The organism is Pseudomonas sp. NFXW11, from assembly GCF_049887815.1.
In the GTDB taxonomy this organism is placed as follows: Bacteria; Pseudomonadota; Gammaproteobacteria; order Pseudomonadales; family Pseudomonadaceae; genus Aquipseudomonas.
In genome coordinates this window covers 1-44,820 of record NZ_JAGEKI010000030.1, presented here as the reverse complement: position 1 = coordinate 44,820, position 44,820 = coordinate 1, and the positions used below count along the sequence as shown (strand labels likewise).

The following is a 44,820-nucleotide window of genomic DNA, read 5'->3' as shown; positions in this document are numbered from 1 at the left end:
ACAAACGCACGCCGTTACCCACTACCTGGGTGCCGCTGCCCAGCTTGGTGGCCGAGTAGACGTCGGAGAACTCTGCGCGGGACGACTTGAAGCCGGTGGTGGCAACGTTGGCGATGTTGTTGCCGGTGACATCCAGTTGTTTGTTGGCCGCATAGAGGCCACTCAGGCCAATATTGAAAGACATATTCCACTCCTTGTGTGTCGGTTACAGCAGCGATTGATCCCCACGGTTCATGTGTCTGGATACCGGAAGCTCTATCGGCGCTGGCGCTTGAGTCGGGAAACGTCAAGAGACCAGACTCTTCGCTGGCTGAGGCATAGCAACCTGTGTGCCAAGCCTGAACCCTCCGTAAATCAAGGCCTCCCTGAAAAGGGGGAGGAGGACACTATAGAAAAGCGGCAATGTTTTTCCGCGATTTCTTTGCAAAGTGGCAACTGTATTGCCGCTCTAGTCCGGGATAAACCGGCATGCATGCGCGAAACTTCAGCCATTGTTCGCCGCATCGCCGCCGGCGAGCTTGGTCAGGGGCTCGATGAGTTCAGGGCCTTGATTCCTGACGTTGTCGACGGCGTGACTGACTCTGAACCAGCGAAAGGCGTCTGCAACTTCTCCCTGATCCAGGGCTATCTGCTCGGCGCGTTCCTTCGGCGTGGCCGGATCGAGCCACTCCCGGGCCAGGGCCGGCGCCAGGACTACCGGCTGGCGGTCGTGAATATCGACCATCCCCCCTTCGCTATCTGCAGTGATGATCACAAAACCTTCGTGCTCGCTTCGGTCTTGGCCGGGCAACTGCCCGATTGAGGCGCAGAGGATGGGGGAGCCGTTTCGATGCTTGATCAAGTAGGGCTGCTTTTTCGGGCCGCCTTCGTCGACCCACTCGAACCAACTATCAATAGGGCAGATAGCTCGGTGTGGCCATATCTGCCGGAAGAATGGGCCATGGGCGACCTTCTCGACGCGGGCATTTATCGGCGCTGCTCGGTCTGTCGCCCAGTGCGGCCGCCAACCCCAGGTCACAGGGTCTGCATACAGCGTGTCGTTGGCGATATGGAAGAGGGCAAGCTGCATCGTTGGCGCCGCGTTATAGCGCCCCAGGGGCTGGTCACCGACATTGTTGACCAGAGCCCCGGGCATGCTCAGGGCTGCGACGAAGTCGTGGATACCACGGTACTGGGAGAGTCTTCCGCACATGGTTGTGCCCTCGTTTGCTCTCAGCGTAGCTTTCCACGGGTGCCGTCGGGTAATTGTCGACGAAGATCCTCATTAGCACGGTCCATGCTCCGGACTGTCAGTTCAAGGTCGCGGACCTGTTGCCGGAGCCTTGCTGCTTCTCCCGAACGCTCCCGAAGGCGGCCCAGGGCCTCGTCGCGGTCGCTCTCAGTCTGGGCCTGCATGTTCACCAGCTTGAAAATGTTTTCCCGTGCTGCGCGCAGTTGCAGATTCAGCTCAGCAATTTCATTTTCCAGCAGCAGGATGTGCTGCTTGCTGGTTTCCAGGGGCGAAGGGATGCCCAACCAGTTTGCTGTGTCGTCTTCGATATGCACGGTACTACCCTCGAATCTAATACTGTTTTTATATACAGTAATCTAGGCGAGTCTTGGTCGCGATTTCAGGCGACGAGCTGCTAGCGATGCCTTCTTTTGATACGAACAGGTCCTTCGCGAACGGCAGCTGTCGCCCCATAGCTGCCATTGGCGAAGTGCAATCGAAGTAGCGATTTTTCATTGAGTCGAATACTATTTATCGGTTTTGATGCTAAATAGCCATATGGCACACATCACGGTTTACTCCAAGGAATCTAGTTAATGTTGGACGTAGTTGTGTCAGGAGCAATCTCGCTATTGATGGTGCTTGTAGAGTCCGTTGGAATAGCAGTTGCAAAATGCGCGGTAGTTCGTCGTCAGTCGGAAAAGCGTGTTGCAATTGCAATGTCGGAAGCTGCCGATAGCTTTACAGGTGCGGCCTCAGGACGGGTTGCCTTCATCGCTGAGGCAGGTGCAAAGGCTCGGAATGAGGTTAGGAGGGAGCTAATACTTAATATTATTCCTGGTCCAGAGTTTTCGTTTATGGCTTTAACTTTTCTTGTGACATTGTTTTTGTCATATTTTTACGCCACCGATGCTTTGCGTAAGACTATAAGTCCGTTTTTGGCGGGGTCTTCCAGTAATTATCCAATTCTATTTGGATCTATATTGGCATCATTGGTTGTATGGTTCTTTTTGTTTTTGTGGAGGGAGATGGTTGTTTCTTCTGAAACAGGCCGGCATCGCAAGAAATGCATCTCTGCTATCATGGCGTTAGGTGTTATTAATCTTACCGCTGCTCTCTATTTGATTATTGCAGGGAGAGTGTGATGTTAGAGCTAATTTTAAAAATTGCCACCATTATCGCTACAGGCGTGGTATCTCTGGTTGTGCCCGAAGTGGTTAGTAGAGTTTCAGCTCGCCGCCCTAAAATCTATGACTATCATGATCTTCTGGAACAGGCCGAGAAAGCCAGGGCAGCTGGAGCCAATTCTGCTTCTGTTCAGCTAGCTTTTTCTTGTGTAGAGATAATGCTAGATCAGATCTTAGATAACAATGAAGGTGAGATTGATTTTGTTAGAAAGGTGAAGTATGTCCAGCAAGCAGGAGTGCTCTCCGATGATGTTGCGGCTGAGTTGAAAAAACTTTCTGGTATAAGAAATAAAGTTATACACCCCCGCCCTAATCAGGTGAGAACTGGTGCTACTCCCGAAAGTGCTGCAGATTTTATAAGTAGGGTGAAAAAGGCGTTGATGGATATTGAACGTGCTGAGAGTAAGTTGCTGCAGAAACTAAGCTAATTAATGTTCTTCATGATTTCCTATTGATTTCAATTGGCAGTACACAATCCGAGACGGAGTCTATGTTCGTATGGTGTCGGCTGGCTAAGCCTATCTTGAACAGATGAAATCGCCTGGCCGTAAAGGCTACATTGGGACGGAATCAGATTATCGCGACCAACCGCTATGGGTCGATTTTTGCGGGTCAAAGCCACCCAGGTGCTGATTGAGTCCATTCAGTTACGCAACTGAAATACCTCGGAATATTTAGGGGGAATTCTGGGTGAGATGTGGGGTGTTATAGGCCGATATATTATCCCGTATTTTCTGGCCTAAACCGGCCTGTGGGTAATAAGTAAGGGGTTCGAATCTCTATGCTGGCGGTAAGACTAAACAGTATATTGGCCCTGTATGCTCAAGGGGTTTCCATAGATATCCTCATTGTCAATTTTTAGAAAAAGGCGCTCACCGCCGGATTTCAGGGGAGGAGAGTGCCTTTCTCATTAATACTCAAGGACAGTCAAGAGTAAAAGTACCGACTCACGAAAACATCTTTTCTAAACCATCCCTAGACCAGATCAGTTGAGCAAGGTCCGAGTAAAATTTTGCGCGACTCTCTAGAGCTGTGTCGTCTGTGTGAGAGCTGGGTTCATACTTGATGTTGTTGTCTGAGGCAAATTTTCCCCAGTTCGGCTGATTTAAGTAGAACTCATCCGTTAGGGTTTGAGCAAGAACGTTTTCACCTGCGTATCGTTGGCGTTTAACGCTGTAGGGCAGGTCTTTCATGGATCTATTTCTACTGCGAGGCAGCAATATCAGGCCGGCAATCCTGTTTCGGAAAAGGAAAAATTCTGTGTGGGTACCAAAAGCTTTTCCACCATTTTTAGTGATGTCATCGTTAGTCTCTGCCATTTTATTTGGCATAAGATGTTCGATGTCAAAGGTCCGGGACTCACGGGCACGACTTGCATAATCGGCGAAACCTACTCGGTTTGCAAAGTCTAACGAGTTTTCTAAAAAATCAGAGAGACGTCCAAGGAGGTGCAGTAAATCTTGGCGCTTAACTTGTAAATATGTGCAGGTTTTTATTTGATCTACTTTATCTTTTTCATTGTCAAAGCGCTTCAAAAGAGCTGTTTTTAAATCGGCGGTAGACAAGTCTCTGACTTCTTTGGTGAGGTCGAATATGATGTCTCGTATATTGTCATATGTGTTCTCCTTGCCATTTATCACGCGAGCTGTGGCAAGATGATCAAGGTAGTATGAAATTGATTTGATCTTTCGATTTGCTTCTGAGTTTGTATCTGATGGTTTGATGGCGCTGAAAATTACCATCGATTGAAGCGTTAGGTCCCTAGCACCGTTGTAGTAGACGTGGGGCAGGCTGGATTGAAATGCTTTCTCGCTTTTCTTGATTTTACAGTAAACTTCTACGTAGTAAGGTAGGGTGCCAGTTAATAAGTTGGTGAAGTCATCGCTAGTCTTTAAACCGAGAGTTTCTTTGTTGTCCATTACCCAGCGATGGTAGCTATCGCCTATGACTTCAAAGTCTCCAGGCGCATCACCTCGTTTTTTGCCGCGACTAGTGTTTGCGTATTTTGCACGAATCCAAGTTTTAAAAAAATTTGAGTCTTCATCTGCTCCTAGGGACTTTAGGTTGCTTATGCAATTGTTCCAGGCAGTATGCGCAGACTTATTGTCCGCATCATTGGAAATACTCGAAAGCAAGAAGCCTTTAAGTAGGTCGATAGGACCGAGTTTGAGCCCGCGATCATTCATGGTCACAAACACTTTGTGCCCGTCTTGCTCGCGAGGTACACCAATTTCAAACATATAAACGCAATCGGTGATGAAATCAAAAAGATGTGGTAGTAGTTCGTTTTCGATAACTTCAGAGGCAAGAGATGTATCGATCTCTTGGTAGAGTTCCCAGAGGCGTTCTGTCCCAGGGTCCTTGTTTACAATGTCGTCAACCGCATTGGCAAGATCTAATTCATCTTCTGGGCCGTCGATGAGGATATTGAAAAAATCATGTCTCGAGGCATCGAGATCTAAGTTGTATTCGTTTTGTCCTGCTACCTGTCTTCTGATGGCTTGATCGACAGGTGAGATTTCAGGATTTTTCTTTCGAAGTCTATGGATGTAGGCAAAAATAAGAATTAACGTAGTGACTCGTTGCTGCCCATCGACAATTGCTTTCCCGCCTTGTGCAACTTGGGTGGTAATAATGGTTCCGAGGAAATATGGGTCATACCCTAAGATATCTTTCCTACCGTGTGTAGGTTTCCAGCAGGAGAGAAAGGACTCTTGAATGTCAGAAAGTAGTTCGTGGAGATGCTTGATTTCCCATTTGTAGTCGCGCTGGTAAGTAGGTAAAACAAACTTTTGTTGAAGGCAGTTATTAACTGTTTTCCTGTCAAAAGTGATTTGCATCACACCGCTCCATCGGGTTTAAAGGCGGCTCACACAGCCGGAAGGGCACAACGATATCATGGCGGTGCAATCGTTTGGGATGGAGGAGGGCACTTGTATCAGTAGGTGGATCTGTGGGTAAGCGGTTCAGGCCACCTTCCGACCTCGAAGAGAATTGTGGGCGTGGAGGGTGTAGTTGGTACAAAAATGGTGGTGCCTGTTTTTTTGTGCTCTGAAGCCAGTTTCATCGGCGGGAGGCAAGGAAAATATGTCGGAGCGATACAGCAACTACTTCCGGGCAGTATCTGCCGGCCGCGGTGTGTGGTAGGAATCGACCATCCTGAGATTAGGAAACTGTAGGACAGCATCCAGGTCGGCCCATGGGGTTTTGGGGCTGTCGGCAAGGTGCCGTAGGGGGGGCGTTGCGGAAACTAAAGTAATGATGCGGAAACGGTCAGTTGGTAACGGTAAGCGACCGTGAGCAACAGAAACAAAAAAGCCCTGACTAATCAGGGCTTTCTCGTTGAGATTTGGCGGAGGCGTAGAGATTCGAACTCTAGGACCTGTTACAGTCGGCGGTTTTCAAGACCGCTGCCTTAAACCACTCGGCCACACCTCCAGATCGCATTGCGGGCGCCATAATACCCGAATGAAACACACTGTCAAACTCTCTGCATCGCGAGTTACAGAGCCTCTGTTATCATCCTTGCCACTAAATGTTTCCCCCAACAGGAGTGTCGCCATGCGCGAACAGGATTACGCAGTCAACAACGGCGTGCAGGCCGAGCAGCTAGAGGTCAGCCGGGTCCTGCGCAACACTTATGGCCTGCTGGCGCTGACCCTGGCGTTCAGCGGTGTAATGGCCTACGTGGCGCAGCAGATGCGCGTCGGCTACCCGAATATCTTCGTCGTACTGATCGGTTTCTACGGTCTGTTCTTTCTCACCAACAAACTCCGCGATTCGGCCTGGGGCCTGGTTTCGGCCTTTGCCCTGACCGGTTTCATGGGCTTTTTGCTGGGCCCGATCCTCAACCGCTACCTGGGTATGCAGGGCGGCGCTGAAGTGGTCAGCTCGGCGTTTGCCATGACCGCCCTGGTGTTTGGCGGCCTGTCGGCCTATGTGCTGATCACCCGCAAGGACATGAGCTTCCTCGGTGGTTTCATCACCGCCGGTTTCTTCGTCCTGATGGGCGCGGTGCTGGCCAGCCTGTTCTTCCAGATCAGCGGCCTGCAACTGGCGATCAGCGCCGGTTTCGTGCTGTTCTCCTCGGTGTGCATCCTGTTCCAGACCAGCGCCATCATCCACGGCGGCGAACGCAACTACATCATGGCCACCATCAGCCTGTATGTATCGATCTACAACCTGTTCGTCAGCCTGCTGCAGCTGTTCGGCATCCTGGGTCGCGACGACTGATCCCTGGCGTCGAGCCATAAGAAAGCCCGCTTCGGCGGGCTTTTTGCTGGGCGGGTTTCAGCGCCGGTGCTTCAGCGGGTTTGCACCTGCAACCGTGCTGTGGCCGTGGCCTCCTTGCTGACCTCGATGGAAAACGACAGCACCTCCACCTGTTTCTGTTCCAGCGCATCGACCCAGCTGATCAGGTTGCCCAGGGGCCCTTCGAGGGCCAGGGCAACCCGGCCCGGGGCTTCGTTATCCATGCGCTCCAGGTTCAGCCCGGCCTCGCTGCTGGAACGCGCAAGCAGCCCCGGCAGGGCCTCGGCGGACGTTGCGGGCTGGTTGTTCGACGCACTGGCGGCGGGCAGTTGCAGGAGTTGCTGATGCAAATGACTGACCTCGATAAAGCGTTGCTCGGTGTTCTTCAACGCCTGCTGCTGCGGTTGCCAGAGCAGCAGATAAAAGCTGCTTGCCAGGGTGAATGCCGCGAGCCCCAGCAGGGCCCGCTGTTCGCGCTTGGCCAGGCGTTGCCAGCGCCCGCGGGATTGCTCCAGCAGGCTGGACAGGGATGATTTCTTGGCGGTGGGAGGGTTCACATTCACTCCTTGATCTGCAACCGCGCACTGACCCCTAGGGCATCGCGCACTGAAGAGTCGGTGCTGGCGTCCAGGCCCTGGGCAACCAGGCCTTCGCGCAGTTGTTGCAGATCGGCGAAAGCCGGCGCGCTGACTTGCAGGCTCCAGCCTTCACCGCTCTGGTAGTCGATACGCTGGACCTGGGCCAGGGCGCCGTGGCTGTTGCTCCATTGCTCGGCCAGCCGGGACAGTTTGTGGGCGCTGCCGGGGCTTTCCTCCACCTGCATTTGCTGACGGGCGTGGATCTGCGCCGCCAGGTCGGTGACTGGGCCGGCATCGGCAAAACGCTCCTGCCACAGTGCCAGGCTGCTGGCCTGAAGCTGATCGCTCTGGCGCTCCAGGTGCCAGCGCTGGCCAGCGCCTTGCAGCAGTTGCGCACCCGCAGCCAGTACCAGCACCAGCAGTGCCAGGCGCCAAGGCGCGGTGGGGCGGGCACGTTGCAGAAAGTCCCCTTGGCGCAGGTCGATGGCCTGTTGCGAACCCAGGCTCAGGCTGTCCCAGGGACGCTCGTCGAGTTGCCACTGCCCGGGGTCGAAGCCTTCCAGCTCCGGTGGCTGCGGCCCCTGCCACTGCAGGGCAGGCGGCAACCGCGGTGCCAGGCTCGCCAGATCGTCCTGGCCCAGTACCAGACGCATCGGCGCCGCGCCGCCCAGCAGCCAGCGCCCTTCGAAAGCCAGGGCCCGGGGCTGATCCTGGGGCAGGCAGTCGGCGTCGATATGGATGCGTCCGGGTTGCAGTCCCAGCTCCGCCAGGCGCTCCAGGCAGTGCCGCAGGCGTGCGCGGTTCAGCACCAGCACCGCGCACGGGTGTTTGTCCTGGAGCGGGCCGTGGGCGATATGCAGCTCGTCGAGTTCGTCGATCAACTGCTCTTCCAGGGCACTGTGCAGCGCCTGGCGCAGCCAGCGGCGGCTGCGTACCGGCAGGCTGACCTGATGGTAACTGGCCATTTCCATGGGCAGCAGCAAGGTTGGTGCTTGCCCGCGCAGATCCGCCGCGGCCTGCGCCAGGTCGCCCTGATGCAACGGGCCGTTGCTCTGCCACCAGCAGCAATGCCAGGACGTCGCCTCGGTGGCGTGGGGAGAAAGATAAAGCCAGTGGCTCATGTCGGTTCACTCGGTCTTCGATTGATCAGGCGGTGGACTGGGCAGCAGCGTGCGCTGCTGCACCCGGACCTTCTTGTTGTCCAGCAGGCGCAGGTCGCTGATCAGCCGCAGCCGCCGCGAACCCTGCTCGACATCGACGGTGGCGCGAAACTGCCGGCTGCCGACTCCCAGCCCCTGGGGGCTGATATCCCGGCCCTGGAGCATGGGGCTGGAAAGAAACGTCGCCACATCGGGGTAGCCCTTGGTCGGGCGCGCGCTGGCCAGGTTGCGGGCGGTGGGCAGATCGATGCCTTCGATACTGGCCAGCACCTCGGCGGGGGCGGTATTGACGTTGATCGTGCTGGTGTCGAAAGCCTCCACCAGGGGCGCCAACTGTTGCAGTACCTGGCTGTCCACCTGGGGCAGTTGGCGCAATTGGCTGAGGTCGCCCAGCGGCCGCGGTACGCCGTCGGCATTGCTGGCGCCGCCGAGCAGGGCCGGGTCATGGGCGCGGATACCTTGCTGCGCCAGCAGACGCTGGTAGCGCGCGCGCAAGGTCGGGTCGGCGCTCTGCTGCAGGCTGTTCAGGTTGAGCCGGGCGCTGAGGTCTTGCAGTTGGATATGGATACGCCCGCCGTCGATGTTGAACTCCGGCGCCGGCTGCGCCCAGTGCTGGCCGCGGTGCGTGACCTGCAAGCCGCCTTCGCTGCGGGCATCCTCCAGCAGTTGCTCACGGGCCCAGCTTTCGCCGGCCAGGGCCAGGTTCCACAGCTGTTGTTGCTGCTGCAGGTTGGCGCTGGCATGCAGGTTCAGCCGTTGCCGGGCGAGCATGCTGCTGACCACCAGGGTCACCAGCGCGGTGATCAGCAACACGCTAAGCAGGGCCACGCCGCGTTGTCGTCCAGGGTTATTCATCGGTTGCGCCCTCGTCGCCATCGATACCACCCGGCAGCAGGATCACTCGGCGTACCTGTGGGTAGCCGGGGGCGTCCAGCTCGACTTCCACGGCCGCCGGCAAGCTCAGCCGCTCAGTGCTTACCGGCCAGTGTTCGTGGGCCTGGCCATGGCCATCGATATAGCGCAGACGGGTCAGTTGCACGCCTCTGAGCAGTTGCTGTTGCTGGTGTTTGACGCCGGCGTCCGGCGTCTCTGCGCCGGGCTCTGCCACAGGTTGCGACAGGGCCTGCGCCTCGCGCAGCCAAGCTCCGTCCAGCCAGCGGTGGCTGACCTGCAACAGGTTGCTGCGCGGGTAATGCAGCGGGTTGGGCCAGCCGCCACGCACCAGGCGCACGGCGTCCGGCTCGCCGAGCAGAGCCAGGCGAAGGCCGGGATCATCCGCCAGGGCGTGGCGCCGGGCCTGCACCAGGTCGCGCTCGAATACGCTCAGGGCCCGTTGCAGGTCACGCAGTTGCTGTTCGTGCTGGCCGATGCGCTGATCGCTGCGCAGCACCCGATCGAGCAACTGATAGGTGGCCAGCCCCAGCAGGCTGAAGATGGCGATGGCCACCACCACCTCCAGCAGGGTGAAACCGCGTTGCTTCATGGTTGCGCCTCGATATAGCCGATCAGGTGCGCACGGCTGTACTGACGGGCGCGCTGCGGGTTGGATTCTGCGGACACCCGCAATTGGATCTTCAACAGCCGGGGATCGGGCGCGGTTTCCACCTCGCTGAACAGCCACCAACTGCGCCCGCCAAACTCGATGCGTTCCTGGGCCGTGCGCGAGGGCGCCGGGAGCATGGCGCTGCGCAGTTCATTCATGCGGTTGTCGGCGATCCACAGCGCCTGGGTGCGTTCGGCGAGGTTGGCGCTGTTCACCGCGATGTGCTGCACCGCGCTGAACAGGGCGACGGACAAGGTGGCGAAAATCGCCAGCGCCACCATCACTTCCAGCAGGGTGAAGCCCCGATCAGTCCTGGGTTTCAAGTTGTGCATCCTCTATGCCGTCGCTGGAAAGGCTCAGCAGTGCCCGATTGCGCTGCTCGAACCACAAGGTGAAGGCACTGGTTTCATCACTGGAAAGCACCAACAGTTGCGGCAGCTCGCCGCGCTGGCGGTCGGCGCCCAGGGCAGGCCCGGCCTCGGGCACTTCCAGGCGCAGGTGCAGGCTGTCGGGCAGGTGATGCGCGGCAAAGTCTGTTGCTGGGCGCCAGTGGCCCTGCGGGTCCAGGCGCTGCACCGAGTAGCCATCGGCCTCGATGCGCAGGCCGAAGTCCTGGTAACCGAGCACCGCTTCCTGGCGTAGCAACTGCAACAGGCTTTGCAGGCGCTGGGCTTCCTGGCGGGCCTGGCGCGCGGCGTTATTGGGGTTGACCAGGCCCACCAGCCCGGCAATCAGGGCGATCAGCAGGATCACCACCAGCAGTTCCAGCAGGGTGAAGCCCCGGGCTTGGCGGCGCTGCACCGGTCAACGGTCCCAGTTGCCGATATCGGCGTTCAGGCCCTCGCCGCCGATCTTGCTGTCGGCGCCGAAGGAGAACAGATCGTAGGCACCGCCGCGGGTGCCAGGGACGCGGAACTGATAGGCGTTGCCCCAGGGGTCGATGGGCAGGCGCTTGAGGTAGCCGTCGGGATTCCAGTTGCGCGCCGGCGGGTTGCCACTGGGCTTGCTCACCAGGGCCTGCAGGCCTTGCTGGTTGCTGGGGTACTGGTGGTTGTCGAGCTTGTAGATGTCCAGGGCCATGGCGATGGCCTTGATATCGCTGTTGGCCGCAGAGGCCTTGGCCTGGTCGGGGCGGCTCATGATCTGCGGCACCACCAGGGCGGCGAGCACGCCGAGGATCACCACCACCACCATGATTTCGATCAGGGTGAAACCCCGTTGTCTGTTAGCTGTTTGCACGTTGGGAAATTTCCGTGTTCAGGTAATCAATTGGTTGAGGCTGAGGATCGGCATCAGGATCGCCAGCACGATGACCAGCACCGAGGCGCCCATGAACACCAGCATCGCCGGCTCGAACAGGCCCACCAGCAGGGCGATGCGATTGGCCAACTGTTCTTCCTGCTGTTTCGCGGCGCGCTCGAGCATGCTGTCCAGTTCGCCGGAGCGTTCGCCGCTGGCGATCATGTACAGCATCATCGGCGGGAAACTGCCGTTGAGCTCCAGTGCCCGGGTCAGGCTGACACCTTCGCGTACGCCCCGGACGATGTCTTTCAGACCGGTACGAATCTGCTGGTTGGCCACCACTTCACTGGCAATGCTCAGGGCATCGAGCAAGGGCACGCCGCTGCGCCCGAGAATCGCCAGGGTGCTGACAAAGCGCGTGCAGTTGCTGGCCCGCGCCAGGGTGCCGATCAGCGGCAGGCGTAATACCAGGGCGTGCCAGCGTTGCAGCTGCTGCGGTTGGCGCAAGGTCGCGCGGGCCGCCGCCACTGCGGCGCCAAGCACCAGCAGCATCGCCAGGCCGTAGTCGCGCAGCACGCCGCTGGTGGCGATCAGGCCGCGGGTCAGCAGCGGCAACTCCTGGCCGCTGTCGATAAACACCTTGATCACGTCCGGCACCACAAAGCCCAGGAGGAAGCCGACGATGCTGATGGCCGCCACCATCAGGATGCTCGGGTAGAGCATGGCCAGTTGGATCTGCTGGCGCGCGGCCTGGCTGGCTTCGGTGTAGTCGGCGAGGTTGAGCAGCACCTGATCCAGGTGTCCGGAACGCTCGCCAGCCGCCACCGTGGCCCGGTACAGGTCGGGGAAGGCCTTGGGATAGGCTCCCAGGGCCACCGCCAGGCTGTAGCCCTCCAGAACCCGGGCGCGAATCGCCAGCAGCATGCTTTTCAAGCGCTGCTTTTCACATTGCGCGGCCACCGCCGCCAGCACTTCCTCCAGTGGTAGAGAAGCTTGCACCAGGGTTGCCAACTGTCGGGTCAGCAGGGCCAGTTCGGCGCTGTTCAGGCGGCTGCCGGAGGCCTTGGTGCTGGCCGGGTCGCTGCTGCGCGGGTTCTGGGTGCTGGTGAGCTTGAGCGCAATCAACTGGCGCTCGCGCAGCATTTGTCGGGCCTGGCGCGGGCTGTCGGCTTCGAGTACGCCGCGGGTCTTGCTGCCGGTGGCGCTCATGGCCAGGTATTCGTAGGCGGCCATGTTCAGTCCCTCTGGGTAACCCGGAGCATTTCTTCAAGGCTGGTCAGCCCCTGCAGCACCATGGCCTGGCCGTCATCGAACAGGCTCGGAGCGTGCTGTCGGGCGTGGAGTTGCAACTGGTGCTCGCTGGCGCCGCCATGGATCAGCTGGCGCAGGGTGTCGTCGAACAGCACCAGCTCGTAGATCCCGCGGCGGCCGCGATAACCCGAGTGCTGGCAGCTCGCACAACCCGCCGGGCGAAACAGTTGCGGCGCGGTGTCGGGGTTCAGGCCCAGGCGCTCGCAGGCTGCGGCATCGGCCGGGTGCGCCTGCTTGCATTCGGGGCACAGCACCCGCACCAGGCGCTGGGCCAGCACCCCCAGCAACGAGGTGCAGAGCAGGAAAGGCTCGATGCCCATGTCCACCAGCCGGGTCACCGCGCCGATGGCGCTGTTGGTGTGCAGGGTCGAAAGCACCAGGTGCCCGGTGAGGGAGGCCTGCACGGCGATCTCCGCGGTCTCGCGATCGCGGATCTCGCCCACCATCACCACGTCCGGGTCCTGGCGCAGGATGGCCCGCAGGCCTCGGGCGAAGGTCATGTCGACCTTGGCGTTGACCTGGGTCTGGCCGATGCCGCCCAGGTGGTATTCCACCGGGTCCTCGATGGTCAGGATATTGCGCTCCAGGCTGTTGAGGCTGGCCAGCCCGGCATACAGCGTGGTGGTCTTGCCCGAGCCGGTGGGGCCGGTCACCAGGAGAATCCCGTGGGGTTTGTGCAGGGCACCTTCCAGGCGCTGGCGCAGGTCCGCGCTCATGCCCAGGTGAGCCAGGTCCAGGCGCCCGGCCTGTTTGTCCAAGAGGCGCATCACCACCCGTTCGCCGTGGCTGGAGGGCAGGGTCGAGACCCGCACGTCGACCTCGTGGCCGGCGATGCGCAAGGCGATCCGGCCATCCTGGGGAATGCGTTTCTCGGCAATGTCGAGCTTGGCCATGACCTTGATTCGCGATACCAGCAGGGTCGCCAGTTCGCGTCGCGGGCGCAGCACTTCGCGCAGCAGGCCATCGACCCGCAGGCGCACCGAGAGGTGCTCCTCGAAGGTTTCCAGGTGCACGTCGGAAGCCTTGCTCTTCACCGCCTCGCCAAGAATGGCGTTGATCAGGCGGATGATCGGCGCGTCGTCTTCCTGCTCCATCAGGTCGGTGGTCTTGGGCAACTGATCGGCCAGGCTGGACAGGTCGAACTCTTCGTCGAACTGGTCTCCCAGGCCATCGGCCACCTGCCTGGCATCGTTCTGCGCCTCGCGGTAATGGGTCGCCAGGCGCTGGGCGAAGGCCGACTCGTCGAGCACTTCGCTGCGCAGCGGCGCACCGTTGAAACGCCGCACTTCGGCGATCACCGACCAGGGCGTGTCGGCCCGGCAATAGAGCACCGTACCCTGGTCCTGGTGCTCCAGCACCACCGCGTGGCGCCGGGCATAGGCGAACGCCAGGCGCGGGCTTGCGCTGGGCCGGATCATGGCTGTGGCCCGCTGTCGGCAGGGCGCACGTCGATCAGGCCCTGATCACCTTGGCCATTGGAGTCGAACAGCTGGTGCGGGTCTTTCGGCAACTGCCCGCGGGACTTGCCGTCCAAGGTGCGCAGCGAGCGCAGGTCGTTGTACTTGCGGGTGCTGAGCTTATCGGCGTTGCCACTGCTGCGCAGCAGGGTCGGGCGCAGGAACACCATCAGGTTGGTCTTCTCATTGACCTCCTTGCTGCTGCTGAACAACTTGCCGATCCAGGGAATATCCCCCAGCAAGGGCACCTTGCTCACCTGCACCTTGACGTTGTCCTTGATCAGGCCGCCGAGCACGATGATCTGCCCGTCCTTGGCCAGGATGGTGCTCTTCACCGAACGCTTGTTGGTAATCACGTCGCTGGCGCTGATGCCCGGTGGCGCGGCGGCCAGCTCCGAGCTTTCCTGCTCGACCTTCAGGCGCAGGAAATTGCCTTCGTTGATATGCGGGGTGACCTTCAGGGTGATCCCCACATCCTTGCGCTCCACGGTGGTGAAGGGGTTGCTGGCGCCGGCGGTGTCGGTGGTGTAGGAGCCGGTCTGGAACGGCACGTTCTGGCCCACGAGGATTTCCGCCTGCTCGTTGTCCAGGGTCAGCAGGCTCGGAGTCGACAGCAGGTTGTTGTTGGAGTCGCTGGACAAGGCCGTGACCAGCGCGCCGAAATTGCTGCTGCCCACGCCCAGCACAGCGCCGTCCGGCAGGCTTGGGACCTTGCCGTCCTTGGCGCCCAGCAGGGTGCCGATGGCCAGGCCGGCGCTGTTGAAGTTGGCCGCGCCGGCCCACTTACCATTGCCAGCGGCCCACTGCACGCCAAGGGCCTGGTTGATATCGCCGCTGACTTCGACGATCGCGGCTTCCACCAGCACCTGGGCGCGGGGCTGGTCGAGCTCGTCGATGATGCTCTCGAAGCTGGTCAGTTGCGCCGGCTGGCCCATCAGAACCAGGGCGTTCTGGCTTTCGTCGGCGCTTACCAGCACTGGGCTGTCCTGCTTCTGGCCTTCGCCACGACCGCCGGTCTCCAGGCGCTTGCCGATACCGCTGAGCAGGTCTTCGAGCTTCTTCGCATCCAGGTGATTGAGGCGCCGGACCCGGGTGTTGTCCCCGGCGTTCTTCGGCACGTCCAGGCTCAGGGCCAGGCGCTGCATCTGCTCGCGGGCCGGCGCCGGGCCCACCAGGATCAGGCGGTTGCTGCGGCTGTCGCCAATTGCCTTGGCGCTGCCCTGGCTGCCGTTGCTATCGGTCAGGCTGTCGCTCAGGGTCTTGGCCACGTCGGCGGCCCAAGCGTGCTTGAGCTGCAGGATGTTGAACTGGCGGCTACCAGCGTTATCCAGTTCCTCCACCACCTGGCGCACCCGCTGCACGTTGTTGGCGCTGTCGGAAACGATCAGCGCATTGGCAGTGGTGGACGGCGCCAGATAGGCGTCCGCCGGCACCAGCGGGCGCACTGCGGCCACCACCTCACTGGCGTTGGCGTTATGCAGTTCGATGACCTGGGTGACGATTTCCTCGCTGACCCCGCTGGGTTTCGCATGGGCCTTGGTCTTGGCTTCCGCCACCGGCAGGATCAGCACCCGGTCGCCCTGGTCCATGGCGGCATAGCCTTGGCTGCGCAGGGCGCTGAGGAACAGCGAGTAGATGCCTTTCTGGTCCATGGCGGTGCTGGACTGCACCGTCACCTTACCGTTCAGGCGCGGGTCGAGAATCATGGTCTTGCCGGTAATCTGCCCGACCTCGTTGACCAGGTCGCGCAGTTCGGCGTCTTTCATGTTCAGGGTCCACTGCTGCGGTTCGTGAGGCAGTTTTTCAGTGGCGTGAAGAGGGCCGATCATGGTGCCGAGGGCCAGCAGGGAGCCTGCGATCAATGCTCGTTTCATGGTATCCGGGGGTCACAAGGAAGGTTGGACAAGGCTGTTCTGCCCGACCCGCGCGGCAGTGCTGGTTGGCACTTCATGGCCGCTGGGCAGGGGGATCAGCAAGGGGGTGGCGTGGCTGGCCAGGGACAGTGCCTGGTCTTCGCCATAACGTTGCAAGCGCACCTGGGTGACGCCGATTTCCCGCAGGATGGCGCCGCCGGGCAGCGACTCGCCGATGCGGTAGAAGCGGCCGCCGTCCGGCGACTCGATCAGTGCCCGGGACAGTTCCGGGCGGCTTTCCACCAGGCTCGCCAGCAGCGTCAGCGGCACCGCAGGCACGAGGCCGCTGGCCGCTTGCGGCTCGACACCGAACATCCGCGCAATGGCGGCGCTGTCCACGGCGTGGGGCGCAGTCACTGCGGTTTCCTGGAGGGGCGGGCTGTCGTTGCGCTGCTGTTGCTGCAGCCATTGCCAGCTGTCATGCCCGAGCCAGGCCAGCCAGCCCAGCAGCAGCGACACCAGGGCCACCGGCAGCACGCGCCATGGGCACAGCTTGCGCAGGTTCACAGGGACATCCGCCGCAGGAGTTTTTCACCGCGCCAGTGGTGCAGGGCCACCGCCGCCACATGCCCGGCCACCAGCAGGGCCAGGGCCACGCAGGCGTATTTGTGCACGCTGTTGAAAAAGCCGGTAAGCAGGGGTTCATGCAGTGGCTGCGACAGCGACAGCAGGCCGAACACGTCGATCGGCCGCTCCATCATCAGCACGCCGGTGACCAGCACCAGGCCGGTCATCACATAGAGCGCCAGGTGGCCGCTCTTGGCCAGCAGGTGCGGCAGTCGCTTGGTCGGTGCCGGCTCGTGGTGATCCAGGGCACTGAGCACGCGCAGGCCGAACAGCGGGATCAGCAGGAAGGTCAGGGACACATTGATGAAATTAATGCCGTTGGCCAGGGCCGGGGGCAGTTCCAGCAGGGCATTGGCAAACCCGCTGAGAGTCGCCCAGATGATGATCAAGGCGAAGATCCAGTGCAGCAGCACATGGAATCTGGAATAGGGAGTCGATGGCATGGGCAATTTTTCGGCAAGAAAGTGGCGTGGCGCATCGGCGCCACGCCAGGGTTGACGAAGGAGGGCTTACTTGACGAGTTTCCAGGCCGAGGTCCAGGCGAAACCTACGCCCGGCTCATAGGCATTGGAGCCTGTGGTCCACTGCTTGCACCAGCCCTGGGTTTGACCTTTTATGCACTTGTAGATGTGGCCATTCTTGGGTTGCAGTACCAGGGTATCGCCTGTGTAGCTGCTCAGGCCGTTGGGGAACGCGTATTGGTATTCGCCCGGCTTGGACGGCTCATTGCCGCCGCCAGTGCTTTCCTGCTTGAGCTTGAAGCGGGCGCTCTGCTGCAGCAGTTCACCTTTCTTCGAAGTGGCCACCACGGTCAGGTCGTAGTCGCCGGCACTCACGCCGCTCAGTGGCATGGAGAAGTACGGGGTATTACCGGCCGGAGCCTGCTGGAAGGCCACGCTTTCACCCTTGGCGTTGTATACCGTGGCCTTGATGGTGTAGTCGCCGCCCTTGGCGATGGCATTGAACTGCAACTGCGCCTTGCCGTCCTTGAGGTTGTATTCAGGCTGCACGCCGCTGATCGACAGTTCGCCCGGCTTGGCTGCCAGTTCCTTGTCGATCATCACGTTGCTGATGTCGCTGCCCTTCTTCACCAGGATGTCGTTCTTGCCGTAGTTGGGCACCACTTCATCCTTGGCGTTGAGCACGCCCATCTGGTAGCCCAGGTTGGCGGCATTGACCTTCTTGGCCAGCTCGTGCGGCCAGACGTCGGCCTTGGCCAGCTCGGCGGAATCGATATTCAGTACCACCTGCTTGGCGTTGACCTCGCCCTGGGCGTTGAACACCCGGGTCTTGACCTTGTCGCCGAGGCTCAGGGCTTCAGGCTGCACCGCACCGACGCTGTTCCAGCTCGATGGCAGTACCGCGCCATTGTCGATGTTCAGGTCCACCACGCTGTAGAAGGTGGCGTCGGTGTCATGCACTTTCCAGGTCGCCAGCAAGACGTGGTAGCCGCCGTGGTCGGCAGGGATATTGACCACGTGCTGGGTCTTCTCGCCCTGCTTGGCCGGCACGGTGTGGCTGGGCCAGGCTTGATCGAGCAAGGGCTTGAGTTCGAACGAATCGCGGGTCAGCGGCTGGTTCGGGTTCCAGTCCTTCTTGGTGATGTAGAACTGCCAGTAGCGAGTGGCGTGGCCGGCGGTGTATTTCCAGGTGAAGGTGTTCGGGCCCGGCTTGATGTTGTTCTTGCTCCAGCGGGTCGCCGACTGTTCGTTGATTGTGGAGAAACGGGTCAGGCCGCCGGCAGCGATGGTGCCATTGGCCGGGCCGCATTGGGTGAAGTCACCGGTGCAGGCCTGGGAGCTGCTCGGGAAGTGCGAGAAACCAGCACGTCCCGGAACGCCAATGTATTCGGTGCTTTGTGGCTCATACGCGACTTCGCCGCAGTTTCTATTGAGCTGGCCGCCGTTTTCGTGGCACATGAAGCTGCGGGATTTTGGCGATTCGATATAGCCGTGGGCGGACGCTTGCTGCACTGCCAGCCCGGCCAGGCCTAGGGCCAGTACCAGTGGCAATTTGCGGAATGAGCGGGCTCGGGTGTTGTGGGTCATCGAAGAAGGCCTTAAAGCGGGAAAATTGAAATTGCCTGAAGGTCCCGGGGCTGCGGCTGGGGAACCGGCCTGATGGGGCGGTGGCGTCCATGCCGACGCATCCCCGAGACTGCAGACAGGCTACGTGGCGGGGGGAGGGCGTCCCATGGGACGAGTACGAGAGTGCTGGTGCTGGGCCAGTCAGTGCCGTGGCGCTTTCGGCCAGGCAAAAAAAAGCGTGGCATCTGCATGCCACGCTCAAGGTTCAAACCTTCGTTCTAGTTGTTATTGACGGTCCCAGGCCGTGGTCCAGCTGCTGCCGCGACCAGGCTCGAACTGGGTGGCGCTGCTGCTCCACTGCACGCAGAAGCCGGCCTGCTGCCCGTCCTTGCACTTGTAGATATTGCCGTCCCTGCCCAGCACCTTGGTGCCGCCCTTGTAGCTGCTCAGGCCCTCGGGGAACTTGTAGTCGTACTGGCCGCCTGCGGCCGGCTTGTCACCGCCGTTACCCGGCTTGTCGCCACCTTCTACCGGCTTGTCGCTACCACCGCTGTTCGGCTCGGCCTTCACGGTAAAGCTGTGGGTCTGCTGCAGCAGCTCGCCCTGGTCCGACTTGGACACCACCACCAGGTCGTACTTGCCGGCCTTGAGGTCTTTGAGGGCGATGGCGAAATGCGGGGCCAGGCTGCCGGCCGGGGCATGCTCATAGGCCAGGGTCTTGCCGTTGGCATCGAACACCTTGGCCGAAATGGTGTGCGGGTCCTTTGGGTTGCCGGCCTTGAGAATGGCGGTGAAGTGCAGCTCGATCTGACCGTTACGCATCGTGTATTCAGGCTGCAGGCTGCTGATGCTGAGCTCGCTCGGCTGGCTGGCGCGCACCTTGTCGATGATCACGTTGGTGATGTCGCTGCCCTTCTTGATGTAGATGCCGTTCTTGCCCGGGTTTGGCACTACCTGGTCCTTGTCGTCCAGCAGGCCCATCTGGTAGCCCAGGTTCGCCGCGTTGACCTTCTTCGCCAGCTCGAGCGGCCAGACGTTCTCGTCGGTCAGGTTCTTGTTGTCGATATTCAGCACCACCTGCTTGGCGGGTTGCTCGCTGTTGGTGAAGACTCGGGTCATGACCTTGTCGCCGATTTTCAGCGGCTCGGGCTGCACCGCGCCGATATCGCTCCACTGGGACTGCACGGCACCCGCGTTGTCGATATTGACATCCACCACCTGATAGAAGCTGTTCTGGTTGTCATGCACCTTCCACATGGCCAGGATCACGTGATAGCCGCTGTGATCAGCGGGGATATTCACCATGTGCTCGCTCTTGCCTTTGAGGTGCTGCAGGCCATCGGGCATGCCACGGCTTGGCCATGGCTGGTCCAGCAGCGGGGTCATCTCGAAGGAGTCGCGGGTCAGCGGCTTGTTCGGGTTCCAGTCTTTCTTGGTGATATAGAACTGCCAGTAACGGGTGGCGTGGCCGGCGGTGTAGTGCCAGACGAACTTGTTCATGCCGGGCTTGATGGTGGTCTTGGCCCAGCGGGTGGCAGTCTGTTCGTCGAGGGGGGTGTCGCCAACGCCGCCCGAGGCGATGGCGCCGTCGGCCGGGCCGCAACTGCGGAAGTCACCGTCGCAGGATTGGGCCCTGCTTGGGAAGTGCATTCTGCTGTTATTGGTGTGGTACTCGACACTCTGGGGCTGGTACATGATTTGGCCGCAGTTGGCATTGAGGCTGCCGCCGGGGCTGCTGCACATGTAGGCCCGGGATTTCGGGCTCTCGATATAACCGTGGGCGCTGGCTTGCTGAGCGGCGAACGAAGCCATGCCGATGGCCAGGGCCAGAGGCAGCTTGAGGAACGAACGGGCTCGGTGCAACGTGATCATCGAAGGATCCTTAGTCAGATGTTATTGGGTTCAACCTGCGATCTCAGGAGCTGAGGGCCACCGCTTCCTGCGAACGCTGTACCCAGGCTATGGCAGCCGGGGTCGGGCTTGAATGAGACGGGTACTAAACGGGCAGGGTGGTGGGAGGCAGGCTTTTCGGTCAGGCAAAAAAAAGCGTGGCATCTGCATGCCACGCTCAAGGTTCAAACCTTCGCTCTAGTTGTTATTGGCGTTCCCAGGCCATTTTCCAGTGAGCACCGCGACCAGGCTCGAACTGGGTGGCGCTGCTGTTCCACTGCACGCAGTAGCCGCTGTAGGGGTGGCCCTTGCACTTGTAGATATTTCCATCCTTGGCGAGCACTTTGGTGTCTTTCTTATAGCTGCTCAGGCCCTCGGGGAACTTGTAGTCGTACTGGCCGCCAGCGGCCGGCTTGTCCTTGTCACTGACCGGCTTGTCGCCACCGTTGCCTGGCTGCTCATTGCCGCCGGTGTTCGCCTCGGCCTTCACGCTGAAGCTGCTGCTCTGTTGCAGCAGTTCTCCGCTCTTGGCGCTGGAGATCACCACCAGGTCGTACTTGCCGGCCTTGAGGTCTTTCAGCGCGATCTTGAAGTACGGGGTCAGGTCGTTGATGTCGGCATGCTGGTAGGCGATGGTCTTGCCCGTGGCATCGAACACCTTGGCGTGGATGCTGTACTGCTCCTTCGGATCGCTGGCCTTGAGAATGGCATTGAAGTGCAGGTCGACCTGGCCGTTCTTCAGGCTGTACTCAGGCAGCATGCCGCTGAGGCTGAGTTCGCTTGGCTGGCCGGCGCGTTCCTTGTCGATGATCACGTTGGTGATATCGCTGCCTTTGTTGACGAAGATGCTGTTCTTGCCCGGGTTGGGCACGATCTGGTCCTTGGCGTCCAGCAGGCCCATCCGGTAGCCCAGGTTCGCCGCGTTGACCTTTTTCGCCAGTTCGAACGGCCAGGTGTTGGCATCCGCCAGGTTCTTGCTGTCGATGTTCAGCACCACCTGCTTGGCCGGCTGCTCGGTGTTGCTGAAGACCCGGGTCATGACCTTGTCGCCAACCTTCAGCGCTTCGGGCTGCACGGTACCGATATCGCTCCACTGGGACTGCACGGCACCCGCGTTGTCGATGTTGACGTCCACCACCTGGTAGAAGGAGTTGGCACCGTCGCCGACTTTCCACACCGCCAGCACCACGTGATAACCGCTGCGGTCGGATGGGATGTTCACCGTATGTTCGGTCTTCTTGCCCGGCATGCCGCCACCCCATGGCTGCTCCAGCAGTGGCGTCTTCTCGAACGAGGCGCGGGTCAGCGGCTGGTTCGGGTTCCAGTCTTTCTTGGTGATAAAGAACTGGTAGTCACGGGTCCGGTGCTGGGCGGTGTAGTGCCAGGTGAAGGTGTTCGGACCCGGCTTGATGGTGTTCTTGGCCCAGCGGCTGGACGTCTGCTCGTTCAGTTGAGAGAAGGTGCGCAGGCCGCCGGAGGCAATCTTGCCATCGGCCGGGCCGCAGTCGAAAAAGCCTTTGCCGCAGCCGTACGACTCGGAATGCTCGACGCTTTGCGGCTCGTTCATCACCGCCCCGCAGCTGGTGTTCTTGGCACCGGCTGCGGAAGTGCACAGGTAGGCGCGCGACGGCGGGCTTTCAACGTAGCCGTGGGCGCTGGCTTGCTGAGCGGCGAACGAAGCCATGCCGATGGCCAGGGCCAGAGGCAGCTTGAGGAACGAACGGGCTCGGTGCAACGTGTTCATTGATGGATCCTTAGTTAGACGTTATTGGATTCAACAGACCATCGTGGGGTGGTTTCCGGTGGTTCGAACCGAGCCGGTCGTCCTTGTCCGACGCCCCATGACGGCAATGCACAGGTTAGGAACATGCGCTGTCCGGGCCTATGGGACAGGTACGAGAGTGCCAAAAAGTCCGCGTCAGCCTGGCCAGCCAGGCGCGGCCCGAGCCCCGGCCCGCAGGCAAAAAAAGAGCGTGACACTTGCGCGTCACGCTCCGGGGTTCAGCTTTGTCGGCAAAGAGCCGGGTCAGTGGCGGGTCCAGCCCCATTCCCAGGAGCTGTTCTCATGCCCAGGTGCCAGCGCTGGCATCTTGCAATAGGCGCTGAAGGGGCTGGGCTTGCACTCATAGACATGCCCATCAGTGGGTTGCAGCACCAGGGTGCCGGCCGTGTAGCCCTTGATGCCTTCCGGGTACTTGTAGTCGTAGTGGACCACCGGCTGTTCTTCGCTTGTGGCCGGCTTGAGGGTGAAGCTCAGGGTCTGCTGCAGCAGCTGGCCACGCTTGGACGAGGCCACCAGCACCAGGTCATAGGTTCCCGGCTGCATGTTCTCCAGCGTGGTGGAGAAGTGTGGCGCCAGGTCGCCCACGGTGCCCTGTTGGAACTTGATGCGCTTGCCGGCCGAGTCGTAGATGCCGTAACGCAGGAAGTAGCTGTCGTTGGGGTCTGCATCCTTGATGATGGCGTTGAAGTGCAGGTCGGCCTGGCCGTCTTTCAGCAAGTATTCCGCCTGCAGGCCGCTGACGCCGAGCTCGGCGGTGGTGCTGGCCAGCACCTTGTCTATGATCACGCTGGTGATGCCGCTGCCGTTCCTGGCGAAGATGCGGTTCTGCTCCTGGCCCGGGATCACCCGGTCCTTGTCGTCGAGCTCGCCGATCTGATAACCGAGGTTGGCGGCATTGACCTTTTTCGCCAGCTCCAGCGGCCACTGGTCGGCCTTGGCCAGGTTCGCGGAGTTGATCTCCAGGGTCACCTGCTTGCCCAACTCCTCGCCCTGGTCGCTGAACACCCGGGTGCGGACCTTGTCGCCAACGGCCAGCGCTTCGCCCTGCAGGTTGCCGATGGCGCTCCAGGCGGATTTGGCACTGTCGTCCACCGGCTTGCTGCCGGCGCCGGGGTTGTCGATATTGACGTCCACCACCTGATAGAAGGCGTTGCTGTTATCACCGACTTTCCATACCGCCAGCACTACGTGGTAGCCGTTGCGGTCGGACGGGATGTTCACCGTGTGGCTGGTTTTTGTGCCTGGCATCTCACCATGCCAGGGCTGTTCCAGCAACGGAGTCTTCTCGAACGAGTTACGGGTCAGCGGCTGGTTCGGGTTCCAGTCTTTTTTGGTGATAAAGAACTGGTAGTCACGGGTCCGGTGCTGGGCGGTGTAGTGCCAGGTGAAGGTGTTCGGCCCCGGCTTGATGCTGTTCTTGACCCAGCGACTGGATGTCTGCTCGTCGAGTTTGGAGAAGCTGTTCAGGCCTCCGGAGGCAATCTTGCCATCGGTCGGGCCGCAGGCGAAAAAGCCTTTGCCGGGGCAGCTTGACGACTCGAAATGCTCGACGCTCTGGGGTTCGTACATCACTGCCCCGCAGTTGGTGTTCTTAGTTCCGCCGGCGTAACTGCACAGGAATGCACGAGATTTCGGGCTTTCGATATATCCGTGAGCGCTGGCCTGCTGGGCGCTGAAGGAGAGCATGCCAATGGCCAGGGCCAATGGCAGTTTGAGGAAACGGCGTGCTTGGTATTGCGAGATCATCGATTGATCCTTGATTTAGTCGTTATTGGATTCAACAGGCGATCGTGGGGAAGGATGCGTTCGCTCGGGTCGAGCGGGCATCCCTGTCTAAACGCCCCCGAAAGCAAACCTCAGGGTAGGTTTCAGGGGCGAGGGTTTGTATGGGACAGGTACGAGAGTGCTCATTTGGAGGCTGCTGCCTGGCCAGAGTCGCGCATCCTCGGCACGAACCTGCGGGCAAAAAAAGAGCGTGACACCTATCGCGTCACGCTCTGGGTTCAACCATGTAGGGAAACGGCAGGGTTAGCGGCGGGTCCACCCCCATTCCCAAGATAAGCCCACACCCGGAGCCATCGTTTCCATCTTGCAATAGACGCTGTTGTCGGAGCACTCATAGACATGCCCATCCTTGGGTTGCAGCACCAGGGTGCCAGCCTTGTAGGTCTTGATGCCTTCAGGGAACACGTGATCGTAGCGGACCACCGGCTGCTCTTGCTCTTCGCTTGCGGCCGGCTTGAGGGTGAAGCTCAGGGTCTGCTGCAGCAACTGGCCACGCCTGGACGAGGCCACCAGCACCAGGTCATAGGTTCCCGCCTGCATGTTCTCCAGCGTGGTGGAGAAGTGTGGCGCCAGGTCGCCCACCGTGCCCTGTTGGAACTTGATGCGCTTGCCGGCCGAGTCGTAGATGCCGTAACGCAAGAAGTAGCTGTCGTTGGGGTCTGCATCCTTGATGAAGGCGTTGAAGTGCAGGTCGGCCTGGCCGTCTTTCAGCGAGTATTCCGCCTGCAGGCCGCTGACGCCGAGTTCGGTGTTGGTGCTGGCCAGCACCTTGTCGATGATCACGTTGGTGATGCCGCTACCATTCCTGGCGAAGATGCGGTTCTGCTCCTGGCCCGGGATCACCCGGTCCTTGTCGTCGAGCTCGCCGATCTGATAGCCGAGGTTGGCGGCATTGACCTTTTTCGCCAGCTCCAGCGGCCACTGGTTGGCCTTGGCCAGGTTTGCGGAGTTGATCTCCAGGGTCACCTGCTTACCCAGCTCCTCGCCCTGGTCGCTGAACACCCGGGTGCGGACCTTGTCGCCAACGGCCAGCGCTTCGCCCTGCAGGTTGCCGATGGCGCTCCAGGCGGATTTGGCGCTGTCGTCCACCGGCTTGCTGCCGGCGCTGGGGTTGTCGATATCCAGGTCCACCACCTGATAGAAGGAGTTCCTGTTGTCATCCACCTTCCACACCGCCAGCAGCACATGGTAGCCCTTGCGGTCGGACGGAATGTTCACCGTGTGACGGGTTTTCGTGCCCGGCATGCTGCCATCCCAGGGCTGGTCCAGCAGTGGCGTCATCTCGAACGAGTCGCGGGTCAGCGGCTGGTTCGGGTTCCAGTCTTTCTTGGTGATGTAGAACTGGAAATAGCGGGTCTTGTGCTGCGCCGTGTAGTGCCAGGTAAAGGTATTCGGCCCAGGCTTGATGCTGTTCTTGGTCCAACGGGTGCTGGTTTGTTCGTCCAGGCTGCCGAAGCTGCTCAGGCCGGCCGAGGCAATGTTGCCATCGGATGGACCGCAACTGCGGAAGTCGCCGTCACAGGCCTGGGCGTTGCTCGGATAGCTGGTATGGCTGAACCTCGTCCCGGCGTAGTACTCGATGCTCTGTGGCGAATGGCTGGGTATGACGCAGCCGACGTTCTTGCCGTTCTTGCATTGAATGGCGCGCGAGGGCGGGCTTTCAACGTAGCCGTGGGCGCTGGCCTGCTGGGCGCTGAAGGAAAGCATGCCAATGGCCAGGGCCAGTGGCAGTTTGAGAAAACGTTGTGCTTGGTGTAGCGAGATCATCGATTGATCCTTGATTTAGTCGTTATTGGATTCAACAGGCGATCGTGGGGAAGGACGTGTTCGCTCAGGTCGAGCGGGCATCCCTGTCTAAGCGCCCCCGAAAGCAAACTTCAAGGTAGGTGACGGGGGCGAGGGTTTATATGGGACAGGTACGAGAGTGCATCAGGGGCGCTCGGGCCATGCCTCGCGACCAGGGCCTGAGGGGCTGGCGCAGGGCCGCCAGGTCGGCCTTGGCCTGCTCCAGGATCTGTTCCATGCAAACCAGCAACTCGGCCTGGCAATGGCGCACCGCCGCCGGCTGTTGCACCTCGACCTGGCGCAGGGCATGACAGGCCGCGGCCATGGCGCTGGCGTCGATCAGGCAAGCGACGCCTGTGAGGCGATGGCTCAGGTCGCCGATCAACTGCGGCTGGCCGGTCAGGTCTAGTTCACGCAACTGGGCGATTTCCTGCTGCAGGTTCTTGCTCAGTTCCAGGAGAATGCGCCGCCGCAGGATGGCGCTGTTCTTGCCCACCTCATCCAGGTGATCGAGGCTGAAGCAGCGTTGGCGTGGGGCTTCTTCGTCGAGCACTGGCAGCACGCTGAGGGCTTCGCGCAGGCGGGCCAGGGTTACCGGCTTGACCATCAGGTCGTTCATCCCGGCATTGGAGCACTGGGTGGCCTCGTTGCTCAGGGCGCTGGCGGTGTAGCCGATGATCAGCCGTGGTGGCAGGCCGCGGCGCTGCTCGTCCTCGCGCACTGCACGGGTCAGGGCGTAGCCGTCCATTTCCGGCATGTTGCAGTCGCTGATCAGCACGTCGTAGTGCTCCTCGGCCAGGGCCAGCAAGGCCTGTTCGCCGCTGCACAGATGCTCGGCCTGGTGCCCCAGGCGCGCCAGTTGCAGGGTCAGTACCAGGCCGTTGGTCGACACATCGTCCACCACCAGCACCCGCAGTGCCTGGGCGGCCGGCTGTTGCAGGGCAGCGGGTTCGGGCAGGCTGGCCTGGCTCGGCTGCCAGCTCAAGGGCAGTTCCACATGTACGCAGCAGCCTTGGCCGGGCTCGCTTTCCAGCCAGATATGGCCGTCCATCAACTGAGTCAACTGGCTGCAGATGCTCAGGCCCAGGCCCGAGCCGCCGTACAGGTGAGCAGTGCGTGCGCTGGCCTGGCGATAGGGTTCGAAGATCAGCGGTTGCAAGGCCAGGGGAATGCCGATACCGCTGTCGCACACGCTCAGGGTCAACAGGCTGACCCCTTCGCGCAGGGGGCTTTCGCTGACCCGGGCCTGGATGCTGCCGTGCTCGGTGAACTTCAGGGCATTGCTGATCAGGTTGTGGAAGATCTGCTGCACCCGCAGCGAGTCGACCCAGTGCAGGCGCTGGCGGTCGGCCTGGTAGTCGAAATGCAGTTCAAGGCCCTTTTCTCGGGCCTGGGCGGCGAACAGCCCGAGGCTGTTGCTCAGCAGCGGTTCCAGGGCGGTGGGGTGGGGGGCCAGTTGCATCAGGCCGCTTTCGATCTTGTCCAGGTCGAGGATATTGCCGATCAGGTCGATCATCGAGGTGGCCGATTGCTGGGCCACCCGCAGGTTGTGCGAGGGCGCCTCGCGGCCGCTGGTCTCCAGCTCCAACAGGCCCACCAGGGCATTCAGCGGGGTGCGCAGCTCATGGCTCATGGAGGCCAGGAACTGGCTCTTGGCGGCACTGGCCTTGAGCGCCAGTTGCTTGGCTTCGCGCAGCTTGATCTCCAGGTGCTTGCGCTCGGAAATATCCAGCCAGCCTCCCAGCAGGCCCTGCAACAGGCCGCGGGCGTTGTAGAAGGGCACCAGCCATTGATACAGGTGATGCTGCCGACCCTTGATCACCAAGCTGGTGTCGAGAAAGCGCGGCCGGTGGTTGTGCAGCAGTTGCTGGTGTTCCTCTTGCAGCACCTCGGCGAAGTCCGTGGGCATATTGTCCTGTTCGGTGGGCAGCAGGCCACGCACCTGCTCCTCGGCGGTGGCGAAGAACTCTTCGTAGGCGCGGTTGCAGGTGCTCAGGCGCCCTTGCAGGTCGCACACATACAGTGGCGTCGGCAGGCCGTTGAGCAGGGAGAACTGGAACGCCAGCTTGTCCTGCAGGCGGGTCTGGGCGCTGATCCGTTGCCGGACCTGGATCTTCAGCCGCCAGTTCCACACCAGCGACAGCACGAACACCATCAGCGCCGCCACGCCGACATGCCAGGCTTGCTCGGCGGCCCACTTCCAGAAATTGTCCCGGGGCCGTTCGGCGATCACCTGGATATCGCTTTGCGGCGTGCGCGACAGCGAGTCCAGCAGCTTGTTGAGGATGCTCAGCAGCTCGCCAGAGTCGGCGCCCACCACAAACTGATGGGGGCTGGGAGTGGCACGGATCGACAAGCCGTATTGCAGGCCCGGGCCAGGTGGGTTCTGGCTGGCGCCGGGGCTGTCCAGGGTGGCGTCGACCCGGTGCTGGCGCACCAGGTCCAGGGACTGCTGGAAGTTCTCGGTTAGCACCAGTTTGATCTTCGGATAGCGCTGGCGCAGGTGGGCGTACAGCGGATGCTGGCGCGACAGCGACAGCTTGCGTCCGGCCAGGGCTTCCAGGGAACTGGGCGAGCTGTCGCCGGCACGGATGATAAAGGTCCAGTTGCGAGTGCCATAGGGCTGGCTGAAGTGCAGGCCGCGGTAGCCCTCGGCAATGTCCAGGGCACGACTGGAAAGGTCGGCGCTGCCATTGGCCAACTGCTCCAGATCGTCGGCCCGAGACAGGCTCGGGCGGATATTCAGTTGCAGGCGGAAGGCATGGGCCAGGGTCTGCAGCAAGTCGATGCTCAGTCCGCCCCAATGGCCGTCGTCGTAGCGATATAGGTAGGGCGGTGCTTCCTCGGCCAGCAGGTTGATCTGGCGGTGCTGCTTGAGCCAGTCCAGCTCCTCGGTGCTGAGCAGGAAGGCGTCACTGGCCGAGTAGGGGAAGGGGCCGTGGCTGGCCCGTTGCTGGACCTTGAGCCGCTGGGCCTCGGGCAGGTTGTCGAGCACATGGTTGAGCAGCGCCAGCAGCATCGGCTGGTCGTTTCGCACGGCAAAGGCGAAGCCGGTGTTGGGCAGGTGTGCGACGAACTTGTTGTGCAGGGCCAGGTCCGGGCGCGCCTGCAAGTACAGGTTGGCGCGGAACTGGTCGCCGATAAAGGCGTCGGCCTCGCCGTGAGCCAGTTGCTCGAAGGCCAGGGCGGTGGTGCGCACCTGGCGGATCACCGCCTGCGGATAGGCCTGGCGCACTCGCTGTACATGCACATAGTGCTGCAGTACCAGCACCTGCTTGCCGTGCAGGTCCAGGGGCAGGCTCTGGTCATTGACCCGGCCGACGATGATCGGCTGGTTGCGCAGGTAGGGCAGGCTCAGGTGCAGGTTGGGGTTGGCCGCTTCGAATTCGCTGGCGCTTGCCAGCAGGTCGACCCGGTGCTCCAGCAGGGCTTTTACCGCGGCTTCGGGGGAGGGCACTTCGACGCTCTGGAAATTCAGGTCCAGCTGTTCGCCGATCAGTTGCAGGTATTGCTCGGCGATCGATTTCAACACCTGGTTGCCGGCGCTTTCCAGGGGGCGATCAGGCGGTACGATGCGCGCCACCCTGAGGGTCTTGTGCGGCAGGCTATTGCGCATGGCCAGCAACTTGCTCAAGGGCAGGTTGCTGTCCACGGCGTCGGCCGAGTGATCGTCGCCGACGGCTGTCAGGCACGTCAGGCAGGCGAGCAGCAGGCATAGGCACCGCACCCTTTGGTGCATGCGGGAAAGCGAAATCAGAGGCATGAGGGACAAGCTCCAGGAACGGCGGCGACTCAGGAAAGACCGTGTTCCTGGATGTACAGAAACAGGCTGGCCGAGGTGTCCAGGCCGAGCTTGCGCATGGCACTGCTCTTCTGCGTGCTGATGGTCTGCTTGCTGCGGCACAGGTGCAGGGCGATGGCGCCAATGCTCATGCCGCTGCCGTACAGACGCAGTACTTCCACCTCGCGAGCCGAGAGCTGCTCGGGTTGCAGCAACGGCTTGCCGTGCAACGCGGTGCTGGTGTCCAGCAACTGTTGCAGCGACGCCGAGACAAAGGGTGCCCGCGGGCTGGCGGCCACCGCCTTGGGCAGGTCATTGAGCAGGCCGCGCTTGCTCACCAGGCCCTGGATCCCCAGCTTGAGTACGCTGCTGATCAGCGCCGGGTTGTCGAGCATGGTGATCACCACGATCGCCAGCTTCGGGTACAGCGAGCGCAGCCGACGGATCAGGCGGATACCGTCCACCTGGTCGCCGCCGGGCATCATCAGGTCGGTGAGCAGCAGGTCGCAGGGCTGGCGCTGCAGGTTCTGCAGCAGGCTTTCCACGCTGTGGGCCTGGGCCACTATCTGCAGTTCGGCGCGTTGCTCCAGCAGGGTGTGAATCCCGATCAGGGTCAGGGGATGGTCATCGGCTATCTGGACGAGAATCGGCATCTTTTCTTGTTACTCGGTTTTCGGCAGGCATAAGCCCACGGCAACGCGTGGCTTCCATTTCTGGAGCAGGCATTTTGCTAGTGGGTTCGTCAGAGGATTCGCAGGGTATCACTGAAATTGACGCCAAAAAGACGCCGAGGGCAATTTAGGAATCGTCTTAGATTTACTAAGAAATTTCCTGATTTTCTGTAGGGAAATAGCCTAAATCATGCGGGAAACGCCTCTAGCTCGGGCATTGCCGAGAGGTTTTCCTGGCCCTCCAGGCGGCGCTTCGAGCTCGGGGCGGTGCTGTCGAATGCTGATCACTGCAAGGGCGGCAGGCGTCGTTTGATCGGCGATTTCTTGATGATCGCGGTGTTGGTTTCAGCAAAGTGGTTGAGGCGGTCCAGCAGGCTGTCCAACTGTTCCATGGAACGCACCTGGAGCCTGGCGATAAAGCAGTCGTCACCGGTGACCTTGTCGCACTCGGTGAATTCGGCGATGGCCAGGATCTGCCGTTCCACTTCCTGCAATTTGCCCGGCAAGGGGCGAATGCGCACGATGGCCTGCAACTGATAGCCCAGGAGCCTGGGGTCGATCTCCAGGGTATAGGCGCTGATCACGCCGCGTTCTTCCAGCCTGCGCAAACGTTCGGCCACGCTCGGGGCCGACAGCCCGCTGATCTGTGCCAGGGCCTTGAGGGAGCGGCGGGAGTCTTGCATCAGGGCGCTGATCAGCGCCTGGTCGATGGCATCTAGCATGACGGCCTCGTTAGGTTGATGGGCTTTTTTGCCTTGATAAAAAAGGTCTTGATTGATTCTAGCCCGAGTTTTCATCTGGTGATGGGTCATAGCTGCCGCGCATAATCTGCCTACTTGCACAAGGAGAAGATAATGGACGCACTGACCCGTCGCGGCTCGCTGGAAATGACCGCCGCCATGCTGATTTCCGGAACCATTGGCTGGTTTGTCCTGGTATCCGGGCAACCGGTACTGGACGTGGTGTTCTGGCGCTGCCTGTTCGGCGCCGGGGCCTTGCTGCTGATTTGCGCTGCTTTCGGTTTTCTACGCAGGAATATTCTTAACAAGCGCACGCTACTTCTGGCGGTGCTCAGTGGCGTGGCCATTGTCGGCAACTGGGTGCTGCTGTTCGGCTCCTACTCGCGGGCCTCGATTGCCATCGGCACCGCGGTGTACAACGTCCAGCCCTTTATCCTGGTGGGCCTGGGGGCGCTGTTTCTCGGCGAGAAGATCACCCCACAGAAGGTCTTCTGGCTGTGCCTGTCGTTTGTCGGGATGCTGGCCATTGTCAGTGCCCATGGCGAACAGGGCAGCTCGGGCAGCGACTACCTGCTGGGCATCGCCCTGGCCCTGGGCGCGGCGCTGCTATACGCCTTCGCCGCGCTGCTGATCAAGCGCCTGAGCGGCACGCCGCCGCACCTGATTGCGCTGATCCAGGTCTGCACCGGGGTGCTGTTGCTGGCGCCCTGGGCCAACCTTGACGCACCCCCTTCAGGCACCACGGCCTGGGCCAGCCTGCTGACCCTGGGCATCGTCCACACCGGGGTGATGTACGTGCTGCTGTATGGGGCGATCCAGAAACTGCCGACGGCGCTGACCGGGGCCCTGTCTTTCATTTATCCGATTGCGGCGATCTTCGTCGACTGGCTGGCCTTCGGGCACCGCCTGGGGCTGCTGCAATGGGCCGGTGTGGGGGCCATCCTGCTGGCCGCCGCCGGCATGCAACAGGGCTGGAGCCTGGGGCGTCGCGGCCGGGTGCTGGGCTAGGCGCGAGCGGCCGGCGCGGTGGCTTTGCCGGTCGGCGCCTGGCCTTGACAGGCTTCAGTGCGGCGCTAGATTTCAGCATGGATCGCGTGCATTGCGCGTCCCTGGAGCGATCATGAGCAGTCGACGCAAGGTTCCCGGAATCCGCAACTACGACGGTCCCGCCGGTGGTTGGGGCGCGCTCAAGGCCACCGCCACCGCGGTGCGCGAACAGATGGACAGCCTCAAGGCGCCCCTGACCCTGATGCGCACCAACCAGCCCGACGGCTTCGATTGCCCGGGCTGCGCCTGGCCGGACAAGGAGCACCGGTCGACCTTCCAGTTCTGCGAGAACGGCGCCAAGGCGGTGACCTGGGAAGCCACCAACAGACGGGTGACTGCGGACTTCCTCGCCCGGCATCCGGTGAGTTCGCTGCTGCAGCGTTCCGACTACCAGCTCGAAGACCTCGGGCGCCTCACCGAACCCCTGGTGTACGACCGCGCCAGCGACACCTTGAGGCCAGTGGCCTGGGCGGACGCCTTTGCCCGCATCGGCCAGATCCTGCGTGGCCTGCCACCCGAGCAGGTGGAGTTCTACACCTCCGGCCGCGCCTCCAACGAAGCCGCCTACCTGTACCAGCTGTTCGCCCGGGAATATGGCTGCAACAACTTCCCCGACTGCTCGAACATGTGCCACGAGCCCACCAGCGTCGGCCTGCCGCGCTCCATCGGCATCGGCAAGGGCACGGTGTCCCTGGAGGACTTCGACCTGTGCGAGCTGATCATTTCCATCGGCCACAACCCCGGCACCAATCACCCGCGGATGATGGGCACCCTGCATGAGGCCTCGCGGCGAAAAGTGCCGATCATGGTCTTCAATCCCTTGCGCGAGCGGGCCCTGGAGCGTTTTGCCGACCCGCAGAACATTGTGGAGATGGCCACCTACGGTTCCACCGCCATCGCCTCGGCGTATTTCCAGGTCAAGGGCGGCGGCGATGCGGCGGCGCTCAAGGGCATCATGAAGGCCGTGCTGGCCCTGGAGGACAGCCTCGGGCAGGTGCTGGACCAGGCCTTTATCGCCGAGCACACCCTGGGTTTCGAAGCGCTGGCGGCGGATCTGCATGCCACCGCCTGGGCCGATATCGAACAGGCCAGCGGCCTGCACCGGGCGGACCTGGAAAGGGTCGCCGCGGCCTATGCCAAGTCCAACGCCACCATCGTCACCTACGGCATGGGCATTACCCAGCACAACGAAGGCACGGCCAATGTACGGCTGATCTGCGATCTGCTGATGCTGCGCGGTAACTTGGGCAAGCCCGGGGCGGGGATCTGCCCGTTGCGCGGGCATTCCAATGTGCAGGGCAACCGCACTGTGGGCATCACCGAAAAACCTGCGCAAGCCTTTCTCGACCGGCTTGAACAGCGCTTTGGCTTCAAGCCGCCCTCGGCCCACGGCCACGATGCGGTACAGGCCATGCAGGCGATGATCGATGGCCGGGCCAAGGCCCTGCTGTGCTTGGGGGGTAACTTTGCCGTGGCCCTGCCAGACCCAGGGCAGTGCTTCCCGGCCATGGCCAAGCTCGACCTGAGCGTGCATATCGCCACCAAGCTCAACCGCAGCCATCTGCTGGTGGCTCGGGAAACCTATGTCTTTCCCTGCCTGGGGCGCACCGAGCTGGATCTGCAGGACGGCCTGCGCCAGGCGGTCACCGTGGAAGATTCGATGTCCATGGTGCACGCCTCGGCCGGCAAGCTGGCACCGGCCTCCGAGTGGCTGCTGTCGGAACCGGCGATAGTCGCCGGCATGGCCAAGGCCACGTTGCCGGGCAGCCGCGTGCCCTGGCAGGAACTGGTGGCCGACTACGACAAGATCCGCGACCTGATCGAGCAGACCATTCCCGGCTTCGATAACTACAACGCGCGCATCCGCATTCCCGGCGGTTTTCGCATGCCCCTGGCGGCGGCCGAGCGGCAATGGCTGACGCCCTCGGGCAAGGCCGAGTTTTTCGTGTTTCCCGGGCTGCATGAAGACCTGCAAGTAGAGGGCGCCGACGTACTGCGCCTGGTCACCCTGCGCAGCCACGACCAGTACAACACCACCATCTATGCCCTGGACGACCGTTATCGCGGGGTGTTCGGGCGCCGCGACGTGCTGTTTATCAGCCCCGCAGACCTGGCCGCCCGTGGCCTGGCCCATGGCGACCTGGTGGATATCGAAACGGTGATTGGCGGACGCCGGCTGCGCTACGAACACATCACCGCCGTCGAGTACAAGATCGCCCCGGGCACCGTCGGTGCCTACTACCCCGAGGCCAATCGCCTGGTGCCCCTGGACTACCTGGATGCGGACAGCGGCACCCCGTCCTACAAATCGGTGCCGGTGCGGGTCGAGCGCTCGAGCCTGGGCTGACCCATCACAGAAGGCCAGCCGCAAGCGCTCGTACAATCCCAGTGGCGAGCGAGCTTGCTCGCGCTGGAAGGCGTAGCCTTCCCAAGGCCTGAATCCGTGGTTTGTCAGGTGGATAGCGGATTCAGGTTTTACGGCCGCTGCGCGCCCGAGCGGGAGCGAGCTCCCTCGCCACAGAGGGGCAGCCGCAAGCTGCAAGCTATCAGCCTCAAGTGGTGGTGCAATCCCAGTGGCGAGCGAGCTTGCTCGCGCTGGAAGGCGCAGCCTTCCCAAGGCCTGAATCCATGGCCTGTCAGGTGGATAGCGGATTCAGGTTTTACGACCGCTGCGCGGCCGAGCGGGAGCCAGCTCCCTCGCCACGGTGTGGGTGGTCCGCGACACAATCTGCTAATTTCTCCACGGTGATTTTTCCAACCGCAGCCTGTGGAAGCCCCTATGACCGACCGTTCCTCCCGCAACGAGCGCCTGCCCGAGCCGCAAGCCCTGTGCAGCCCCATTACCCGTAGCGCGATCTTTATCGTCGCCACCCTGGCTCCCGGTGCCGCAGCCGCTCAATGCGTGCGTGACTGGTGCGCGGATATCGCCGCCCTGACCCGTTCAGTGGGCAAGCGGGTACCGGCGGGCAATCTGTCCTGCGTCTGCGGTTTCGGCTCCAGCGCCTGGGACCGGCTGTTTGGCAGCCCGCGTCCGGCCTCGTTGCACGCTTTTCGTGAAGTGGGGGTGGAGGGCCGCCGTGCGCCCTCAACGCCTGGCGACCTGCTGCTGCATATCCGTGCCGAGCAGATGGACCTGTGCTTCGAGCTGGCCACCCAACTGCTCAAGCCCCTGGGGGAGGCGATCCAGGTGGTGGACGAGGTCCAGGGCTTTCGCTATTTCGACATGCGCAGCATGGTCGGCTTTGTCGACGGCACCGAGAACCCGCAAGGCCGCGAGGCCCTGGATTTCACCCTGATTGGCGATGAGGACCCGGCCTTCGTCAACGGCAGCTATGTGCTGGTGCAGAAATACCTGCACAACATGACGGCCTGGAACGCGCTGACGGTGGAGGCCCAGGAACGCATTATCGGCCGCACCAAGCTGGCGGATATCGAACTCGATGATGGGGTGAAACCCAGCTGCTCCCACAGCTCCCTGACCACCCTGGAAGAGAATGGCGAGGAGGTGAAGATCCTGCGGGACAACATGCCGTTCGGCCGCCCCGGGGCCGGGGAGTTCGGCACCTATTTCATCGGCTACGCCCGCTCGCCGCGCCCGGTGGAACAGATGCTGGAGAACATGTTCGTCGGCCGCCCAGCGGGCAACTACGATCGCCTGCTGGACTTCAGCAGCGCGGTCACCGGCGGGCTGTTCTTCGTGCCCTCGGCCGACCTGCTGGAACAGCTGGCCGAGCGCGAGCCTGCCCAGCCGTAATGGAAAAACCCCGGCCCGCTGCAGCGGGCCGGGGTGGTTGTGGAGGCGTCAGTGGCTGCGCAGGCCGGCGGCGTGCAGCAGCAAGCGCAACAGCCCGGCCACCAGCCCCAGGCTGAGCACGCTGGCCAGCCAGATAGCGGCCAGCCACAACAGCTGGCGTCTCTTGCTCAGGGGGCCTGTTTGCTGCTCTGCGGTCTTAGCCATGGGCCAGCTCCAGCACCAGCGCGGTGGTGCAGGCCAGGGTCAGCAGGGCGCCCAGGTACAGCAGGCCCAGTTGCGCCAGCCGGTGCTGCCAGGGATGGCGGGCCAGGGGTGTTGCTCGATCAATGGTAGCCATCGCCAATCCTCACTTTGCCGCGGAACACGTAGTAGCTCCAGCAGGTGTACATCAGGATGATCGGCAGGATGAACAGGGTGCCAATCAGGATGAACAGCTGGCTGGTCAGGGGCGAGGCCGCCTGCCACAGGCTGATGGACGGCGGCACTATATTCGGCCAAATGCTGAACGCCAGGCCGATATAGCCGAGGAACACCAGGGCCAGGGTGAACACGAATGGCCAGTGCGAATGGTGCTGGCGCAAGGTGGCCAAGAGCCCGAACAGCGCCCCCAGGCCCAGCGCCAGCAGGCCAGCGAAGAGCGCCAGGTGGGCATGGTTGAACCAGCGGCTGGCGATTTCCGGGTGCTGCATCGGGGTCCAGAAACACAGCACCGCCACCACTGCGGTCAGGGCGAAGGCCAGGGGGCGGGTGTAGTGACGCATGCGCGCCTCCAGCATGCCTTCGGTCTTCACCAGCAGCCAGGTGCTGCCCAGCAGTGCATAGGCGACGATCAGCCCCAGGCCGCAGAACAGCGGGAAGGGCGCCAGCCAGTCCAGGGCGCCGCCGGCGAACTGCCGATCGACCACCGGGATGCCGCTGATATAGGTGCCTATGACGATGCCCTGGCACAGGGTCGCCAGCAGCGAGCCGCCAATAAAGGCCCAGTCCCAGACATGGCGTTTATCGGGGCTGGCCTTGAAGCGGAACTCGAAGGCCACGCCACGGAAGATCAGCCCCGCCAGCATGAACATCAGCGGCAGGTACAAGGCCTCCAGGATCACCGAATAGGCCAGGGGAAAGGCCCCGTACAGCGCCGCGCCGCCAAGGATCAGCCAGGTCTCGTTGCCGTCCCACACTGGGGCCACGGTGTTCATCATCACGTCCCGTTCCCGGGCGTCGGGTATCAGTGGAAAGAGAATCCCCAGCCCCAGGTCGAAGCCGTCCATGATCACGTACATCATCACCCCGAAGGCGATGATCACGCCCCAGATCAATGACAGGTCTATGCCTTGAATCGTCATGTTGGTTGCCCTTGTGTCAGAGGTGATGGTCGCCGGAGGCGAAGGTCTCGGGAATCGCCGACAACGGCCGGCGCGGGGTCTGCTCCTGGCCGGGGGCGGTGCCGCTCGGGTGCTCGTGGTGTGGCTGCGGGCCCTTGCGTACCAGCTTGAGCATGTAGCCGATGCCCACGGCGAACACCGAGAAGTAGATCAGCACGAACAGCGCCAGGGAGATGCTCAGTTGCGCCACGCTGTGGTTGGAAGCGGCGTCATGGGTGCGCAGCAAGCCGTACACCACCCAGGGCTGGCGCCCGACTTCGGTGGTGATCCAGCCCGCCAGCAGGGCGATCAGGCCGCTGGGGCCCATCCACAGCACCAGGCGCAGGAACAGGCGGTTGCGGTACAGCCCGCCCTTGCGCCGCAGCAGCAGGCCCAGCACCCCGGTGAGAATCATCAACATGCCCAGGCCCGCCATGATGCGGAAGCTGAAGAACACGATGGCCGAGTTGGGGCGGTCTTCTTTGGGGAAGCTCTTGAGCGCCGGAATCTGCCTATCCAGGCTGTGGGTCAGGATCAGGCTGCCCAGGTAAGGCACTTCCAGGGCGTAGTCGGTTTTCTCGGTTTGCATATTGGGAATGCCGAACAGCACCAGGGGCGAAGGCTCGCTGCCATGGTTTTCCCAGTGGCCTTCGATGGCGGCGATCTTCGCTGGCTGGTGCTCCAGGGTGTTGAGGCCATGGGCGTCACCCACCAGGGCCTGGATCGGTGCCACGATCAGCGCCATCCACAGCGCCATCGACAGCATCTTGCGCACCTGGGGCGTATCGTTGCCCCGCAGCAGGTGCCAGGCGGCGCTCGAACCGACGAAGAACGCCGTGGCGACAAAGGCGGCTATCGCCATATGGGCCAGGCGGAAGGGGAAGGACGGGTTGAAGACGATCGCCAGCCAGTCCATGGGCATGATCCGCCCATCGACAATGGAGAAGCCCTGGGGTGTCTGCATCCAGCTGTTGGAGGCGAGGATCCAGAAGGTCGAGATCAGGGTGCCGATGGCCACCATCAGCGTGGCGAAGAAGTGCAAGCCGCGACCGACCCGGTTCCAGCCGAACAGCATGACCCCGAGAAAACCCGCTTCGAGGAAGAACGCGGTGAGCACCTCGTAGGTCAGCAGCGGGCCGGTGATGCTCCCGGCGAAATCCGAGAAGCGGCTCCAGTTGGTGCCGAACTCGTAGGCCATCACCAGGCCGGAGACCACGCCCATGCCGAAGTTGACGGCGAAGATCTTCGACCAGAAGTGATACAGGTCCTTGTAGGTGCTGTTGTGGGTCTTGAGCCACAAGCCTTCGAGCACGGCGAGGAAACTGGCCAGGCCGATGGTGATGGCGGGAAACAGAATATGGAACGAGACCGTGAACGCGAACTGAATGCGCGCCAGGTCCAGTGCCTGTAGATCGAACATGACGAAACCCTCGTAATGGCTGGGGGCCGCGCAGGCCTCGCCCGGCCGCCACGTGCCAGGGCTCGCGGCGTACGGAACAAGGCTGCACGGGGCAGGCGGGAGCGGCGTTCTTGCCGCCCCGGCCGGGTCAAGCGCCGACGGACTGGATCAGGTTGCTGGCCGCGGCCGGCTCCAGGCGGATGGCGATGAACTTGGAGGTCGGGGTGTAGGTGCGATCGCCATAGCTTTCCAGGGGCACCAGGGGGTTGGTTTCCGGGTAGTAGGCGGCGGCCTGGCCGGCGGGAATGTCGTAGGCGATCAGGGTGAAACCGCTGACCCGACGTTCCCGGCCGTCATCCCACAGCGAGACGATGTCGACCTTCTGCCCCGGCTCGTAGCCGAGCCGGCGAATGTCCTGTTCATTGGCGAACAGCACTTCGCGCATGCCGTAGACCCCGCGGTAGCGGTCGTCCAGGCCATACAGGGTGGTGTTGTACTGGTCGTGGGAGCGCAGGGTCTGCAGGATCAGCTCGGGCTTGACCTCAAGCTGGCGCACCCCGGCGCTCACCAGATGCTCGGGCAGCACGCTGGGAATGAACCGCGCCTTGCCGGTGGTGGTGTTCCAGCGCCGCTGGCTGGCGTCGTTGCCCAGGTGGAAACCACCGGGGTGCAGCAGCTTGAGGTTGAAATCGCTGAAGCCCGGAATGGTGTCGGCAATCAGGTCGCGAATGCGCCCGTAGTCTTCGATCGCCCACAGCCAGTCGATGGGGTGCTGGCCCAGGGTGGCGTTGGCGATGCCGGCGATGATCGAAGGTTCCGAGCGCAGGTGCGGCGACTTGGGTTTGAGCTGGCCATGGGAGATATGCACCATGCTGAAGGTGTCTTCCACGGTGATGCCCTGGGGGCCGTTGGCCTGGATATCGATGTCGGTGCGGCCCAGGCACGGCAGGATCAGCGCCTCGCGCCCGGTCACCAGGTGGCTGCGGTTGAGCTTGGTGGCAATGTGCACGGTGAGCTCGCAGTTGCGTAGCGCGGCGTGGGTGCGCGGGGTGTCCGGGGTGGCCTGGGCGAAGTTGCCCCCCAGGCCGATGAACACCTTGGCCCGACCTTGCTCCATGGCACTGATCGCCATCACCGTGTTGTGCCCGTGCTCCCGCGGCGGCTTGAAGCCGAAGCGCGCCTCCAGGGCATCCAGCAGTTCGGTGGGGGCCAGTTCATTGATGCCCATGCTGCGGTCGCCCTGCACATTGCTGTGGCCACGCACCGGCGACAGGCCGGCGCCTGGGCGGCCGATATTGCCCCGCAGCAACAGCACGTTGATCACTTCCTGGATGGTCGGCACCGAATGGGTGTGCTGGGTCAGGCCCATGGCCCAGCACATGATGGTGCGCTTGGCCTTGCGGTACATGCGCGCCGCCAGCTCGATATCCGCCAGGCTCAGGCCCGACTGCTCGACGATATGGTTCCAGGAGGTGGCGTCCACCTGCGCCAGGTAGCTGTCCAGGCCGGAACAGTGTTCGGCGATGAAGGCCCGGTCGAACACCGCTTCACCATTGTTGGCCAGGGCTTCGCGTTCCCAGCGCAGGAGGAACTTGGCGATGCCGCGAAAGGCCGCCATATCGCCGCCCAGGGCCGGGCGGAAATAGGCCGAGGAGGTGGGTTCGGAACCGTTGGTGAGCATCTCCAGCGGGTGCTGCGGGTGCTGGAAGCGTTCCAGGCCGCGCTCTTTCAGCGGGTTGAAGCAGATCACCTGGGCGCCGCGCTTCACCGCTTCGCGCAGGGGTTCGAGCATCCGTGGGTGGTTGGTGCCGGGGTTCTGGCCGATGACGAAGATCGCATCGGCCTGCTCCAGGTCATGGAACACCACGGTGCCCTTGCCCACGCCGACGCTTTCGAACATGCCCACCGCACTGGCTTCGTGGCACATGTTCGAGCAGTCGGGGAAGTTGTTGGTGCCATAGGCCCGCACGAACAGCTGGTACAGGTAGGCCGCCTCGTTGCTGGCCCGGCCCGAGGTGTAGAACTCGGCCTGGTTGGGTGAATCCAGGCCCTTGAGGTGCTTGGCGATCAGGGCGAAGGCCTCGTCCCAGGTGGTTTCCACATAGCGGTCCTGGCTGGCGTCATAGCGCATGGGGTGGGTCAGGCGGCCCTGGTATTCGAGCCAGTAGTCGCTCTGCGCGGCCAGGGCCGAGACGCTGTATTTATTGAAGAAGGCCGGGTTCACCAGGCGCCCGGTGGCTTCCCAGTTGACCGCCTTGGCGCCGTTCTCGCAGAACTTCACCATGCCGTTTTCCGGCGACTCGCCCCAGGCGCAGCCCGGGCAGTCGAAGCCGCCGTTCTGGTTGGTCTTGAGCATGGTGCGGATGTTCTTGAAGGCGTTCTCGCTGCCCAGCCAGTTCCTGGTCACTGCAATCAGTGCCCCCCAACCGGCGGCTGCCCCCTTGTAGGGTTTGTATCGATCAACTTCGCTCATGTTATTTCTCCAATACAGCGCACGCAGGCAACCGTCCGACATTCAATCGATGTCGGTGATGGTTTTACTGCACAGGCTAAATGCGGTTGTTTTGAACGGGCTTGAGTTGGCTCTTGCTTATGGGCGTTGAGTTACTTTCAGGGCTCGTTATAGGGGCCACGAATAAAGCCTATTGGTCACCTGAGGTTGCTGTCTAATCGCAATTAATGACTGGTTGATCGAAAGCCTCTATCAAGGGTTTAAATTGTTATTTATCAGTGGCTTGAGTGTTTAACAGAGCGACTGTTGGAAGCGGTTTTCTGTTTGATAGATTGCATTGATCAGCCAGTTGTTAATAGCGATTGGACGGCTGTTTAAATGGCTTTTAGTCTTGCCGCCAATCACCCCTGCAGCATTAACTTGAGCAGGTTGAATACAACTAATCGCGATGGGTCTTGGCCCTCGAGAGAGGCTCGGATGTCAGATCAGGTATTAGTCGATGGCTTCGCTCGGCGGGTCGACTATGTGCGCATGTCGGTCACCGACCGTTGCGATTTTCGCTGTGTGTATTGCATGGCCGAGGACATGCAGTTCCTGCCGCGCCAACGCATCCTCACCCTGGAGGAGCTGTACCAGTTGGCCGAGAGTTTCGTCGCCCTGGGCACCCGCAAGATCCGCCTCACCGGTGGCGAGCCGCTGATTCGTCCCGGCGTGGTCCAGCTGTGCCAGCGCATTGCCCGGCTGCCGGGGCTGCGGGAACTGTGCCTGACCACCAATGGCTCGCAGCTGGGCAAGCTGGCGGCGCCGCTGTTGGATGCCGGGGTCAAGCGCCTGAATATCAGCCTCGACAGCCTGGAACCAGAGCTGTTTCACCAACTGACCCGCACCGGTGAACTGAGCCAGGTAATCGCTGGCATCGACGCGGCGCTTGCCGCGGGCTTTACCCGCACCAAGCTCAACTGCGTGGTGATGAAGGGGCGCAACGACCAGCAGATCAACCAGCTGGTGGCTTTTGCCATCGACCGCGGCCTGGACATCTCCTTTATCGAGGAAATGCCCCTGGGCAGCATCAGCGAACACAGCCGCCGCGAGGCGTTCTTTTCCAGCGCCCAGGTGCGCGAACGGATCGCCGAGCGCTACACCCTGATGGAGTCCGCCGAGTCGACCCAGGGCCCGTCGCGCTACTGGCGCCTGGCCGAGGCGCCGCACATCCGCCTGGGTTTCATCTCGCCCCACAGCCACAACTTCTGCGGCACCTGCAACCGCGTGCGCCTGACCGTGGAAGGGCGCTTGCTGCTATGCCTGGGCAACGAGCATTCGCTGGACCTGAAGGCCGTGCTGCGGGCCCATCCCGGCGATAGCGAGCGCCTGCAGCGGGCCATGGTCGAGGCGATGAAACTCAAGCCCTACAGCCATCACTTCGAGCTCAACGACGAGGTGCAGGTGCTGCGTTTCATGAACATGACCGGCGGTTGACCGGCCGCTGATTGCTCCGTTTTTCCGTGCAAAGGTTCTACTCCGATGATCGTCAGATCCAAACCCAACCTGCTCGGCGTGCTGATTTCCCTCAAGGGTTCGATCGCCAAGCGCATTGCCTTGCGCAGCCTGCTGGTGACCCTGCTGGCCTCGGCCATTGTGCTGATCGAAACCCTGCACCCGGCGTATTTTTCCAAGGTCAACGCCACGCCCTTCACCTTGCTCGGGCTGTCGCTGTCGATCTTCATGAGCTTTCGCAACAACGCCTGCTACGACCGCTGGTACGAGGGGCGCAAGGCCCTGGGCACGCTGGTGACCGAGGTGCGCTCGATGATCCGCGAAACCCAGGTGCTGGAAGACGCCTCGGTGCGCCGCGCGATCCTGGGTGATCTGTGCGGTTTCGCCCAGGCGCTCAAGGCCCGGCTGCGCCAGGAAGATGAGCTGAGCGCTGCGGAAACCTGGCTCAGCCAGCTACCGCCGGCCCGCACCGGCAATCTGCCGGACAGCATCCTGCGGCAGATTGCTCGCCAGTGTTCGCAGCAGGCTCAAGCGGGGCGGATCAGTGAATGGCGCTACCTGCTGCTGGCCAATCAGCTGGCGGCGATGACTGGCGCGCAATCTACCTGCGAGCGGATCAAGAGCACGCCGCTGCCGTTTCCCTACACCTTGCTGCTGCACCGCACCAGCTACATGTTCTGCATCCTCTTGCCCTTTGCCATGGCCGAGCCCCTGGGCTGGCTGACGCCGATTTTCACCGCCATCGTCAGCTACACCTTCTTTGGCCTGGACTCCATTGGCGACGAGCTGGAAGACCCCTTCGGCCACGACGAGAACGACCTGCCGCTGAACGCCATAGTGCGCTCGGTCGAGCGCGAGATTCTCGAGGCCCTGGGGGCCACCGAACTGCCGCCGGCGCTGGAGCCGGTGGACTACGTCCTGAGCTGATCCACTTTTATTCGAGGTTGAACATGCACGAACTCACTCATCTGGATGCCCAGGGCCGGGCCAGCATGGTGGACGTCACCGGCAAGGCCGCCAGCGAACGCGAAGCCCGGGCCCGGGCCTGGGTGCGCATGCAGCCCGCGACCTTGCAACTGATCCAGGACCAGGGCCACCCCAAGGGCGATGTATTCGCCGTGGCGCGCATCGCCGGGATCATGGCGGCGAAGAAGACCCACGAGCTGATTCCCCTGTGCCATCCCTTGCTGTTGACGGGCATCCGCGTCGAACTGCAGGCGTTGCCGCCGGATCGGGTGCAGATTACCAGTTGCTGCCGGCTCAACGGCAACACCGGGGTCGAGCTGGAAGCCATGACCGCCGCCAGCGTGGCGGCGCTGACGATCTATGACATGTGCAAGGCGGTGGACCGCGGCATGCTCATCGAAGGCCTGCAACTGCTGAGCAAGCAGGGTGGCAAATCTGGCCGTTTCAGCGCCGGAGACGGCCAATGATCCTGGTCAACTACTTCGCCCGCTACCGCGAACAACTGGGCAGTGGCGGCGAGAAACTGCCCCTGGACGCCAGCCTGCGCACCGTCGAAGACGTGCGCCAATTGCTGATGGCCCGAGGCGAAACCTGGGCCACGGTGCTGGGGGAGAACAGCCTGATGTGCGCGCTGAACCAGGAGTTGTGCAAGCTGGATGCGGCCATCGAGGACTTCGATGAAATCGCCTTCTTTCCGCAAGTGACCGGGGGCTGAGGCATGAGCATCCAGGTGCAGACCCAGGCCCTTGGCCTCGATCAGTTGCACGCCACCTTGCAGGCCGGCGACCCGGGTGTCGGCGCCGTGGTGACCTTTGTCGGCTATGTGCGCGATCTCAACCTGGGGCAGGCGGTGCAGAGCCTGTACCTGGAGCACTACCCGGGCATGACCGAGGCTTCCCTGCAGCGCATCGTCGAGCAGGCCCGGGCGCGCTGGCCGCTGCAGCGGGTGCGCCTGGTGCATCGGGTGGGATTGCTGCCGGTGGGCGAGCCCATTGTCTTTGTCGGTGTGGCCAGTGCCCATCGGCAAGCCGCCTTCGAGGCCTGCGCCTTCATCATGGATTACCTGAAGACCCGCGCGCCCTTCTGGAAGCGCGAAGCCACCCCGGCCGGCGAGCGCTGGGTCGACGGACGCGAGAGCGACCAGCAAGCCGCCCAACGCTGGACCCAGCCCTGAAGGGCAGTCATACAAACCCAGTGGCGAGCGAGCTTGCTCGCGCTGGAAGGCGCAGCCTTCCCGGGGCCTGAATCCGTGGTCTGTCAGGTGGATTGCGGATTCAGGGTTTACGGCCGCTGCGCGCCGGGACGCCGGCCGCCCGGGCGGGAGCGAGCTCCCTCGCCACGGAAGGGCAGTTGCAAGCTGCCAGCCGCAAGCAGTGGTGCAAGTCCTGTGGCGAGCGAGCTTGCTCGCGCTGGAAGGCGCAGCCTTCCCAGGGTCTGAATCCGTGGTCTGTCAGGAGTATTGAGGAGTC

At 62.0% G+C, this 44,820-nt stretch carries 40 protein-coding genes and 1 tRNA gene; 11 read left to right on the top strand and 30 right to left on the bottom strand.

Annotation, left to right across the window (positions count from 1 at the left end):
* The 3 genes from J4P02_RS29755 to J4P02_RS29745 form a co-directional block, all read right to left on the bottom strand.
* On the bottom strand, positions 1 to 184 hold a 184-nt coding region (locus J4P02_RS29755), incomplete at its 3' end, for a flagellar basal body protein (protein WP_426191106.1).
* Between the two features lie 300 nt (positions 185 to 484).
* Positions 485 to 1,192 carry an SOS response-associated peptidase family protein gene (locus J4P02_RS29750; protein ID WP_426197176.1) on the bottom strand — a complete coding sequence of 236 codons (708 nt, stop codon included), beginning with the start codon at positions 1,190 to 1,192 and terminating at the stop codon, positions 485 to 487.
* Between the two features lie 20 nt (positions 1,193 to 1,212).
* A complete protein-coding gene (locus J4P02_RS29745; protein ID WP_426197174.1) occupies positions 1,213 to 1,545 on the bottom strand; it encodes a hypothetical protein in 333 nt (110 codons plus the stop codon).
* A gap of 261 nt (positions 1,546 to 1,806) precedes the next feature.
* Between J4P02_RS29745 and J4P02_RS29740 the strand changes: the two genes are divergently transcribed.
* Positions 1,807 to 2,355 carry a hypothetical protein gene (locus tag J4P02_RS29740; protein WP_426197172.1) on the top strand — a complete coding sequence of 183 codons (549 nt, stop codon included), beginning with the start codon at positions 1,807 to 1,809 and terminating at the stop codon, positions 2,353 to 2,355.
* A complete protein-coding gene (locus tag J4P02_RS29735; protein WP_426197170.1) occupies positions 2,355 to 2,825 on the top strand; it encodes a hypothetical protein in 471 nt (156 codons plus the stop codon). Before J4P02_RS29740 ends, J4P02_RS29735 begins: the two co-directional genes overlap by 1 nt.
* Positions 2,826 to 3,344: 519 nt before the next feature.
* Here J4P02_RS29735 and J4P02_RS29730 read toward each other — a convergent pair.
* Complete coding sequence (locus J4P02_RS29730) at positions 3,345 to 5,237, bottom strand: DUF262 domain-containing protein (protein WP_426197168.1); 1,893 nt, start codon at positions 5,235 to 5,237, stop codon at positions 3,345 to 3,347.
* A gap of 510 nt (positions 5,238 to 5,747) precedes the next feature.
* Positions 5,748 to 5,835: transfer RNA gene (locus J4P02_RS29725), tRNA-Ser, on the bottom strand.
* Between the two features lie 123 nt (positions 5,836 to 5,958).
* On the opposite strand from J4P02_RS29725, the gene J4P02_RS29720 reads away from it, so the two are divergent.
* Complete coding sequence (locus J4P02_RS29720) at positions 5,959 to 6,630, top strand: Bax inhibitor-1/YccA family protein (RefSeq protein ID WP_025126693.1); 672 nt, start codon at positions 5,959 to 5,961, stop codon at positions 6,628 to 6,630.
* Between the two features lie 71 nt (positions 6,631 to 6,701).
* On the opposite strand, the gene gspM is transcribed toward J4P02_RS29720, so the two are convergent.
* The 20 genes from gspM to J4P02_RS29620 all read right to left on the bottom strand — a co-directional run bounded on the left by gspM (position 6,702) and on the right by J4P02_RS29620 (position 30,863).
* Complete coding sequence (gspM, locus tag J4P02_RS29715) at positions 6,702 to 7,205, bottom strand: type II secretion system protein GspM (RefSeq protein ID WP_426197165.1); 504 nt, start codon at positions 7,203 to 7,205, stop codon at positions 6,702 to 6,704.
* Positions 7,206 to 7,207: 2 nt separating this feature from the next.
* The gene (gene gspL, locus J4P02_RS29710; RefSeq protein WP_426197163.1) at positions 7,208 to 8,347 is read right to left on the bottom strand and encodes a type II secretion system protein GspL; all 1,140 of its coding nucleotides are present in this window, start codon (positions 8,345 to 8,347) and stop codon (positions 7,208 to 7,210) included.
* 6 nt (positions 8,348 to 8,353) lie between these two features.
* Positions 8,354 to 9,241, bottom strand: a complete 888-nt coding sequence (gene gspK, locus J4P02_RS29705; RefSeq protein ID WP_426197161.1) for a type II secretion system minor pseudopilin GspK — start codon at positions 9,239 to 9,241, stop codon at positions 8,354 to 8,356.
* Positions 9,234 to 9,869: a type II secretion system minor pseudopilin GspJ gene (gene gspJ / locus J4P02_RS29700; protein ID WP_426197157.1), complete on the bottom strand. Its 636-nt coding sequence runs from the start codon at positions 9,867 to 9,869 to the stop codon at positions 9,234 to 9,236. Before gspJ ends, gspK begins: the two co-directional genes overlap by 8 nt.
* Positions 9,866 to 10,261 (bottom strand): type II secretion system minor pseudopilin GspI, encoded by a 396-nt coding sequence (gene gspI / locus J4P02_RS29695; RefSeq protein ID WP_426197155.1) that lies wholly within the window; start codon positions 10,259 to 10,261, stop codon positions 9,866 to 9,868. Before gspI ends, gspJ begins: the two co-directional genes overlap by 4 nt.
* Positions 10,236 to 10,730: a type II secretion system minor pseudopilin GspH gene (gene gspH, locus J4P02_RS29690; protein WP_426197153.1), complete on the bottom strand. Its 495-nt coding sequence runs from the start codon at positions 10,728 to 10,730 to the stop codon at positions 10,236 to 10,238. The genes gspI and gspH overlap by 26 nt, the downstream gene beginning before the upstream one ends.
* A 3-nt stretch (positions 10,731 to 10,733) precedes the next feature.
* The gene (gene gspG, locus J4P02_RS29685) at positions 10,734 to 11,168 is read right to left on the bottom strand and encodes a type II secretion system major pseudopilin GspG (RefSeq protein WP_426197150.1); all 435 of its coding nucleotides are present in this window, start codon (positions 11,166 to 11,168) and stop codon (positions 10,734 to 10,736) included.
* A gap of 18 nt (positions 11,169 to 11,186) precedes the next feature.
* Positions 11,187 to 12,404, bottom strand: a complete 1,218-nt coding sequence (gene gspF / locus J4P02_RS29680) for a type II secretion system inner membrane protein GspF (protein WP_426197148.1) — start codon at positions 12,402 to 12,404, stop codon at positions 11,187 to 11,189.
* Between the two features lie 2 nt (positions 12,405 to 12,406).
* A complete protein-coding gene (gene gspE / locus J4P02_RS29675; RefSeq protein ID WP_426197146.1) occupies positions 12,407 to 13,900 on the bottom strand; it encodes a type II secretion system ATPase GspE in 1,494 nt (497 codons plus the stop codon).
* Positions 13,897 to 15,813, bottom strand: coding sequence for a type II secretion system secretin GspD (gene gspD, locus J4P02_RS29670; protein ID WP_426197144.1), 1,917 nt, complete (start codon positions 15,811 to 15,813; stop codon positions 13,897 to 13,899). Before gspD ends, gspE begins: the two co-directional genes overlap by 4 nt.
* Before the next feature lie 12 nt (positions 15,814 to 15,825).
* Positions 15,826 to 16,359 carry a type II secretion system protein N gene (locus J4P02_RS29665; RefSeq protein WP_426197142.1) on the bottom strand — a complete coding sequence of 178 codons (534 nt, stop codon included), beginning with the start codon at positions 16,357 to 16,359 and terminating at the stop codon, positions 15,826 to 15,828.
* Positions 16,356 to 16,862, bottom strand: a complete 507-nt coding sequence (locus J4P02_RS29660; RefSeq protein ID WP_426197140.1) for a cytochrome b — start codon at positions 16,860 to 16,862, stop codon at positions 16,356 to 16,358. Before J4P02_RS29660 ends, J4P02_RS29665 begins: the two co-directional genes overlap by 4 nt.
* A 66-nt stretch (positions 16,863 to 16,928) precedes the next feature.
* Positions 16,929 to 18,467: an N-acetylglucosamine-binding protein GbpA gene (gbpA, locus tag J4P02_RS29655; RefSeq protein ID WP_426197138.1), complete on the bottom strand. Its 1,539-nt coding sequence runs from the start codon at positions 18,465 to 18,467 to the stop codon at positions 16,929 to 16,931.
* Between the two features lie 264 nt (positions 18,468 to 18,731).
* Entirely contained in the window at positions 18,732 to 20,318 is a 1,587-nt protein-coding gene (locus tag J4P02_RS29650) for a lytic polysaccharide monooxygenase (RefSeq protein WP_426197136.1), read from the bottom strand.
* Positions 20,319 to 20,541: 223 nt separating this feature from the next.
* The gene (locus J4P02_RS29645) at positions 20,542 to 22,080 is read right to left on the bottom strand and encodes a lytic polysaccharide monooxygenase (protein ID WP_426197134.1); all 1,539 of its coding nucleotides are present in this window, start codon (positions 22,078 to 22,080) and stop codon (positions 20,542 to 20,544) included.
* A 282-nt stretch (positions 22,081 to 22,362) separates the two neighbouring features.
* The gene (gbpA, locus tag J4P02_RS29640) at positions 22,363 to 23,865 is read right to left on the bottom strand and encodes an N-acetylglucosamine-binding protein GbpA (RefSeq protein ID WP_426197132.1); all 1,503 of its coding nucleotides are present in this window, start codon (positions 23,863 to 23,865) and stop codon (positions 22,363 to 22,365) included.
* Positions 23,866 to 24,147: 282 nt separating this feature from the next.
* Entirely contained in the window at positions 24,148 to 25,671 is a 1,524-nt protein-coding gene (locus J4P02_RS29635; RefSeq protein ID WP_426197130.1) for a lytic polysaccharide monooxygenase, read from the bottom strand.
* A 136-nt stretch (positions 25,672 to 25,807) separates the two neighbouring features.
* A complete protein-coding gene (locus J4P02_RS29630) occupies positions 25,808 to 29,452 on the bottom strand; it encodes an ATP-binding protein (protein ID WP_426197128.1) in 3,645 nt (1,214 codons plus the stop codon).
* A 29-nt stretch (positions 29,453 to 29,481) separates the two neighbouring features.
* Complete coding sequence (locus tag J4P02_RS29625; RefSeq protein WP_426197125.1) at positions 29,482 to 30,123, bottom strand: response regulator; 642 nt, start codon at positions 30,121 to 30,123, stop codon at positions 29,482 to 29,484.
* 302 nt (positions 30,124 to 30,425) lie between these two features.
* Positions 30,426 to 30,863: an Lrp/AsnC family transcriptional regulator gene (locus J4P02_RS29620; RefSeq protein ID WP_426197123.1), complete on the bottom strand. Its 438-nt coding sequence runs from the start codon at positions 30,861 to 30,863 to the stop codon at positions 30,426 to 30,428.
* Between the two features lie 132 nt (positions 30,864 to 30,995).
* Between J4P02_RS29620 and J4P02_RS29615 the strand changes: the two genes are divergently transcribed.
* The 3 genes from J4P02_RS29615 to J4P02_RS29605 all read left to right on the top strand — a co-directional run bounded on the left by J4P02_RS29615 (position 30,996) and on the right by J4P02_RS29605 (position 35,682).
* Positions 30,996 to 31,889, top strand: coding sequence for a DMT family transporter (locus J4P02_RS29615; RefSeq protein ID WP_426197121.1), 894 nt, complete (start codon positions 30,996 to 30,998; stop codon positions 31,887 to 31,889).
* 112 nt (positions 31,890 to 32,001) lie between these two features.
* Positions 32,002 to 34,275, top strand: coding sequence for an FdhF/YdeP family oxidoreductase (locus tag J4P02_RS29610; RefSeq protein ID WP_426197119.1), 2,274 nt, complete (start codon positions 32,002 to 32,004; stop codon positions 34,273 to 34,275).
* Positions 34,276 to 34,707: 432 nt separating this feature from the next.
* A complete protein-coding gene (locus J4P02_RS29605) occupies positions 34,708 to 35,682 on the top strand; it encodes a Dyp-type peroxidase (protein ID WP_426197117.1) in 975 nt (324 codons plus the stop codon).
* Between the two features lie 48 nt (positions 35,683 to 35,730).
* Here J4P02_RS29605 and J4P02_RS29600 read toward each other — a convergent pair whose 3' ends face one another.
* From J4P02_RS29600 to J4P02_RS29580, 5 genes are all read right to left on the bottom strand, one after another.
* On the bottom strand, positions 35,731 to 35,886 hold the full coding sequence (locus J4P02_RS29600) for a DUF2474 family protein (RefSeq protein WP_426197115.1): 156 nt from the start codon (positions 35,884 to 35,886) through the stop codon (positions 35,731 to 35,733).
* Positions 35,879 to 36,019, bottom strand: coding sequence for a hypothetical protein (locus J4P02_RS29595; protein ID WP_426197113.1), 141 nt, complete (start codon positions 36,017 to 36,019; stop codon positions 35,879 to 35,881). The genes J4P02_RS29600 and J4P02_RS29595 overlap by 8 nt, the downstream gene beginning before the upstream one ends.
* Positions 36,006 to 37,022 (bottom strand): cytochrome d ubiquinol oxidase subunit II, encoded by a 1,017-nt coding sequence (cydB, locus tag J4P02_RS29590; RefSeq protein ID WP_426197111.1) that lies wholly within the window; start codon positions 37,020 to 37,022, stop codon positions 36,006 to 36,008. Before cydB ends, J4P02_RS29595 begins: the two co-directional genes overlap by 14 nt.
* Before the next feature lie 16 nt (positions 37,023 to 37,038).
* Complete coding sequence (locus tag J4P02_RS29585) at positions 37,039 to 38,460, bottom strand: cytochrome ubiquinol oxidase subunit I (protein WP_426197109.1); 1,422 nt, start codon at positions 38,458 to 38,460, stop codon at positions 37,039 to 37,041.
* A gap of 127 nt (positions 38,461 to 38,587) precedes the next feature.
* Positions 38,588 to 40,912 carry an FdhF/YdeP family oxidoreductase gene (locus J4P02_RS29580; protein ID WP_426197107.1) on the bottom strand — a complete coding sequence of 775 codons (2,325 nt, stop codon included), beginning with the start codon at positions 40,910 to 40,912 and terminating at the stop codon, positions 38,588 to 38,590.
* A gap of 456 nt (positions 40,913 to 41,368) precedes the next feature.
* On the opposite strand from J4P02_RS29580, the gene moaA reads away from it, so the two are divergent.
* Genes moaA through moaE form a run of 5 tightly spaced genes read left to right on the top strand, consistent with a single transcriptional unit; the run spans position 41,369 to position 44,525 of the window.
* Positions 41,369 to 42,367 carry a GTP 3',8-cyclase MoaA gene (gene moaA, locus J4P02_RS29575; protein WP_426197104.1) on the top strand — a complete coding sequence of 333 codons (999 nt, stop codon included), beginning with the start codon at positions 41,369 to 41,371 and terminating at the stop codon, positions 42,365 to 42,367.
* A gap of 45 nt (positions 42,368 to 42,412) precedes the next feature.
* Positions 42,413 to 43,312, top strand: a complete 900-nt coding sequence (locus tag J4P02_RS29570) for a bestrophin family protein (protein ID WP_426197102.1) — start codon at positions 42,413 to 42,415, stop codon at positions 43,310 to 43,312.
* A 23-nt stretch (positions 43,313 to 43,335) separates the two neighbouring features.
* Positions 43,336 to 43,818: a cyclic pyranopterin monophosphate synthase MoaC gene (gene moaC, locus J4P02_RS29565; RefSeq protein ID WP_426197100.1), complete on the top strand. Its 483-nt coding sequence runs from the start codon at positions 43,336 to 43,338 to the stop codon at positions 43,816 to 43,818.
* Positions 43,815 to 44,066 carry a molybdopterin converting factor subunit 1 gene (moaD, locus tag J4P02_RS29560; protein WP_426197098.1) on the top strand — a complete coding sequence of 84 codons (252 nt, stop codon included), beginning with the start codon at positions 43,815 to 43,817 and terminating at the stop codon, positions 44,064 to 44,066. The genes moaC and moaD overlap by 4 nt, the downstream gene beginning before the upstream one ends.
* A 3-nt stretch (positions 44,067 to 44,069) precedes the next feature.
* On the top strand, positions 44,070 to 44,525 hold the full coding sequence (moaE, locus tag J4P02_RS29555) for a molybdopterin synthase catalytic subunit MoaE (RefSeq protein ID WP_426197096.1): 456 nt from the start codon (positions 44,070 to 44,072) through the stop codon (positions 44,523 to 44,525).
* Positions 44,526 to 44,820: the final 295 nt, after the last annotated feature.

Coding starts and splice junctions, on each gene's coding strand:
- gbpA (WP_426197132.1), bottom strand. CDS start 23,865: ATGATCTCGCAATACCAAGCACGCCGTTTCCTCAAACTGCCATTGGCC.
- J4P02_RS29730 (WP_426197168.1), bottom strand. CDS start 5,237: ATGCAAATCACTTTTGACAGGAAAACAGTTAATAACTGCCTTCAACAA.
- moaA (WP_426197104.1), top strand. CDS start 41,369: ATGTCAGATCAGGTATTAGTCGATGGCTTCGCTCGGCGGGTCGACTAT.
- gspD (WP_426197144.1), bottom strand. CDS start 15,813: ATGAAACGAGCATTGATCGCAGGCTCCCTGCTGGCCCTCGGCACCATG.
- J4P02_RS29720 (WP_025126693.1), top strand. CDS start 5,959: ATGCGCGAACAGGATTACGCAGTCAACAACGGCGTGCAGGCCGAGCAG.
- gspJ (WP_426197157.1), bottom strand. CDS start 9,869: ATGAAGCAACGCGGTTTCACCCTGCTGGAGGTGGTGGTGGCCATCGCC.
- J4P02_RS29605 (WP_426197117.1), top strand. CDS start 34,708: ATGACCGACCGTTCCTCCCGCAACGAGCGCCTGCCCGAGCCGCAAGCC.
- J4P02_RS29620 (WP_426197123.1), bottom strand. CDS start 30,863: ATGCTAGATGCCATCGACCAGGCGCTGATCAGCGCCCTGATGCAAGAC.
- gspL (WP_426197163.1), bottom strand. CDS start 8,347: ATGAGCCACTGGCTTTATCTTTCTCCCCACGCCACCGAGGCGACGTCC.
- J4P02_RS29610 (WP_426197119.1), top strand. CDS start 32,002: ATGAGCAGTCGACGCAAGGTTCCCGGAATCCGCAACTACGACGGTCCC.
- gspK (WP_426197161.1), bottom strand. CDS start 9,241: ATGAATAACCCTGGACGACAACGCGGCGTGGCCCTGCTTAGCGTGTTG.
- J4P02_RS29600 (WP_426197115.1), bottom strand. CDS start 35,886: ATGGCTAAGACCGCAGAGCAGCAAACAGGCCCCCTGAGCAAGAGACGC.
- J4P02_RS29615 (WP_426197121.1), top strand. CDS start 30,996: ATGGACGCACTGACCCGTCGCGGCTCGCTGGAAATGACCGCCGCCATG.
- J4P02_RS29635 (WP_426197130.1), bottom strand. CDS start 25,671: ATGATCTCGCTACACCAAGCACAACGTTTTCTCAAACTGCCACTGGCC.
- gspE (WP_426197146.1), bottom strand. CDS start 13,900: ATGATCCGGCCCAGCGCAAGCCCGCGCCTGGCGTTCGCCTATGCCCGG.
- J4P02_RS29740 (WP_426197172.1), top strand. CDS start 1,807: ATGTTGGACGTAGTTGTGTCAGGAGCAATCTCGCTATTGATGGTGCTT.
- J4P02_RS29630 (WP_426197128.1), bottom strand. CDS start 29,452: ATGCCTCTGATTTCGCTTTCCCGCATGCACCAAAGGGTGCGGTGCCTA.
- gspI (WP_426197155.1), bottom strand. CDS start 10,261: ATGCACAACTTGAAACCCAGGACTGATCGGGGCTTCACCCTGCTGGAA.
- moaD (WP_426197098.1), top strand. CDS start 43,815: ATGATCCTGGTCAACTACTTCGCCCGCTACCGCGAACAACTGGGCAGT.
- gspF (WP_426197148.1), bottom strand. CDS start 12,404: ATGGCCGCCTACGAATACCTGGCCATGAGCGCCACCGGCAGCAAGACC.
- J4P02_RS29585 (WP_426197109.1), bottom strand. CDS start 38,460: ATGTTCGATCTACAGGCACTGGACCTGGCGCGCATTCAGTTCGCGTTC.
- J4P02_RS29735 (WP_426197170.1), top strand. CDS start 2,355: ATGTTAGAGCTAATTTTAAAAATTGCCACCATTATCGCTACAGGCGTG.
- J4P02_RS29595 (WP_426197113.1), bottom strand. CDS start 36,019: ATGGCTACCATTGATCGAGCAACACCCCTGGCCCGCCATCCCTGGCAG.
- gbpA (WP_426197138.1), bottom strand. CDS start 18,467: ATGACCCACAACACCCGAGCCCGCTCATTCCGCAAATTGCCACTGGTA.
- moaC (WP_426197100.1), top strand. CDS start 43,336: ATGCACGAACTCACTCATCTGGATGCCCAGGGCCGGGCCAGCATGGTG.
- J4P02_RS29660 (WP_426197140.1), bottom strand. CDS start 16,862: ATGCCATCGACTCCCTATTCCAGATTCCATGTGCTGCTGCACTGGATC.
- J4P02_RS29625 (WP_426197125.1), bottom strand. CDS start 30,123: ATGCCGATTCTCGTCCAGATAGCCGATGACCATCCCCTGACCCTGATC.
- J4P02_RS29570 (WP_426197102.1), top strand. CDS start 42,413: ATGATCGTCAGATCCAAACCCAACCTGCTCGGCGTGCTGATTTCCCTC.
- J4P02_RS29650 (WP_426197136.1), bottom strand. CDS start 20,318: ATGATCACGTTGCACCGAGCCCGTTCGTTCCTCAAGCTGCCTCTGGCC.
- moaE (WP_426197096.1), top strand. CDS start 44,070: ATGAGCATCCAGGTGCAGACCCAGGCCCTTGGCCTCGATCAGTTGCAC.
- J4P02_RS29645 (WP_426197134.1), bottom strand. CDS start 22,080: ATGAACACGTTGCACCGAGCCCGTTCGTTCCTCAAGCTGCCTCTGGCC.
- cydB (WP_426197111.1), bottom strand. CDS start 37,022: ATGACGATTCAAGGCATAGACCTGTCATTGATCTGGGGCGTGATCATC.
- J4P02_RS29750 (WP_426197176.1), bottom strand. CDS start 1,192: ATGTGCGGAAGACTCTCCCAGTACCGTGGTATCCACGACTTCGTCGCA.
- J4P02_RS29580 (WP_426197107.1), bottom strand. CDS start 40,912: ATGAGCGAAGTTGATCGATACAAACCCTACAAGGGGGCAGCCGCCGGT.